Raw genomic sequence first — 57,671 nt, 5'->3', positions numbered from 1 at the left:
AAAAACCAAAAACTTCTTTTCGAAATTCTTTTACATGGTCAATCTCAGAAAATCTGGGTAGAATATATAACGCCATTAGGGAACTCGCTAACATTAAATAATACTTCGAAATTCTCGTCATTGCTTCCCAAAAACCAGCATCTTTATACCCAACATTATCTATAATATAAGAACGAATTGCTATGGCTACTAAAGGCATTATCACAGCTGTAAAAAGCGCCATAAGCGAGTAAGAACTCATTTTCTTTAAAAAGCTTAGACTTATACTATCAACTTTTATATAGGTTACGAGCGACCGTCTGTTAATGATACCAACTAATGTGATTAAAAATATCAAAGATTCGGCAATAACAACCGAAATTAAAGCACCATTAATTTTATTTTGATAGATTAAAAGCAAGGCAATTGAAACGCTTAAAATCTGACCTATAATATTAATTACAATAAGAATTTTATACTTTGCAAAGCCGTTCATTATTGAAAATGAAAACATATTTAAAGCATAAAAAGGCAATACAATGGCAAAAATCTTGATTACAAAAGCATAATTATTATAAACAGGAAATATTATCGTATTAATCTGTTCTGCATTAAAATAGCACAGAAACGACACCAAAATAGTTGAGACAAAACCAACATAAAAAATGGTAGAAAGGGTTTTGCTAAGTTCTACAACATCATCCTTAAAATCTGAAATATACTTTACAGCACCATTGTAAAAACCAAGTATCGAAACGGTTTGAAATGCACTAACAAAATTTTGTAAATTTCCTATTAAAGCCAATCCGGTAGGACCAATAAAGACAGCGATAGCTTTTGATGTTAATAAGCCTGCTATGATGCGCGTAATTACAGAAACAGTTTGTAACGACGTCACCTTAATTAACACATTTGTATTTATGTAGTCTATTAATTTTTTCAATTAATATGTGTTTTCTTATTATTGATATAAACCCATATAAAATTTGTAAATACGTATTTACAAATTATAACGACTTATTATATACTCAAATCCCTTCGAAGGAATCAAATATACAAAATCATTTTACGTATGAATATTTAATTCGATATAATACGCAGGGTTTAATACATGAATAAAAAATTATCCTATTCTTTTAAGAAGGTAATACACATTAATGCATAAAATAGCTGAATTAGTAATGACAATAGGCATCGAAATGGGCGCTAACATAAAACCATAAACAACAAAAAACAGGCAGCCAAAAGAGTTTATTATTCGTAATTTTATTACCGATTTCATTAAAAACGATACTAGCACTGTTGCCATAGCAGCATATCCAACCCATTCTACTAAGGCTATTCCCAATAATTCCATAATTAGTTTAATTTTTTATTTTAACATCTCCGTTAATTTTCCAATCAAAAAATGCCAAAATAGCGTTTAAAAGATAAAATATATACTTCACTACATTAGCAATGTTTCCTTGTATAGTATTCTTTATAAGCTGAGCCACGTTATAAAAAGACCAGGTTAAAAAAGTTTGTTCGTATTTGAATGCCGTACTAATATTTCCCACTAACGAAATACCAAAGATGATGGCAACAGAATGCTTAAAAATTACGTTGTCAATCGTAGTTCCAAATAAATAAAACCCCAGATACACGAGCGTATACGAGGTTAAAAATCCAACGAACACTAGCAGCCAATATTTGCCATCAATTTTCTTTATACGTTCGCCGTCATGCCATTTTTTAGTAGCTAATATGGCTATTGCAAAGGTTAATGGATACGTAATAATAGCTGAATGATTTCCAAACAAATAATCAATTACCCCCGAATTTACAGTAGTAAAAATCCCTATTAAATTTCCCAAATTACGCTGCTTTACAATAAGCCTTGCAGCTAATAATGAAATGACCGCACCTATGGTAGAAAGTAATCCTATTGGAAAACCACCTTTTGAAATATAATTGCTAAAATCACGAAGAGGAACTCCAAATTGAATTCCTCCCTGATAATATATGGTTTCGTGAAAATTATTATAAATACAAATACTCAAGACTAAAATTACACCTACAAAATCTATATATTTTGAATGGGTAATTTTTCTTAAAAGTACATTGTTTTGCTCTCGCAATACTTGGTTAGATACCTTTATTACGTTTTCTTTCAACTTCCGTTAAATAGATTTTACGTATACGCAAGTGGTTTGGCGTCACCTCAACATACTCATCTTTTTGAATATACTCCAACGCCTCTTCTAACGAGAATTTTATTGCTGGAATTATTCTAGCTTTATCATCGGCACCAGAAGAACGTACGTTACTTAACTTTTTAGTTTTTGTTACGTTTACCGTCATATCATCACCACGAGAGTTTTCGCCAATTACTTGTCCTTCGTAAATATCTTCACCCGGGTCAACAAAAAACTTACCTCTATCCTGTAATTTATCGATAGAATATGGAATCGCTTGTCCTTTTTCCATAGATACTAAAGAGCCATTCTGACGCTCTGGAATACCTCCTTTTAAGGGTTGGTATTCTTTAAAACGGTGTGCCATAATGGCTTCACCAGCGGTCGCTGTAAGCAATTGGTTTCTTAAACCTATAATACCTCTAGACGGAATCATGAACTGGCAAACCATACGGTCGCCTTTAGCTTCCATACTTAACATTTCACCTTTACGCATGGTAACCATTTCAATGGCTTTACCAGAAACATTTTCAGGTAAATCAATCGTCATTTCTTCAACTGGTTCACATTTAACACCATCAATTTCTCTAATGATAACTTGTGGCTGTCCAATTTGCATTTCGTAACCTTCACGACGCATGGTTTCTATTAAAACCGATAAGTGTAATACACCACGACCAAAAACCAAGAATTTATCAGCACTATCCGTTTCATTAACGCGTAATGCTAAGTTTTTCTCTAATTCTTTAGTTAAACGATCTTTAATATGTCGCGATGTTACAAACTTTCCATCTTTTCCGAAGAAAGGCGAATCGTTAATAGTAAACAACATACTCATAGTTGGTTCATCAATTGCAATGGTTTTCAAACCTTGTGGATTTTCAAAATCGGCAACAGTATCACCAATTTCAAATCCTTCTAAACCAACTAATGCACAAATATCTCCTGTTTGAACTTCATCTACTTTTTTACGACCTAAACCTTCAAAAATATGAACTTCTTTAATTTTGGATTTTACAATACTTCCGTTTCTTTTTACCAAAGAAATGTTCTGTCCGGTTTTTAATCCGCCACGTGTTAAACGTCCAATAGCAATTCGTCCTGTAAACGACGAGAAATCTAAAGATGTAATTAACATTTGCGTAGTTCCTTCCTCAATTTTTGGGGCAGGAATATGGGCAATCACCATATCTAATAAAGGCTCAATAGAATCTGTTTGGTTTTTCCAATCGTCGCTCATCCAGTTATTTTTCGCCGACCCATAAACGGTAGGGAAATCTAACTGCCACTCCTCTGCACCCAATTCAAACATTAAATCGAACACTTTTTCGTGCACTTCTTCTGGGGTACAGTTTTCTTTGTCTACTTTATTAATAACAACACATGGTTTCAACCCTAAATCAATCGCTTTTTGCAATACAAAACGGGTTTGTGGCATCGGACCTTCAAAAGCATCAACTAATAATAATACACCATCGGCCATATTTAGTACACGCTCTACTTCACCTCCAAAATCCGCGTGACCGGGCGTATCAATAATATTAATTTTAGTGTCTTTATATATAACAGAAACGTTTTTAGAAGTAATGGTGATACCTCTTTCACGCTCTAAATCATTGTTGTCAAGAATTAAATCACCAGTATTTTCGTTTTCACGGAATAACTGACAGTGGTACATGATTTTATCAACCAAGGTAGTTTTACCGTGGTCAACGTGTGCAATAATTGCAATGTTTTTAATATTAGCCATAATAGTGCCTTATTTTAAGCGTGCAAAGGTAATTATAATTAATGGATAAATAATGTAATATTTTTTTTTTGAGCATTCCCCTTTGTGGCTATCAAAAATACGAATAAAATTTAAGCTAACTCATTAAGCCACAAAGGGTCGCGCTATCCATTATAGCTTTTTCGCGCATAAGCGCGCGCAAAAAAGGCTGCCATTTCTCCCGATAACTATCGGGACGCTAATGCACCCACTTGCTAAGTACATTCAATTCAATTTAAAAAGTGATTATTTATATTGTACATTAATCTTATCTTTGCTGCATTAAAAATTAAGACATGAATCTTCAAGAAATTCCAAAAATAAAACATACGAACGCAAACAACTTTTTCCTACTATGTGGCCCCTGCGCCATCGAAGGTGAAGATATGGCCTTAAGAATTGCCGAAAAAGTAGTTTCTATAACCAATAAATTAGAAATTCCGTATGTATTTAAAGGAAGCTTTAAAAAAGCAAACCGTAGTCGTGTGGATAGTTTTACAGGCATCGGCGACGAAAAAGCTTTAAAAATTCTTAAAAAAGTGTCCGATACGTTTGATGTGCCTACGGTTACCGATATTCACGAAATATCAGATGCGCATTTGGCAGCACAATATGTAGACGTCTTACAAATTCCAGCATTTTTAGTGCGCCAAACCGATTTATTGATAGCAGCAGCACAAACTGGAAAAGTGGTGAACTTAAAAAAAGGACAATTCATGAGTCCGGAAAGCATGAAACATGCGGTGCAAAAAATATACGATTCTGGAAACAATAAAGCATGGATAACCGACCGAGGCACCATGTTTGGCTACCAAGATATGATTGTAGATTTTAGAGGTATCCCAACCATGCGTCAATATGCACCAACAGTTTTAGATGTTACACATTCGTTACAACAACCCAACCAAGTTGCTGGTGTTACAGGTGGAAGACCCGACATGATTGAAACCATTGCCCGAGCAGGTATTGTTAATAATGTTGATGGTTTATTTATTGAAACGCATTTCGACCCAGCAAACGCCAAAAGCGATGGCGCCAATATGCTACACCTCGATAATTTAGAAAAACTACTTACTAATTTAGTAGCCATAAGAAAACTTGTAAACACCTTTTAGATAATTTTAAAAGGTGTTTTTGAGTTCTCATTTATAGACATCTTTTATTTTTTAGCTTTTTTACCTTTTATCGCTTTTATAGCTTTTTCAGCTATATCAGGTTTTAAACCACGTGGCAACACTTCTTCAGGAAACGGAAACAGAATCGTTGAATTCTTTTCGGCCGCAATATTAGATAAGGTTTGATACAATCTTAATTTTATGGCAGATGGCGACTGGTCTATAAGTTTACCAGCTTCCAATAATTTTCCTGCTGCCTGCTCCTCAGCTAAAGCTAAAATAATACGCGCTCTTCTAGAACGTTCGGCTTCTGCTTGGTTTGCCATCATACGCTTCATATTTTCAGGCAATTGAATATCTTTAATTTTTACATCAATAATTTCAATACCCCAACCCTTGGTTTCTTCTTCTACTATATTTTTAATATTTTTACCCATCTCTTCGCGCTTCGATAAAATAGTATCTAATTCCACTTTACCACAAACATCACGCAACGCTGCCTGAGACAACTGGGTAATGGCAAAATTGTATTCTTCAACTTCCAGCACCGCCATTTCCGGATCTACAACTTTAAAAAACACCACACCATCAATACTACAAGGCACATTATCTTCGGTCATCACTTCTTGAGACACAATATTAATAGTAATAACACGAATATCTACTACCTGAATCGTATCCACCAATGGAATTATCCATCTAAAGCCTGGATTAAGGGTTTTAACATACTTACCAAACCGGAATTTTAAAGCACGTTTATATTCAAAAATAATACGGATACCCGATAATAGAAATACAATAATGAAAATCGAAAACAACAATTGAGGATTCATGACAACTTTATTTAATGTTAACAATCAGTGAATTAGTATATAAGATAATCAATTATTAGCAAAAAATAAAAATATACGTGATAATTCAAATAATTTTCATTTACTTTGTATTTCAAAGTACTTTTATATGGAATCAAACGATTATTTAAAAGATATCAGTGAAATTAAAAACATGATGAACAAATCGTCGCGTTTTATTTCGCTTAGTGGCCTATCCGGAATATTAGCCGGTATGTATGCCATAATTGGGGCGACTATCGCCTATTGGTTAGTTACCACATCGCAAAGAGGCTATCTTATATTAGACGGCCAAATTTTTAGAATTTGTCTATTTATTCTATCGATGGTGGCGCTTTTTAGTATTGTAACCGCCATTATTTTAACAACCAGAAAAGCCAAAAAGAACGGTGTTAAAATCTGGGACGCCACTTCCAAACGTTTGGTGGTTAATTTTTTAATTCCTCTAGTGGTTGGTGGCCTGTATATCTTAATAATTCTGGGACAGGAAAAATATGGACAAACCGGTGGATTAATGCTTATTTTTTACGGATTAGCCTTAGTAAATGCCTCAAAATACAGCATTGGCGATATTAGATATTTAGGATATATTGAAATCGTGTTAGGCTTACTGGGCGCTTTATATCCTGGTTATGGCTTTTGGTTTTGGGTTTTAGGTTTTGGTGTTATGCACATTATCTATGGTACTTGGATGCATTTTAAATACGACAGAAATTAAATTACGAGCAAATGAAGCCATCCAATAAAAGATTAATAGGCATTTTACTTTTTGTTACAATTTTGCTGGCAATCCCTTTAATAGCTATGCAATTCTCCAATGAAGTTAATTGGACCCTATCCGATTTTGTAGTGGCTGCCACACTCCTATTTGGTGCAGGTTTGTTACTCGAGCTTGTATTACGACACCTAAAAAAACCAAAGAATCGCATCTTACTAGTTGCAATTATTATAGTTTTACTGCTTATAATTTGGATAGAATTAGCAGTCGGAATATTTGGAACGCCATTGGCAGGAAGTTAAATTTTGAATGTATAAATAAGATTTCTGCCTTCGCGGGAATGACAAAAATGAGCATTATAAACAACATCAATAAAGTATTCGATCACAGAATTAGATTAGGCATCATGTCTATTTTAATGGTGAATGAGTACGCCGATTTTAACACCCTAAAAGAACTTTTAGAGGTAACAGACGGTAATTTAGCGAGCCATACTAAAGCATTAGAAACGGCAGAATACATAAAAATTGAGAAGCAATTTATAGAACGTAAACCAAATACGCGCTATAGCACAACCCATTTAGGAGAACTTGAATTTAAAAAACACATCGATGCCCTCGAAAAAATAATTAATAAACACTAAGCTTTTTTTTAATCTTTTACTTTGTATTTCAAAGTACTTTACATTTATCAACATGGAAAACACAAACACATCATCGCAAAACAAATTTGGCAACTGGCTAAAAACATCTATTACCGCAAGAATGCTTATGGTAGGTTTCTTGGTAATAATTCTACTAATTCCTTTAGCTTTCATCAACAACTTAATTAACGAACGTGCGCTAAGGCAAAACCATGTTATTAATGAAATAAATGAGAAATGGGGTAACCATGTATTGGTTTATGGCCCAATCTTAAAGATTCCCTACAAATCGTATTCTGAAACTACAACTTACGTTGAAAAAACAAAATCTTATTTAAAGGAAACCCAAACACATATTAATTACGCTTATATTTTTCCTGAAACGCTAAATTCAACTGTAAAAGTAAATTCCAAATCCCTAAATCGAGGTAATTTTGAATCGGCCGTATTTACTACTAATATGCACTTTTCGGGTGATTACATCCCAACAGATTTAAGCTTAAAAGGCATAAAACAAGAAGATCTCATCTGGGAAAAAGCCACTGTAATAATCCAAACTTCCAATTTAAAAGGCATAAAAAGCGAAATGCTTTTAAAACTTAACAACAACACCTACGCCTTTCAAACTAATTTTAATGAAGACTCAAACACGGAGCAACTAAATACACTGGAATCGGATTTTATAAAAGTAGACGATTTATCTAAACAAGACAATGCCAGTTTTAATATCGAGATGAATTTTAATGGCAGTAAACAAATAGAAATAATCCCGATAGGCAAAACAACCACCATGAGCATGACCTCCAATTGGGCAGACCCAAGTTTTATGGGTAACTATTTACCAAACGACGAAACCAAAAAAATATCGAAAGCGGGCTTTAAAGCAGATTGGAAAGTCTTGCATATTAACCGTGCCTTTTCGCAACAACATCTAAACAAAATACCAAATCTTAAAGAGTTTGCTTTTGGCACAAAATTTATGGTTATGGTAGACGAATATCAAAAAAGTGAACGCTCTGCTAAATATGGGTTTCTTGTAATCGGCCTAACCTTTTTGATATTCTTTTTAATTCAAACCTTAAGCAAAATTAATATTCACCCGTTTCAATATTTAATGATTGGGTTAGCACTAATCATGTTTTACACACTTTTAGTTTCCATATCAGAACACAGTAACTTTTTAAAAGCCTATTTAATAGCAGGAACATCGGTCATCGTACTCATCACCCTCTATTCAAAATCCATTTTAACAACATTTAAATTCCCTCTATTTATCGGGCTATCGCTCACAGCGCTATACACGTTTATCTACGTCATCATTCAGTTAGAAAACTATGCCCTTTTAGTTGGCAGCATCGGTTTATTCATTATACTATCGGCTGTTATGTATGTATCCAGAAAAATAGATTGGAACAACGGATAAATTTATTAATTAATTATATGGGCGTTACCCCCAGATCCCGATAACTATCGGGAGGGGGTCGCGCTTTTCGCTATATCTTTTTTTCGTGCCTCAAAAAAGGATGCCGCTTCAATCGCTAACGCAAAAACCAACCCATGAACATTTTTATAACAACAAGCAAAACCATAGCAGCAAGTAGTTTCATTATTGGAACCATCTTATTTGCCCTCCAATTATTTTTTCATCATTCTTACATACTAGTATATCCTGGAATCATCTTTATAATTGTAGCCGTCATTTTAAATACCATAGCTCTTTTAGGGTTGATAATTTACTTATTCGTAAATCCAAAAGAAAAACACGAAATAATAAAAACATGTGGCATGGTGCTTTTAAACATTCCCATAGCAATTGCTTATTCTATTATCCTTATTAATATAGAATTCCCATCAGAATTTTAATTTATGAAACTTCAATTCAACAAAACATATAGCGTCCTAACCTTATTACTTTTGGTCACTGAAGCATGTATAGCTATATTTTTAAAAACCGGATTTATACGCCATACGGTTGGCGATTATTTGGTAGTCATTTTAATGTATTGCTTTTTTAAAAGTTTTATAAAAGGCAATCATTTTAAAATAGCAATAATTGTATTAGCTATTTCTTTTATTGTAGAGTTTTTACAACTGGCTAATATTCTAAAAGCGTTAAACCTTCAAAACAGTCATATAGCAAAACTCATCTTAGGAAGCACCTTTCATGTATCAGATCTAATTGCCTATACCTTAGGAATACCAAGCGTTTTAATTTTAGAATACCAAATTAACACATTCAAAAATAACGACTAATGCAAATCACTCATTCCTGTTCTTATCTTGAATTTTTCGAACTATAGCAGTTGCTCTGTTTCTTGTTAAAAATCGAGGTAACACAGATAAAAATTTATTAAACTTCCCAGGAATGGCAACTGTTTTACCCTTTTTCATGGCATTATAACCATATAACGCCACTTTAGATGGGCAGGCCATATTAAAACGTATTTTATTGTCTACGGTGTTTTCTGAAACTACACTCTGAAATTCGGTGCTTGTAGGTCCCGGACACAACGCTGTTACCGTGATTCCAGTACCAATTAATTCGTTCGCAATGGCTTCAGAAAAAGACAACATATATGCTTTTGAAGCGTAGTAAATAGACATTAATGGTCCGGGTTGAAAAGCCGCCAACGACGACATGTTTAATATTTTACCAGAGCCCTTTTGCAACATGCCATCTAGAACTAATTTGGTTAAATGCGTTGTTGTTAAAATATGCAGATGCAACATATCCGATTCGCGTTGCCAGTCGGTACCAGAAAAGGTACCAAACAAACCGAAGCCAGCGTTATTAATTAACACATCTATGGAGACGGATTTAATCTCATTTAAAATGTCGTTAGCAACATTTGGCTTGCTTAAATCTTTAACTAAAATAGTAATCTGGCACTTATAAGTATCATGTAACGCAGATTTAACTTTTACAAGATTTGTTTCATCTATATCTACCAGTATTAAGTCGTAGTTATCTTTGGCTAATAAAACCGATAATTCATATCCCAACCCCGAAGCAGCACCAGTAACTAAAGCAGTTTTTGTCATCTAAATAATTTCAGCTTTAAAGTTATTACTTTCCGTCTACATAATCTTGTAAATACGCAAAACGTTCTGTTAATTTTCCGTTAGCCGTAATTTGGGCGCGTTTTAAAATACCATCTGCGTCGTTATTAAAAAATGCAGGAATAACATGTTGTAAAAACATATCTCCAAACCCTTCACTAGCATCTTTAGGAAGTTCACAGGGTAAATTATCGACTGCCATAACGGCAATAGCCTTTTCATTTTTATAGTCAACTTCACGTTCTGTTTGCGGATGGTATCCATAAATAGGATCTGCAATGGTTGATGCTCTTAAAGTTGTTGCCACTGGCCCATCGACATCGCAACTAATATCGGCCACTACTTTTATATTAAAATCGGGTGATTTTACATTGTCTCGGGTATATAAATAGGGTGCGCCATCACCATAAAAATGTCCGGCAATGTAGTAGTCGGTTACTTTTGCAAAACGCATAAAATCAGATTCATAGTCTTTAGGATTGTTGAAGAAATCGTACATATCGATTACTTTTCCATCTTTGCGCTTGTTATAGTCTAAAACATCTATTTTACAATATACTGGCTCGTTAAAAGTTTTGTTTAAATAATCGTTTACCGAAACACTTTTTATATGCATGGCATCCAACATTTCTTGAGCCCCATTCGCCACTTTACCGCTACCGGTTAGTAGAATTTTAATATTAGGAACAGAGATTTTATTTAATTGCTCGATTAACTTGTCTTGGTCATGTATGGTTTCTGCACGTGGTAAAACCCAGGAGTTAAATTTTAATCCCCAAGTTCTAAACCCATTGTAAACACCAACAATACCAGCATAACGACCAAACCCAATTAAGCGAATGCCTTTCTGGTTCACAATTGTTTCGTGGTCGTATAAATCGATATTTTTTTCTAAAACAGCTTTTAATAATTTTCTGTTGTAAGGCTGTTTTTTAATGGTATGCGAAAAGAAAAAATATTTTTTATTAGGAATAAGATGTTCTATTGGCACTTCTTTAACTCCTATGAGTACATCGCAATCGGATACATTATCCGTCACTTCAAAACCAGCAGCGCCATATTGCTTATCTGAAAACACACGAATATCGCTGGATTCTACTTTTATAATAGCCTCTGGAAATTGCTTTTTAAATGCTTTTAGTTTGGATGGTGAAAATACCACACGGCGGTCTGGTGGATTTTTTCGTTCTTTAATGATGGCGAATTTCATAGGTTTTATGTATTATGCTCCCAATAATGGTAAATATTTTCTTTTTTTATAGGTTAATGCCAGTAAAATGCACTGTTTTAATTCGGTTTCAGGAATGTCTTCGTTTAAATTAAACACAATGGCGCGTGTGCCTTCATAATTAAATTGATTTTTAAATATCGTTTTAAATGTTGGCACCAATTTAGAAGTGCATTTAAAATACATGGCGTATTGGTTCGGATTTTTCGGTTTCCAATCCATTCTTAAGGTGCTTCCGTATTTAGTAAGATAACTAGGTTCTCCCCATTTAAGGGTTTCCTCTAGTGTTTCAAGACCTTCTATTTGGTTTGCTGTATTTATAACCAAGTCTCTAAGATGCAGTAATTTGGTTTTTACCGCATCGGGATACGCATTAAACACCTCTTTAACCTTAGGATTGCTTAGCAACCTTATTTTACTATTGACTGACACAAATTTTTTGGTATAAATTTTGATTAAAAGTAATAGATTTTAAGCGGTAAACAAAGTTTTTTGATACCTTTGCTGCCCGCGTTAAGGGTTGAAGCGGCATCCTTTTGCTTTTGCAAAAGATACAGCGGAAAACCTGACCCATTAGGGTAACGCCAAAATAATAATACAATTTGGGGTCGACTGGTTTTGACAGCGAGATTAATTAAATTGTAAGCACGTCGTGTAATGACTTTGAAACACGTAAAAGGCTAGGTCAAAATTTAAACGGCGAGAATAACTACGCTTTAGCTGCTTAATCTGAATTATAGTAAGATGTGCCTAGTCCAACAAGGTTGGAAAGCTAAATGTCTCTTGAAAGCCTTGGTTAACGGCGTTCTTTTTGAGGCATCGTAAATGTTAACATAGAATGGGTAGTGCTTTGATGCCCATTTGAAACTAAAAAGCTAAGCTGTAAATAGGTTGTCTTTAACCAGTTTACAGTCGAAAAAACAAGAAAAGAATAAACGTGTAGAAAGCCTTTTGGTTACTTGTTTGGACCCGAGTTCGAATCTCGGCGACTCCACTTTTAAAACTCATTAAGTTAAGCGATTTAATTTAATGAGTTTTTTTTGCTTTTTAAGCTAAAAAATTAACTGTTTTGTTTAAATTTAAAAAAACAAAACTTCATGTTAAAACTAATCAATCCATTTATCTTTTTCTTTATTATTTGTTCACTTACTGCCCAAGAAAAAGAAAAAGATACCTCACAACTTGAATCTGCAATTTCTGGCTTAAAATTTAGAAGTATTGGTCCCGCTTTTATGTCTGGTAGAGTTGCCGATATTGCCATAGACCCAAACAATCAAAATATTTGGTATGTCGCCGAGGGCTCAAGTGGTGTTTGGAAAACCATTAACTCTGGAACCACATGGACTCCTTTAACTGATAAGGAATCCTTTTTTTCTACAGGCTGCATAACGATAGACCCTAATAATTCCAGTACCATATGGCTTGGTAGTGGCGAAAACGTAGGAGGACGACATGTTAGTGTTGGGCATGGTATTTATGTGAGCTATGATGGTGGAGAACATTGGCTAAATAAAGGCTTGAAAAAATCTGAACACATTTCAAAAATTATAGTAAATCCTAAAAATTCTCAAGAAATTTGGGTAGCATCACAAGGCCCTTTATGGAGTTCTGGCGGCGAAAGGGGTTTATACAAATCTATAGATGGTGGCACGACATGGAAACTAGTTTTAAGTAGTAATGAATGGACTGGTGTTACCGATATTGTTATAGACCCGAGAGATGAAAGAGTGCTTTACGCAGCAACCTGGCAACGTCACAGAAATATAGCCGCTTACATTGGTGGTGGTGAAGGTACTGCCCTTTATAAAAGCATCGATGGCGGAGAAACTTGGAATAAACTAAAACATGGCTTACCTAAAAGTGATATGGGTAAAATAGGATTAACCATTTCTCCTATAAACCCCGATGTTTTATATGCAGCTATTGAATTAGAAAGAAAAAAAGGCGCCATATACCGCTCTGATAATAACGGCGGAAGTTGGTCTAAAATGTCAAATACGGTTTCCGGTGGAACTGGTCCTCATTATTATCAAGAACTGGTAGCGTCTCCACATGTTTTTGATAAAATATATTTGATGGATGTTCGTGTTCAAGTATCTGAAGACGGTGGAAAAACATTTAACAACATGAAAGAAGCTGATAAGCATTCGGACAACCATAGCTTAACCTTTAAACCAGATGACCCAAATTACTTATTAATTGGGACTGACGGAGGCATTTATGAATCTTTTGATAATGCCGAGTCTTGGAAATATGTTAGCAATCTCCCTACTACACAATTTTACAAATTGGCAATAGATGATGCACAACCTTTTTATAATATTTATGGAGGCACTCAAGATAACAATTCACAAGGAGGGCCATCAAGAACATTAAGAACGGATGGCATTGCAAATTCAGATTGGTTTGTTTTACTGGGTGGCGACGGGCATCAACCTGCTACAGAACCCGGAAACCCTAACATTGTATATGCACAATCACAGCAAGGTTATCTGAACAGAATCGATAGAACCACAGGTGAAGCTACTTTTATTAAACCTCAAGAAGGAATAGATGAACCATATGAAAGAAATAATTGGGATTCTCCTATTCTTGTTAGTAACCACGACCCTAAACGACTTTATTTTGGCACACAGCGTGTATGGAGATCGGATAACAGAGGTGATAGCTGGAAACCTATTTCAGGTGATTTAACTAAAAATGAAGAACGCTTTACACACCCTATTATGGGAAAACAACAAAGTTGGGATGCCGCTTGGGACGTATATGCTATGTCCACTTATAATACAATCACATCACTTTCTGAATCTGCTTTGGATGAAAAAATCATTTTTGCAGGGACAGATGATGGCATTATACAGTATACCAGAAATGGTGGTAATACCTGGACAAAAATGCTAGTATCCAATTTACCCGGAGTACCGGCAACGGCTTTTGTAAATGATATTAAAACTGATTTACACAATACCGAAACGGTTTATGTGGCATTGGACAATCATAAATTTGGAGATTTCAAACCGTATTTATTTAAAAGTACAGATGGTGGTAAAACGTGGTTATCTATAACGATTGGTATTCCAGATAATGCTTTAGTATGGAGACTAGTGCAAGACCATGTTAACCCTAATTTATTGTTTTTGGGAACTGAATACGGCATTTATATTTCAATAAATCAAGGAAAAAGTTGGATGAAATTTTCTCAAGGATTACCTACTATTTCTGTTAAAGATTTAGCCATTCATAAAAGAGAAAACGATTTGGTTGCGGCCACTTTTGGTCGTGGCTTTTATGTTTTAGATGATTATAGTGCGTTGCGAGACATCAATGAGTCCTCAGTTTTAAAAGCACATTTATTTAAACCTAGAAAAGCGCTACAATACGAACCAATAAGTGGCGGCACATCTAGTCAGGGTGCAGGATATTTTACTGCTAGCAATCCAGAATTTGGCGCATTAATTACCTATTACCTACCAGAAGGTTACACCAGTAAAAAAGCTAAAAGACAAAAATCTGAAAAGACTTTAAAAAAGGAAAACAAAAATATTCCATTTCCTGGTTGGGATGCTTTAGATAAAGAAAATAATGAAATTGAAGCAAGTATTAGTTTTATTATCAAAAATGCCAATGGTGATTTTGTAGATAAAATTGAAGGCGTTAATAAAAAAGGTATAAATCGCACTGCGTGGAATTTAAAAAAACAAATAATTGCTTCTGTTGAAATTGAAAAAATAGACAAACCTTCTTCAATAAATACTTTTGTAGAACCTGGTACTTACAATGTAACCATGTATGAAGATGTAAATGGCAACGTGAAGCAATTAGGAATTACCCAATATTTTGAGGTAGAACGCATCAGACAGAATGTGCTTGAAAATCCTAATAAAAATGAGATAGCTGGTTACATAAAAGATTTAACGGCTCTTAAGTTGAATGTTAATACTATGACAAATCGATTTAATGATGCTTCAAAAAAAGCAACAGCTTTTAAAAAGGCTCTCAATTATATTACCAAAGATCCTGGTGCTTTGGAATTAGAGGTCAACGCACTTCTAGAAACCATGCAAAGTTTAAAACAATTGTTAAATGGATATGCGTCAAAAGATGAAGTAGGTGAAAAAGACACACCAACTTTAAGTTCTAGGATTTCTGTTGCACAAACAGGTTTAAACAGAGGCACCTATGGTCCAACCAAAATGCACATGGAAAGCTATGAAATAGCTAAAGAATTATACAATAGGTTAAAACCTAAAATGGACCAATTTATTTCAATAGATATTCCTAAAGTAGAAAAACTATTAATGGAAGCTGGTGTACCGATTATAAGATTAGATTAACCTATTCTACTCTGACAGTTAAGCTAAATATTTTTTAAAAGCCTTTTGCTTACTTGTTTGGACGAAAATTCGATTCTTTCCGCCTCCAGAAAAAATCCTGTTAATTAAAATTTACAGGATTTTTTTATTGTGATTATTGGTAATTTTAATGGCATTATTATTCGAACGTATAAAGCACTTCCTCTAAGCCATTATTATTTAATGTTTTTATTCGCTTGAAACCATTTTTAACGTAAAAAGCCTCTAATTTTAAGTCTTCAATTGTTAACCAAAATTTCTGGTTTGTATATGCCTTCTTCAGATTGTCTAACCAAATAGAACCTAAATTCTGTTGTCTTCTTTCTTCAATAACAAAAATAAATCCAACATATAAATAGCCCTGATTAATCCATGTTTCTGCTTCATCTTTATCATATAACATATCTGGAGGGCAAGTAGAAAATACCAAACCACCAGCGATTATTTTATTATTGTCTATAAGCAAATAACCTTTAGTTGTTTCTTTATAATTATCCCAAAATGGTACAATCCCGTCTTGCCAGTCTTTTGGAAGTATATTAAAAAATGAAGTGAAATTGGTACAAGCTTCGAAAGTCATATTAACCTTTAATAAGTGTTTTACAGTAATCCCCAAGACCAAAGTTTATCTGAATCTTCGGACCAGCGATCGCCAATATCGGTACGGTAATAGCCATTATTGATTATTACATTACTAATTCTGTTATACATCATTTTTTGGGCATCTTTCATGGTAATTCCCGTTCCGGTTACTAACACGGCAATTCCCGTATTTCCGGTAATAAGCCACTGATCGTTTACCTTTTTTAAATGCATGGGATGTACACCTTCTTTTTCTTTTCCATTTTTTTTAAATACCACTACGGCATCTTTAGAAAACAGATTAAAGGTTTTTTTATCTTCATAAGGAAACGGTGGCACCACAATAAAAGCGCCGACCTGAAACCCTTTTTTGACATTAATTTTGAATTTTTGTTTGCTTGCTAATTTATAAAACAACTCTCCTATAGGTTCGTTAATGCCTGCGCGCTGAATAAATATTTGTGGGTATCCGAAACGCGATGTAAACTCCAACGGAAAAATGCCATTCCCATTTACAATGCAGTTAATATCTATATGCCCAATAAAATTATGTTTAGCGAGGGTGTTTTGAAATTTTAACAAGGTAGCTTCGAAGATGGGAGAATCTTTAGTCCAAAACATACTGGTTCCCATTTCACCGGTAGAAACACCCAATTCTTTCGGGAAAAGTTTTTTGTGCTCGAAGGTGATATTAACGGGGTAAATAAATTCGTTGCCATTAAAAAATGCGGCAATGGATACTTCGACTCCTTTTACGCGTCTTTGCAACTGAAAGTTACCAAATTCGTCGCCCCAAGACTTTTCATAAGCTCTTAATACGCGAATAACATCTAACCCCTCATCGTCACTTCCAACAAACAACAATTGTTTGAGTTCTTGTGTTTCGCCACAGGGTTTAATAACGTAGGTATTTGGATGTTTTTCAATATATTGAATGGCATCGTTAAATGAGGTAAATTCTTCAGAAGGAATGACTTTAATTTTATGTTTCTTTAATTCAGATTGTCCAAAATTCCGATCTAATTCTAACTTATCTGTGTACTCTGTTCCCCCAATAACCAGCTTACCATTTTTTCGAAGTTCACCAGCAATTTTACCAAAACCTGTATAATCGAAAACAATAACATCGGCCCAATCTACATGTTTTTCCCATTGGGTTACTTTTTGTACGAAACCATAGCCTATTTCTTTAGAAGGTTTGTCGTCGATATACATTTTAACTTCGTGACCTTCTAATTTTATGGTATTAATAATATCTAAAGATTCGCCCCAACGCGAAACAAAAAGGAATTTTTTAGATAATGATGGATTTGTTCTCACAAGGGTATAAATGTTTTAATTGAAGTCTTATAATTCTAATCAAAAGTATAGAAATTAGCCGCTTGTTGTATATACGACTTTAAGTATATTTTTAGTTTTGTTTGATGTAAAAAAAAAAGCCCATCAACATTATGTTGATGGGCTTGTTAAAACTATAATTTTTACTTAGCTTTTCTTTTCTTTACGCTTGTTTGCTTTATCCAGCGTATCGTACATTACTGGTGTCGCAATAAATAAAGAGGAATACGTACCTACCACAATACCAACGATTAATGCGAACATAAATCCTCGTATAGATTCACCTCCAAAAATAAAGATCGCTAATAACACCACCAGTGTTGTAGACGAAGTATTTAAGGTTCTACCTAACGTACTGCTTAAAGACACATCTACCACTTTATCTAAACTCCAGCTGGTATGCTCGTTAAAATATTCTCTAATTCTATCGAATACAATTACCGTATCGTTTAACGAATATCCAATTACCGTAAGAATAGCGGCTATAAATGCCTGATCTATTTCCATACTAAATGGCATAAACTTATAAGTTAACGAGAATACCCCTAACACTATCAATACGTCGTGGAATACGGCCAATACCGCTCCAAGCGAAAACTGCCATCTTTTAAATCGGAATAAGATGTATAAGAACACAACGATTAACGATCCTAAAATAGCCCAGAATGATGCTTGTTTAATATCATCGGCAATTGTTGGACTTACTTTGTAGTACTTCATAATTCCAACCGTTTTTGTATCGGAATCACTAATGAAATCTTCGTAAGACACACCACTTAAATGAGGCTGTAATGTTGTGTAAAGCATTTTTCTAATCGCTTCATCGACATCTGAACCTGTTTCGTTCACTTTATATTTAGTAGTGATTTTTAACTGATTATCTGCTCCAAACGTTTTGGCATCGGCACTTCCAAAAGCACCAATTAAAGTCGAGGTCATTTCTGAAGCACTCACGTCCTGAGGAAAACGCACTTGATAGGTTCTACCTCCAACAAAATCGACACCTTGATCTAAACTATTGGTAAATAAAGATCCTAAACTAACAATAATAAAGGCCCCAGAAACTATATAGGCTACCTTACGTTTTTGTAAGAATTTAATATTGATGTTTCTGAATAAATTCTTAGTTAATGCCGTTGTAAAATCTAGTTTACCTCCTCTGTTTAAATACCAATCTACTAATAATCTTGTGATAAATATAGCGGTGAATAAGGATGTGAAAATACCGATTAATAAAGTGGTAGCAAATCCTTTAATAGGACCTGTTCCAAAAATAAATAGTATTAATGCGGTTAATCCTGTAGTAATGTTCGCATCTAAAATAGATGATAAGGCATTGCTAAATCCGTCTTGAACAGCTTCTTTTTGCCCTTTACCTTTGGCGATTTCTTCTTTAGTACGCTCGAATATAATTACGTTCGCATCCACCGACATACCAATGGTAAGTACGATACCCGCAATGCCGGGTAGCGTTAAGACCGCGCCCAGACCAGATAATATACCAAAAATTAAGAGGATATTTAAAATCATGGCAACATCGGCATAGCCACCTGCTTTACCATAATATATAATCATCCAAACTAATACCAATACCAAAGCAATCATAAACGACAACGTACCGCTTTGGATGGCTTCTTTTCCTAATGATGGTCCAACAACTTCACTTGAAATGATATCGGCGCGCGCTGGTAATTTACCTGCACGTAACACATTTGCTAAATCGACCGCTTCATTTAATGTAAAAGTTCCTGAAATTTCAGAACTTCCTCCAGAAATAGGTCCTGTAGTTACCCCTGGTGCAGAATACACAACGTTATCTAAAACAATGGCAATCTGACTTCCTTGCGTATACGCTTTACCCGTCATTTCTTCCCAAATTTTAGCGCCTTTGGCATTCATTTGCATAGAAACGGTTGGTTTTCCTGTTTGTCCGAATGCATTACGAGCATCGGTTACTACATCACCACTTAATTGCGGAATATTATCTCTATTACCTACAAGTCCGTATAAATCAACAACTTCACTGTCTTTTTCTGGCTTACCGAAAGCGAATTTTACATAACGCATTTCTACAGGAAGTAATGCTCTAACCTGTGGTAAGTTTAAATAGTTTAAAACGGTTTCTTTATCTTTAATTTCGAACTGCGCAATCACAGGACCGCCTTGATACCCTTGTCCGCGAATTAAATCGAATAACGGATTTACTGTAGTTACTGCTGTAGAATCTGTTGCAGCTTCTCCTAATAAATCATCAATAGTATCGCTTTTTGCACTTTCATCATCTTGACTTTCAGCTTTTCCTTTTGCTGCTTTTGCATCTACTACGCCTTTTAAAACCTCATTGGCTTCCGCTAAAAAGCTAAAGAATTGCTCACCTTTATAAGCATCCCAAAATTCCAATTGAGCCGTACTTTGTAATAATTGTGTTGCACGCTCCACATCTTTAACACCAGGTAATTCTACTAAAATTCTTCCTGAAGTTCCTAAACGCTGAATAGTTGGCGATGTTACACCAAACTCGTCAATACGCTTACGTAATACCTCGAATGCAGAAACAATCGATTCATCAATTTTAGTTTCGATGACTTTCTTCACCTGATCATCTGTCATGGTACCAACAATGTCACCATCTAAAGATTTGGTGTAAAAAATATCTGGCGATGCTAATTTGGTATTCCCCTTGATTTTATCAAAAGCGATGAAAAAATCTTCCAAATAGGTGTTTTGACTATTTTTCTGAATTTCTGTGGCATCGTCTAAAGCTCTATTAAAAACAGGGTTTTTAGTATTATTAGCCAATCCTTTTAAGATGTCTTTTACAGATACCTGTAAAATAACGTTAATACCACCTTTTAAGTCAAGACCTAAATTCATGGCTTTCTCTTTTACATCGTTATAAGTGTATTTTGCAATACCGATGTTAAAAACAGTATCGACCGCAATCGATTCTAAATATTTTGCTTCTTCCTGACTTCTTAAAGCACGGTAATCTGGTACCGACTCGTCGTATTTACTAATAGCTAGCTCTGACGCTTTTCTTTCTAATTGGTTTGCTTTAAATGTAAACGACAATTGATAAATACTTACCAATCCGAATAAAAGTGCAAACAATTTTACTAATCCTTTATTTTGCATTGTTCTGTTATTTATGCTAAACAGCGAACGTATCCTCTATTTAACAGTTTGTTTTTTTTGGTTATTATTGAGTTATGTTAGTCTAAAAAATACTCCAAGTTAAACGCGTAACTAAGATTATTTTTATGCTTTTAAAAATGATTTGAATTCGTTGTGAGGTTATAATGACAGCTGATTCCTTATAGAATTAGATCCCATTATTATTGACTTAGGCAGTAGGTCCTGCGCGACCTTCGGGAATGTTGCCCGATGAATTATCTAGGGCTATTGCAATGGTATAATATAATTTAAAAGCTACTGTTACCGAGGCATCATCTTCCTGATTATCTAATTCATTGTTTAAAATGATGACATTTGGATTATAAAACCGATCGTAGTCTTGTTTAAAGCTTAATACACATTTTCCTCCCAAGCCAGACTCAGCATCCGTGCTTTTGTGAAGTTCATAAATATCAAACTTATAGGTTTTGGTCTTTTTATTTGACGGATTATTAGAAGAATCATCATCCTTATCATGCGATTCTAGACCTATTTTGAAGTTTTTATCCTTAGAAAGAATTTCTTTGATACTTGCTACATCTGAAGCACTATAATAAGCTATTTTATAGTAGCCGTCTTTTAATTCTTTTACTCGAACATTAGTAATACCAATGGCTTGTAATTGTACTTTTAGCTGCGAAATAGTAGTTTCAATATCATCAGACGTTATATTAACATCTGTGAAATTTAATGCAATTTCCTGATTAGGTTCAGAAAATTCATTCTGATACACCCCTAACAGTGTAAATACAATTAATAAAGCACCAAAGTACCATTTCGTTTTCATGCGCCAAATATATGTTTTTTAGTTATAAGTGCCTAAAGTATTTAAAGTAAAAAGTGTCTAAAATTGTAGTTTCATACAAGCTTAGACACTTTAGAATATTTATACCTTTAGTGCACCTTAATTACAGCTCACTTTAGGCACTTATTTTACAACAAATCGTTAACAGCTTTAACACCAGCTGCACTTTCTACCATGTTCGCTTTTTCGGCATCATTTAGTTTAATGTTGACAATCTCTTCAATACCATTTTTACCTAAAATAACTGGCACACCAAGACAGATATCGTTAAATCCGTACTCCCCTTCTAACAATACAGAACATGGGAATACTTTTTTCTGGTCGCAAGCTATCGCTTGTACTAACGAGCTTACTGCTGCGCCTGGAGCATACCATGCCGAAGTACCTAATAATTTTGTTAATGTTGCACCACCAACTTTAGTATCTTCTTTAACTTGGTTTAATCTATCAGCGCTTAAAAATTCTGAAACAGGCACCCCATTTCTTGTTGCCAAACGTGTTAATGGAATCATACCAGTATCACTATGACCACCAATTACCATACCGTCTACATCGCTAATAGGTCCGCCTAAAGCTTCTGCTAATCTGTATTTAAAACGCGCAGAATCTAAAGCACCACCCATACCTATAATTCTGTTTTTAGGTAAGTTGGTTGATTTATGCACTAAATACGCCATAGTATCCATAGGGTTACTAACCACAATAATTATAGTGTTTGGTGAATATTGAATTAAACTAGATGAAACTGTTTTTACAATACCTGCATTAATACCAATTAATTCTTCGCGTGTCATACCTGGTTTACGTGGAATACCAGACGTTATAACGCAAATATCACTATCGGCTGTTTTGCTATAATCGTTTGTAATACCTGTAATTTTAGTATCGAAACCATTTAAAGATGCTGTTTGCATTAAATCCATGGCTTTACCTTCGGCATAGCCTTCTTTAATGTCTAATAAAACAACTTCTGAAGCGAAATTTTTAATGGCAATGTACTCTGCACAACTGGCACCTACGGCTCCTGCACCTACTACTGTTACTTTCATGTCTTAAATTTTAGTTTTTTATTTATATAAATATTGTGTATTGTGATAACCTTTTTGCACATATAATTTACTGGCTTACAAAATTGAATTTATAAATGTTTAAATTATATGATTTTAGTCAGGCAAAACTACAAATTTATCTGCTCTAAATAAAAAAAGTGCAGGATTAAATCATGCACTTTTTAAATAACTAAACACTAAACTAACTAAAACTAAACAATTAATATATATGAAAATAATTACATGTTCTTAAAATATGGTTTTTATCTAAATCCAAAGTTTATACCTACTGAAAAGGCATCAAATTCAGACAAATGGTATTCGGCATTTAATCTAAAAAAACCTAATTTCAGCTTCGTTCCAATGGTTCCTCTTACTGAAGCAACTTCACTAGAAACCGAGAACGGATCTACAATATCTTCTGATGTTAAAATGCCGTTAGAAACACGGTAGGTTCCCAGCATATCGGAATCTGAGGTTCCTTTAATATAACCTATACCACCATAAAAATTAATAATAGGTAATTTTGTAGAGGCAATCAACTGAAACAACCAGGTATCTGTGGCATTTTCTAAACGCTGATTTTCTCCTTGAATTCCAGAAGAATTCGTAAGATTATAAGTGGCATCTAAATGCGTATAAGCAACTAATCCAGAAATAGCAACAGGCAATAATTTATCTGCAGGCAACCATTTTGTAAATTCGTGTTGTAAACCAACGCCGTACATATTTAAAGTGACATCATCGGTATCTATTTTTGGAACATAACGCGCCTTAATTTCTGTACCTTTAAATAAACCAATCCCAGCTTGTATAAAGGCACTTGGCACTAAGTTAACATTGGCTTCTGCCAATCCTGTTGGCAAGGTAATTTCTTCTGTTTGACTCCCGAAAATAGGGTCATCATACGTAATCTCAACAATAATTTCCGGATCATTGTGTCCTAAAACAGTGGCAACGTTCTGAGAACTCGCTCCTTGTTTAAATCTCACATTATTGTACAAATCAGTATTCATTAAAAATGATTTACCATCGTCTTTCACAGAAGCGGCATTGGCTATAATTGAAATTTCGAAACCACCTAAGGGTTTTGATTCTCCAGAATTAAACCAGTTGGCATTCATGCTATGCATCAGTCCGTTGGTTCCCGGAGCTAAATAATCATTCGCAAATCGCTCTGCATCTTCCACCCCAGCGGCCAGAAGTGCGTCTAAATCATTTTGAGCTTGTGTAGAAATTGTTGCGATACACAACATCAGTAATAGGGCAATCTTTTTCATTAATTTATGGATTTGGTTATACAAATATATATAAAAAACTACAACGTGCAACTTTTTATCGAATTATTTTGCGTTTAAACGATATTTTTATCAAAAATAAACTCGAAAACTGACGTTAGGCGTTAAGTTTAGCGAGGTATTGTTTACTTGAATTGCAGTAGTAGAATCGTTCGGATTTACTTTATAATACCGATTTATTATGTTTTTAGCATTGGTTAGATTGATAACTCCAAGCTTTAAAGAGGCGTTTATAGATTGGTAAATGTTGAACTTATAACTTAACGACGCATCTAAACGTTTTATCTCATCGAGATTTCTACTATTGGGTGTATCGTAATTTACAAATGTTGAATTTCCAGATTGTACAGTTTCATTGCCTTCAACAGGCGCCGTATAGGGTTGGCCGGTACGCCAAACACCGCCCAAAGATATTTTTAGATTTTCTAAAATGTCGTAATTAAATCCTATAGACACCGAATGCCGAATGTCTGCATTATTAGGAAACACCGATGGTGTAAAGGTTTCGAAGGTATAATCATTAATAGAATAGGTATAACTTACCCAAGCACTGTAACTATTACTTGTTTTGTTCACTAAAAACTCAAGACCTTTAACGGTATAATCGCCAATAGCATTCAGGTACTGAAAGTTGTTGTAAAATCCTTGATTACTTGCCGTAATACCTTCTACCACCTTATAAAAACCCGTAGCTTCAATATTAAGATTATTTTGATGGTATTCTAATCCAAAAGATCCTTGTTTACTCACAGAAATGGGTATATTCCTATCTGTCGGATCGGTAGAATTTTTCTCGTTTGCTAAAATCCAACGTCGGTTTTCAACCCCTAAAAAATCATCTTGAAAATCAATTATCTGAGTTGCGGATTGATTTTTAAATTCCCCTTCTACTTTTAGCGCAAACCGACTGGTTACTTTCTGCCTTAAGTTTAATCGAGGCTCGATTAGGAGTTTATTAAATTTTTGAAAATAATTAGCGCGAGCACCGATTCTAAAAAAAGTACCTTCTTGCTTGTAAGTAGCCTCCGTAAACAACGCATGATTTAACAATACGTCTTTTTTAGTTCTGTCGTACACCGGTTTAGTTACCGTGGTTTCATTTAATATGCCCGTTTCATTGAATTGATAGCCGTTGAGAAGGGATAAATAATCTGAAAGCTTATAATGTGAATTCAGCTTAAAACCTGTTTCTAATACTTCATTTTTTTGAGTTAACAGCTGGTCTGTTTCAATACTATAATCTTCAGCATCTACATTATATCTAGAATAATAGGCTGTAAAATGGGTTTTAAATTTTGAATTCCATTGCGCCATCCATTGCCCGCCGAATCCTATATTTTCCTGTGATAAGTTGCTTGATTTAGAATCGCTTTCTCCATTATCAACAACACGTTCGTAATAATCTAAATTATTATTAATTCCAATGACATTAGCGCGAAATTTATGATTCTCATTTAAATCGAATAACACTTTTGCTGTATAATCGTAAAATATAAAATTTGATGTGGTGGTTTGGTTTTCAACCGATTCGTTTGTAGTTTTTATATCACTATCCTGAAAACTTCTATCAAAATAATTAGTATACGTGGGTGTTTTAAACACATCGGTTATCGACCTTCGGCCAGAAACATGAAGCTCCAATTTCTTAGACACCGGGATTTCTAAAAAAACATCGGCACTTATTAAATTGGCTCCTGCTCCACCAGAAAACTTACCTGTTAATTCGTTTTTAGTATACATATTAATGGTGCTTGACACGCCATCGCTAAACTCGCTACTGGTACCGTTTTTAGTAACCACTACTTTACTGGTAAGATTTGGGTTATACGCCGAAATCAAGCCGAAAAAATGCCCAGAATGATACATTTTAATACCATCCCACAACATAAGATTTTGATCGTTAGTACCACCTCTTACATTAATATTCGCAATGCTTTCGTTAATACTTTCTACACCCGGTAAAGTTTGAATGGATTGTAAAATATCTGGATCTGTTAACCCTGGTAAAATGCCAAAAGACTGGGTATTTAAAACCGTACTTCCATCTAAAAGTTTCTGAAAACCAGTCGTTAAAAATTTGGTGATAAGCACCTGATTTAATTCTTCTTTATTTTCGGTTAAAACAAGTTGCTTACAAGTATGTGTTTCCGAAAAGAAATATTTAGCTGGTATTTGGAGGTTTTTAAAACCAAGATATGAAATCGTGATAGTGGCATTCAAAGGCACATCGTTTAACTGAAATTTTCCGTTGTCGTTGGTAATGATTCCTTTGTTCGAATTATTTACAACCACCGAAGCACCAAGTAAAGGTTCATTGTTTTCTGAAGCCACGACCCACCCACAAATTGAAATATTTTTTTCGATAACCGATACCGTTATATACCGACTATCTAAAATTTTAAAATTCAATAGGGTTTTAGAATTAAGATAGGCGATGGTTTGTTCTAAATTATAATCTGGCGACGGTTGCTCTATCACAACATCAGACACATCATCAAAAGCATACGAAAATTTAACGTTGAACTTCAACTCCGTTGCCGTAATGATATCCTTTAATGGCTTCTTTATTGAATTGTTTTGACCTAAACAGAAATTAACAGCGCACAATCCAATTAATAAAATCCATTTATTAATTTTCATAATTATAAAGTGTAACATTATTACCTTCTATTTTATAACTCAATTTTAAAGGAATAGTAATTGATTGTAGCGCTATATTTTTGTTTTTATGCGTAAATGTTCCTGTAAACAATTCTGAATCATCCACACCATCAAGCGATACTTTTAAATAGTATTGTCTTTCTAATTCGCTAATAACCTGCTTTAATGGTATTTTTTCAAAACTTGATTCTGCATTCATCCATGATGGTGCTGTTGCATTAAAATCTTCAAGCGTTTCAACAAGGCCATTTAAAATCCGTATTGATTTTCCTTTTGAAAGTTTAACCGTTTGATTGTTAAAAGTAACTGCTACCAAGCCTTCATAACAATGTACCTCAAAATAATTATTGCGTTCTTTTACATTAAACTTGGTTCCTAAAACCTGAACAATTCCAGCATCGGTTGTTACGGTAAATCTTTTTCCTTTACTCACTTTAAAAAAGGCTTCGCCATCCAACTCTAAATCGCGCTTATTTTCCCATGTTTTTTTATTGTATTTTAATTTTGAAGCTGCATTTAAAATAACTTCAGAATTATCGGGTAAAATCAACGTTTCATTCTGCGCTATTTGTGTTTCAAAAGCTACAGTATTATTAAAAAACAAGAAATAGGAAGCTGTAAGCATCACCACCAGAACAGCAGCAATTCTTAAAAACGATTTATAATTAAGCGGAATTACTTTTGTTTCCTTTTTAGTTAACTTTCTCGCTTTAAAATCTGCCAATGCTTTTTGCGCATCTACCTTAGGTGCGTGCATTTGTTTGGAATAAAAAGCTATTTTTTCAAGCGTTTCAACATTTTCAGAATTTTTTAAATCTTGAATTTGTGCCTCACTAAGCTCGTTATCAAACCACTTTAATATATTTTTATCGTTTTCCATTTTTTTAACTCTTCAATTTTAAGACAACTAAATAATATTTTACCCTACCCTACTTCTTAAATATTTTCTATATGTTCTCGTAAAATTTTTAACGCTCCCGACATTCTTTTCTCAATTGCTTTTTGAGACACACCCAAAAGATCTGCAATTTCTCTATATTTCTTTCCTTCAATTCTATTTAATAAAAACACTTCACGTTGCGAATCCGACAATAAGGAAATAGCATTTTGAAGTTTCTTTTTAAACTCTTCTTCTTCCAAAATATACTCTGGACTCTCGTTGGTCTTATCTAAATAAGGTGCTGCTTTAGCATATTCCATTACTACCTTATTATGTTTAATAGTATTTAAAAACAAATTATTAATGGTAGTAAACAAATAGGTTTTTGCTTTAGTAAAATCTATTTTCGAACAATTTTCCCAAATTTTAGAAAAGGCATCTTGCACAAAATCTAATGCGCCATCTTTATCACCACATTTATAATAGGCAAAATTACTGGCAGACTGTACATGTTCTAGATAAAAATTATTAAAGTAATTTTCTTCACAAAGTTTATTACCATTATCATTCATTTAAAATTCTGTTTTTTTAGGGCGGGTTAATTAAATACTTTTGCTAAAGTAGGGTAAATAAATTTTAAGTTGTCTTAGTTATGTAGGCAAACAAAACCTAAAGATTAAAACCTTAATTATTTTATTAGTCATTTTCAGCAGGCATAAAATTAGTTGAAATTATTTTTAAAAAAAAGGTAGGGTAAAAATTGAGGTAGTTGTCTAACTTATATAAGGCGAAAAAATCGCTATGAAAAAGAAAACATTATAACCCTAAAAATTATTATCATGAAAAATTTAAAATTTATTACAAGTTTAGTTTTAACAGCATTATTAACCTTTACATCTTGTCAGGATGAAATTGATAATGAAAATGGTCAAAACCCAAACACGAATAACTCCGAATCGGAAACAGCGAGTAACCTAGAACGTTCATCTATGTATGATGGCAGTTTTGACGACTTTTTAGATGGCACATCTTGTTCCTCTATTTTATTACCTGTTATTGCAACAGTAAACGGCACTCAAGTTAGTATAATAACCCAGTCTGACTACCAAACGGTTTTAAACATTTTAGGACAATTTTCTAACGACAATGATACCGTTACACTAAAATTCCCTCTAAGTGTGAAATTAAGTAATTATACAGAAGTTGTTGTAACAAATCAAAGCGAATACGATGCTATTGTAAACGCTTGTGAAACTTTAGAAGCCGAAGGAAAAGGAGCTATTTCTTGTATCGATATCGATTTCCCGATCACTATTTTTACATATAGTGTAAATTTAGAGCAAACAGGAAGTGTTGTTATTCAATCTGAGCAACAATTATATACCTACATCAATAATATGGACAATACCGAATTGTTTGCCGTTAATTATCCTATTACAGCAAAACTATCAGACAATACCTCGGTTACAATTACAAGCGATTTAGATTTACAAACTAAAATTAACACCTGTTTAGGTATTGAAGACAAAGAAGCCGAAGCTGAAAATAACGCCAAAAATCTGGAAACTATTTTAGTGAATGGCGCATTTAAAGTGCAATCCTTTATAAATGCAGGGGCAAATAAAGCTTCAGATTATGCTAATTACACGATAGATTTCGCAAACAACTATACCTGTACTGCGGTTAACGGCGCTATTAGTACGGTTCAAGGTACCTATAGTGTAACTTCAGAAACCGAAGTATATCTTAACCTTACGTTTTCTGGAAACGCCACGTTCAGTTTATTAAACAGCACCTGGGAGGTTACAAGTTTTAGCAACAGTTCAATCTCACTAAAAAGCACGACAAATGCTGCGGTTACATTAGTATTGTCTCAAATTTAGTATTTACTTAGTTTATTTTGGTTGGTTGGTTACCAATTTGTTATGGTGAAGCAGCTGTTGGGAAACTAACAGCTGCTTATTTTAAAATAAAAAGACATGAAAAATATATTAAAAATAGTATTTGTTGTATTGATTTTAGCGGCCTGCTCTAAAGAAGACGATTCGCAAACCAATACCCCCACAGATACCGAAAACATAAACAAATCTGAAAATCAAAAAGCAACCGGAAGTTCCTCAAACGACTTATTATCAGACAATACATTTAAAAGCATCATTATTGAATTGGTGTATGTTGAAGGTTTTAAACCATCGCAAAACACAATCTCTAATTTTATTTCTTTTTTAAATTCCAGAACTTACAAACCAAACGGTATCACTGTAGAATCAAGAGCCATAACTTCTCCAGGAAAATCATCTTATACCACGCAGGACATCATAGCTATTGAAGATGAAAATCGAACCAAATACAATACAAATAACCAAATAGCAGTATGGGCCTTTTTCGCTGATGCAGCGTCTGCCAACAATACAGATACAGGAGTGGTTTTAGGTACTGCCTACAGAAACACCTCGTTTGTAATATTTGAAGAAACCATACAAGATTTAAGCAACAGCGCCTTCGAACCCAGCAGAACGGTTTTAGAAACAACGGTCATAACACATGAATTCGGGCATATACTTGGGCTCACCAATTTGGGAACTACTATGGTAACTAATCATAAAGACAGCGACTATGCCAAACATTGTAACGTAGAAAGTTGCCTCATGTACTGGTCTGCCGAAACCGGATCGGGTTTATCGAATTTAATTGGAGCAAATTCCGCTCCGCAATTAGATGCCCAATGCATTGCCGATTTAAAAGCTAATGGCGGAAAATAACATCACTAATTATTTAATATTTAACATAATGAAAACTATTTTAAAATGCATTTTTATTCTAAGTATCTTGCTTACTACACAAGCACAGGCGCAAAAATCTAACGCGGGAATTAAAGGTGGTTACAACCTAGCAGCTGTTAGTTTTGATGGTGAAACGGAAACCGGACAGCGACATGCCTTTCATATTGGATTTTATGGTGAATCGTTTATGTCTGAAAGCGCCGCATTACAAATAGAACTTTTATATTCTCAACAGGGTTATGAATTAAAAGACAGTGGCGGTACCTTCACTCAAAAACTTGATTATATAAATTTACCCTTATTATTAAAATTATATCCAGACGAAAGTTTCTTTTTAGAAGTTGGTCCTCAAGTTGGACTGGCAATTTCTCATAAAGAAGAATTTGATAGTAATTTTGGATTGTTTGACACCTCTCAAGAATTTGAACCTCAAAACTTCGACTGGGGAATGAATTTTGGAGCTGGTTTTAAAACAAACTCCGGAGTTAGTTTAGGCGTTCGCTACCACTTAGGCTTAGGCAATGTGTACGACGATGGCAACCCAAAAAATCGAGTATGGCAATTTTCAATAGGCTTTGATTTTTAAAAAATCGCTGTCAAATGATATCAACAGCATCACTAAAAAAGATTCAAAAGAAATTCTGAATCTTTTTTTTTTAATCAAGTAGGGTAAATATGTTTTAAGGTGTCTTATTAGTGAAATCACATTAATATTAACTTTAAAAATTAAAATTATGAAATCAATAAAAGCCATAGCATTCATGATAATATTAAGCATTACCTCATTAATGAATGCACAAGACACCGAAGTAGCGAGCGAAACAAGCATCGATAGTAAATCGTATTATCAAAAAAGAGCGGAAGAAGATGCTAAATACGAGCAACAATTTAAGGCACAAACCAAAGCTGAAGAAGAAACATTTTGGAAAGAACAAAAAGCCTATGAAAACGATTTAAAGAAAAAAGACCGAAAAGCTTACAAAGCATATATGCAAGGTAAAAAGGATGCGTATGCAGAACATTACAGTCATTGCGACCATCATTGTCATCATAGCGACTACTATTACAATCACGCTTCTTTTTATTACTACAGATACGATGCTTATTATTATGAAAGATACCCGAGAAGCAGAAGTACTATGAGTACCAATGTTCGAGTTAGCACACCAAGCGTAAGACTCGGGTTATTATAATTCTTAAAATAAACGCATAAAAAAAGCGGTTGTTTAGCACTAAACAACCGCTTTTTTTTATCACAACAAATGTTACGCATCAATTTTAGCGTAAATCGCGTTCTTTTCAATAAATTCTCTACGTGGCGGCACTTCATCACCCATTAACATAGAGAAAATTCTATCGGCTTCGGTACCGTTATCTATTTGAACTAAACGCATGGTTCTAAATTCAGGATTCATGGTTGTATCCCAAAGTTGTTCTGCATTCATCTCTCCAAGACCTTTATAACGTTGAATGTTAACATTACCTCCAAACTCTTCTGCAATACGGTCGCGTTCTTTATCACTCCAAGCATATTCTTTTTTGTTACCTTTCTTCACTAAATATAAAGGTGGGGTCGCAATATAAACATGCCCTTGCTCAATAAGTTCTTTCATATACCTAAAGAAGAAGGTTAAAATTAAGGTTGCAATGTGGCTACCATCAATATCGGCATCACACATAATCACAATTTTATGGTAACGTAATTTTGAAAGATTTAAAGCTTTACTATCTTCTTCGGTACCTATAGTTACCCCTAAAGCGGTAAAAATGTTTTTTATCTCTTCGTTTTCAAACACTTTATGTGTCATCGCTTTTTCAACATTCAAAATCTTACCTCTTAATGGCAAAATAGCTTGAAATGCGCGGTCACGTCCTTGTTTTGCAGTTCCACCTGCAGAATCTCCCTCTACAAGAAATACTTCGCATTTTGAAGGATCTTGCTCAGAACAGTCACTTAATTTTCCAGGTAAACCACCAATACTCATTACGGTTTTACGCTGTACCATTTCGCGTGCCTTTTGAGCCGCATGACGCGCTTGTGCCGCCAACATAACCTTTTGAACTATGATTTTAGCATCATCTGGATGTTCCTCTAAATAATCGGTTAACATTTCGGATACTGCCTGACTTACCGATGCAGAAACCTCTCTGTTACCAAGTTTAGTTTTAGTCTGACCCTCAAATTGTGGCTCTTGTACTTTTACCGAAATAATGGCTGTTAATCCTTCACGGAAATCATCACCAGCTATTTCGAACTTTAAATTTTTAAGCATCCCTGAATCATCAGCATACTTTTTAAGTGTCATCGTTAAACCACGACGAAACCCTGATAAATGCGTTCCTCCTTCATGTGTGTTGATATTGTTTACATACGAATGTAAATTTTCAGCATACGAGGTATTATAAACCATCGCAACCTCAACAGGAACACCGTTTTTTTCACCTTCAAAAGCAATCACATCTTTCATTAAAGGCTCTCTGTTACCATCTAAATATTTGATAAATTCTTTTAAACCTTCGGTAGAATGGAATGTTTCACCTTCAAAAGTACCATCATCTTTAGGGCTTCTTTTATCAACTAAATGAATGGTAATCCCTTTATTTAAATAGGCTAATTCGCGCAATCTACTTGCTAAGGTATCGTAACTATACTCTAAAGTTTGGGTAAAAATGGTTGCATCTGGTTTAAAAGTTACCGTAGTTCCTCTCTTATCAGTTTCACCAATTTGTTTTACAGGATAAAGCGCCTTTCCGCGCTCGTATTCTTGCTCGTAAACTTTACCATCTCTATAAACAGTAGCACGCAAATGCTCAGATAATGCGTTCACACAACTTACACCTACCCCGTGTAAACCACCCGATACTTTATAAGAATCTTTATCAAATTTACCACCTGCTCCAATTTTGGTCATAACAACCTCCAATGCAGAAACACCTTCTTTTTTATGTAAATCTACGGGAATACCACGACCATCATCTTCAGTGGTTATCGAATTATCTTCGTTAATTATTACCGTAATATTATTACAATGTCCAGCTAAGGCCTCATCAATGGAGTTATCTACCACCTCATACACCAAGTGGTGCAAGCCGCGAGTACCAACGTCTCCAATATACATGGATGGACGCATACGTACATGCTCCATGCCTTCCAGCGCCTGAATACTGTCTGCCGAATAATTGTGCTTGTTAAATTCTTCTTTAGGTTCGCTCATATTATTATTTAATATTGTTTATTTCTATTTTTTATTTCACAAAAAAAGATGCCATTAGCATCCTTCTGAATACAAACAAATATACGAAATATTGATGGCTTTAAAAAGCTTTTTATTGACTGAAACACATAATTATCAACATTTGTTAATTATTTAAAAGTGTCTTAAATCGCTTAAAAAGTGCCTTAAATAGCGTTTTAATGATTTTTACTCTTTTTGAAAATGAAAAAATATACAAAATAGCTTAAAACCGAAATTTCGAGCTTTTATCAACCTTTTTTTTAACAAACAAAATCCGACTTTTTGCCCAAAAGCTTCTAATTATAGCGCAACTGTTTTTACTTAAATGAATTAATTTTATCGATATATTGTATAACCACTAACTTAAGTTTAATTTTTTTAACAATCTGATAATTAAAAAAGGATCTCTAAAAAAATAGCTTGTAATATATTTATTCTACATATATTTGAACTCACATAGCAAACTATGACAAATAATAATAACAATAATAATTTCAATAATTCTAATTTTTAGAATAGGAAGGTTATTGTTTAAAAATATATAAAGCCTTCCGAGTTCGGAAGGCTTTTTTTTGCCCCACCCGGAATTATAAAAATAATTCCGACCTCCCCGAAGGGTTGGTAGAATAAGAAATCCTAAAAAAACCGTTAGGAAATCTTGAAGTTTAAGGAATAAATTAAAATTAATTTTTAAAAAATTAAGATATGAGTAAAATTATGACAGTCGACGTATTGTCGAGTATTAAAGGAGCACAACCCAGTGAGGCTGTGAACAAATTATTTGACGTCATTAAAAATGCACAAGCCACAAATAAAAACTCTTTTAATAATTATAATAATAGCGTGTCTTTAAACGATTTAAGAGACGATGTGGTTATTGAAAGTTCTGCATTAGAAAAACAAATCATTATCGAAAATTTTCCGAAAGAGAAAAAAGGGTATTTAGTGGTTTCTAAAGTGATAGAAGAATAATTATGGCATCTCAAATACACACATTACACCAGCAATTGGTGGATAAGAAAATAACTTGTGAGGGTTTAATTCAGGAAAAATTAAGTTTATTAAAACCAAACACTTATAATTCTGTAAACTCATTATTAGAAACATCAGCCTTAGAATTAGCAAAAAAGGTGGACGCTAAAATAGCAAACGGCGAAACCATCGGGTTATTAGAAGGCATTCCCTTCGGAATAAAAGATGTGTACATGGTTCAAGGCACCTATACAACTGCGAGTTCTAACCTTCTAAAAAATTATAAATCGGCTTACACGGCGACCGCCATTCAAAAATTAATAGACGCCGGTGCTATTCCAATTGTAAAAGAAAATTGCGATAGTTTTGGTCATGGTTCTTCTTCTGAAAACACCATTTTTGGCGCTGTAAAAAATGCCATTAACCCCGAATTAGTTGCTGGTGGATCCAGCGGTGGTTCAGCAGTCAATGTAGCTAAAGATTATACCGTATTTTCAATTGGTGGCGATACAGGTGGTTCTGTGCGCCAACCAGCTGGCTACAACAACGTTTATGGTTTAAAACCGACTTACGGACGTATTTCTCGCTACGGATTGATGGCCTATGCATCGTCTACCGATTGTGTTGGACCTATTGCCAAATCGGTTGAAGATATTCGTATTGTGTTGAATGTTATGAGTGGTAAAGACGTAAAAGATCAAACAACTTACGCTTCCGCGGAAATTAGCGAAGCAGCCATTTCAAATTCGAACGACATAAAAACAGTTGGATACTTTAAAAACTTTATTGAAAGCGATGCGATTGATTCTAAAATTAAATCAGATTTTTTAGCATCTATCGAAAAAATAAAAGCCAAAGGCATTGAAGTTAAAGAACTAGATTTCTTTAAATCGGACATATTGGTATCTACCTATTACACCTTAGCCATGGCAGAAACGGCTTCTAACCTATCGCGTTTAGATGGCAGCAACTACGGAAACCGTATTGAAGATAAAAACCTAAAAGAATCCTACGCTGTTACCCGTTCTGAAAACTTTTCAGAAGAAACCAAACGACGTATTGTTGGTGGAAACCAAGTATTATCTCAAGGGTTTTCAGATGAAATCTATTTAAAAGGATTGGCTTTGAGAGATGCCATCGCTGAAAATTTCGAAAACGATTTTAAAGAGGTAGACATCATCTTATCTCCTGTAACTCCTGGAACACCACCTAAAATTGGCGATAGTTTAAAAGACCCGCACGCCATGTATTTAAGCGATGCGTATACGGTTGGGTTTAGCTTAGGGCAATTACCCACGTTAACCATCCCACAAGGTACAGAAACCGGTTTACAAATTACAGCCGCTAAAAATAATGACGAACTTGTTTTGAAGTTTGCTAACTTCTTAAAAGACACGATATAATGGAATTGGATCAATTAGACGCCGCTTTAAAAGCGCACGATTTAGAGTTAGTAATCGGACTAGAAACACACGTTCGATTGAATACAAAAACCAAATTATTCTGTTCTTGCCCAAATCAAGAAATAGACACACCAAACCAAAACATCTGTTCGGTTTGTACTGGCCAAATGGGTGTGCTTCCGGCTATTAATAAGGAAGCCATTACCAAGGCTATTTATTTTGGAAAAGCGGTGAATTCGTCTTTCGATAATGAGGTTATTTCATGGGACAGAAAACATTATGAATATCCAGACAACCCGAAAAATATTCAAATTACGCAGTTTCACAATCCTATTATTCCAGACGGACAAGTGTCTTGTTTTAGAAATGATGGTACGCAATTTACCGTCAACTTAACACAGGTACATATCGAGGAAGATGCTGCGAAATTAATGCATGAAAAAACAGTCTCGTTAGTCGATTTTAATAAGGCAGGTGTGCCGCTTATAGAAATTGTTACAGAGCCTTGTATTCGTCATATTGAAGACGCTTCCATTTATGCACAGTACATTCAACGTATTGTTCAGAACTTAAAAATAAGTGAAGCCAATCTTGAAAAAGGTGAGTTTAAATCGGATGTGTCGGTATCCCTTCGTAAAAAGAGAAGTTACGATTTAAATCCGCGTACCGAAATTAAAAACTTGAACTCCTTCAAGTTTATGGTAGATGCCTTAAAAGAGGAAGTTGAAAAACAATTCAACTATTACCTAGAACATAAAGAATTTAGACCCGACCAAACGACGGTTTTATGGGATGCCGATTTAAAGCAGACCAAAACCATGCGTAAAAAGGAATACGAAGCCGATTACCGCTTTATTTCGGAACCCGATTTACCTTTTGTAAACATAAAAGACGTTGTAGACTCTATTAAGGTAGATGTTAGTTCGCTCCCTTTCGCTGTAGAATCCATTTTAATTAAGGGAGGCGTTTTACCTCAGGATGCTAAATTTTTCACGGCAGATTCGTTGCGTTCTAAAACATTTGTTACCATCAATAACGAACTTAAAGACCCATCATTCGTTGCTAAAACTTTGGTGAATAATATTGGGGCAGACGAGTATGGCGACATTCATCGCATTGAACATCTTATTGAAATTTTCCAACTTTTTAAAGACGAAAAAATCACATCGGTATTAGTTCAAAATGCCATTACTAGGTATTTAAAAGACAGGAAATTTGATTATAATGCCTATTTTAAAGAGAATACGATTTCTGAAGAAAAAATATTCGAAGCGATAGCTAAAGTCATTTCAGAAAATGAAGCCATTGCAAACGATATTAAAGCTGGAAACCAAGGAAAAGCAGGTATTCTGGTTGGAAAAGTCATAGCTATTATAGGCAAAGGCGCATCGGGGAAAGTGATTCGCGAGGGGATTTTAAGTCAGTTAGCAGGTGGAAATGACGGAAGCACGAAGACAGAAGACGGAAGCAAAACCCTAAACCCAAAACCAAGCCCCCAACAACCAACAACCAAAGAAGAAGTATTACCTCAAATTCCAATCGTAATAAAAGAGGAGTACAGAACACATGTATTTACCGATATTTCAGATTCAAATATCTCTGAAAAAGTAACATTTGCCGGTTGGGTATCTAGTGTGCGCGATCATGGTGAATTAATATTTATCGATTTACGCGATTCGAGCACCGAGGTATTTCAAATACGTTTAAGCAGAGAGTCGTTCCCTAATTTAGATGAATTAGTAAAACTTAAACCAGAATCGGTAATCACCGTAACAGGAACTATTGTTCAGCGTAAAGAAGACGATTATAATGCGGCTTTAAGAACAGGTAAAATAGAATTAGAGGCTTACGAATTGGATATTTTAAACCTATCTAAAACACTACCTTTTGAAATAAAGCGTGCTACAAAAACAAATGAAAATGTTCGCTTTCAGTATAAGTATTTAGACCATAGGAATGACGATGTGCGACGCGTAATTGTAAACCGCCATAAGGTGATTAAATTATTGCGCGATATTTTAGATGAAGAAAATTTCTTGGAAATTGAAACGCCTATTTTAAGTGCTGGAACCGATGAAGGTGCACGCGAATTTATCGTACCAACCCGTAAACAACCTGGTGCGTTTTACACCTTACCACAAGCACCACAACAATTTAAGCAAATGTTGATGGTGAGTGGTTATGAAAAATATTTCCAGATTGCACGTTGTTTTAGAGATGAAGATTCTCGTGGCGACCGTCAACCAGAATTCACGCAGCTGGATATAGAAATGGCTTATGCGAGTATGCAACAAATCATCGATTTAAACACCAAAATGTTTAATGAAGTGGTTAAAAAAATATACGGTAGCAAGTGGATTTTACGTCCGTTTGAAGTCATTACCTACCAAGACGCCATGGATTTTTACGGTTGTGATAGACCCGATTTACGTTTTGGCTTAAAACTTCAAGACATTACAGAGATTGTAAAAGAAACAACCTTTCAGGTGTTTAGTAAACCTATTGAAGAAGGTGGAATTGTAAAATGTATTAAAGTTTCTGCCGAAGAACAAGGCAATAAACGTTTATCTAAAGGACAAATTGAAAAACTAACGGGCATTGCACAACAACATGGTTTAGGTGGTTTAGCGTATATCATCGTGAATGAAAACGATTTGCAATCGCCTATCATTAAATTTTTAGGTGAAGATATTGCCGCTGGCATCATTAAAACAACCAATGCACAAGTTGGCGATATTGTATTTTTCTCGGCCGCCGATTATGCTACTGCCAATAAAGCACTGGATGCGGTGCGTCAAGAACTTGGCAGTATGTTACATTTAATTAACCCGAAGGAATTACGTCCTGCCTGGGTTGTTGATTTCCCGATGTTTGAAAAAACCGATGAAGGCCGCTGGACCTTTACCCACAACCCATTCTCGATGCCTGCAGTTTACGACATTGAAAAGCATATGAATGGCAAAGAGGAAGAAATAGGAAGCATCATCGCGCAACAATACGATTTAATATTAAACGGTTACGAAATTGGAGGTGGTTCAGTACGTGCTCACAAACCCGAAATTTTAGAAGCTACGTATAAAAACATGGGCTACAATAAAGAAGAAATGCTAAAAAGCGTGGGCACCATGTACAAAGCCTTTCATTATGGTGCACCACCACACGGCGGGATTGCATGGGGTGTAGATAGATTGATGATGATTTTAGAGAAAAAAGCATCTATACGTGAAGTGATGGCATTCCCAAAAACAGGTACCAGTGAAGATTTATTATTTGGAGCGCCTTCTATCCTATCAGACAAAAAGATAGAAGAAATGAATGTGAAAGTGATGAAAAAATAAGCTGTTTAATTTTCTTGATGGCAAGGACTTATGTCCTTGTTAATTATGAAACAATACAGCCATCAAGTAAATGCATTTTATGAAAACAAAAACATTTAGTGTTGTTACCACCATAGCACTGGTATTAACTGTTCTGGTAACAACACTAAGCGTTTTTGGCATCACCATAACTGGCGTATATCCCGGAATTTTTGTCTTCATTATGCTCACTTTAATCGCAACAAGTTCTAAGTTTTTTGCCAAACGATTAAGTAAAACATCCATTGATTTTAAAAGACGCTATTTCACAAGCCTTATCCTTATTAATCTGTTAGTAATCTTAGTGGTGCTATGGATGACATTCGTTATTGTGCACGACCGTGTGCTTAAAGACTGTTGCTAATGAGTATCAAGCATTAAGTTTCTACTAAGTAAAATCTACATGAATTTACTATCCCTTTTTCATCTGCCGAGTTCATTTTAATTTGTTAAATTAGTTGTCTAGAATACAACACTAACCATTTACAAAATCGAGGTACATACAGCCACAGAAATGAAGACTTTCCCCATAAAAAACACTATTTATTTAATATTAATTACAAGCATCTTAATCGCTTGTCAGTCTCCTTCAGAGCTATCAGGAAAACTAGAAGGTTTAGAAAAGGAGGCCATAAAGGTGTATTTAATTCAACCCGAAACCTTAGGCGAAGTAGCTACGTCCTATTTAGGTACTGTTATAGATTCTGCCGAAGTGAATTCAGATGGCAGCTTTAAGTTCGGCAACTTACCAATTGCTGAAGAACCTGTTTTGTTTGAAATCGCGATACAACAATCTGGCAAGGCTCCTAATTATTTACAAACTGAAAACCCGATGCATTCTAACTATATGCCCATTATTTGGCAATCGGGAATGTCTCTACAAATAACTGCCCATGTAAATGATTTTCAAAAAAGTTTCTCACTTAAAAATCCTTCAGAATTAAACAAGGCCTTATTAAATTTAAGAGATATCAACCTAAAAGCTTATCAAACCTACCTAGAAGGCAAGCAATGGCAATTGGAAGACGGCATCCAATTGATGGAAAAAGAACATGCTATTTTACAATACCAAACAGAGCTTATAAAATTTGCAGATGCGACGCCACACTTTTTACCCGCCATGGTAGCTTTGAGATGGGTAAGTCCTGTAAATTATTATGAGCGTGTCCCCGAATTTTTGGTAAGACAATGTGATAAATGGCAGCAAAACCAACCCGAACATGCATGGACCAAACAACTTTGCGAACAGAGCGCGCCTTCTAACCTACCGGTTTTAGTAGGTGATGTATTTCCTAACCTGCAATTATCATTAATCACAAAGGACACCATTAACCTGAACGAGCAATTAGGTAAAAAACTTACCATTATAGACTTGTGGGCGTCTTGGTGCGGACCTTGTCGCATAGAAAATCGTAATGTTTTAGTACCACTTTGGAAGGACTATAACAACCAAGGCTTACAAATAATTGCATATGGCTTAGAGAGTGATGAATCTGCGTGGAAAACAGCCGTAGAGAAAGATGGTGCAGGTAGTTGGTTTCAGGCATCTGATTTGCTGGGAGATGACACACCAATCTTGAAAAAAATCCGTGTACAAACCATTCCTGCTAACTTTATTCTTGATGAGAATGGCGTGGTTTTAGCTAAAAACATTCATGGCGATGCTTTATTAGCTTGGGTGAAAAATTATATGAAGGAACAGTAAACAATTCATACTTGCAGATGCCATAAAAGGGGTAATTTAAGCTCTAATTGCTCACTATTTTATATAACAAATTGATAATCGCAGGAACACTAAGATTGATACCTACTGGAAATTATTGAGCAACTGTAGTTACAAATTTTAACATTAACTTTCTAGTTTTTAAAAAACTTTATGATTTTTTAGACTTATCTTTAGACATTACGAACCTTAAAACTTGATTATGAAAAAAACGACATTTTTAACTACCTGCACTCTAGCTTTTGTAATGCTTTTTTCGGTGCAAACGTATGCACAAAAATTTGCCAGCTTAGATAAAAGCCCTTTAGACATCGCCTATTTTAGAACCGATAGAAATGCCACACCAATGGTTAAAGTAATTTATAGCAGACCGCAACTAAAAGATCGTTCGTTAAGCGAACTGGCGCCAAACGGAAAAATCTGGAGAACTGGTGCTAATGAAGCCACGGAAATCAAATTTTTTCAGGATATGACCTTTGCAGGAAAAAAAGTAAAAGCAGGAACCTACTCATTATTCACCATTCCGGGTGACACCGAATGGACAATCATACTTAGTAGTGATTTAGATGTTTGGGGAGCTTATAGCTATAAAGAAGCTAACGACGTATTACGTGCTAAAGTCCCTGTAAGTAAAGGCGAAACGGTAGAAGCTTTTTCTATTGCTTTTGAAGACAATACCATGTTTTTAGCTTGGGATACCGTTAGAATTGCCATTCCTGTGAGTAAATAAAACGGTATTAATTAGACTAAAATAAAAAGTTCCAATAGAATCTTAGTACTATTGGAACTTTCTATTTTATACAGGAGCTTTATCCTAAGGAATATTTAAATATTTGTGCGTTTGTAGCGACACCTTCCACTTTGGGTTTGCCATCACATAATCTACAATTTCTGGAATCACTTTATCACGCTTACTCCACTCAGGTTGTAAGTACAAAATACAGTCTTTATTAACTTTTGCCGCCTGTTCTTCCGCGAAGCGAAAATCATCTTTGTTATAAACAATCACTTTTAACTCATGCGCTTTCTCATACACTTCTTTAGTAGGAAGTTTCATTTTTTTAGGTGACAAACAAATCCAATCCCAAACCCCAGTTAATTTATAAGCACCAGAAGTTTCAATATGTATTTGCATCCCTTCGGCTTTAAGCCTTGTAGTTAGAGGATTCATATTCCACGTTAATGGTTCACCACCAGTAACTACTATTGTCTTACTGTATTTTTTAGCATTTTCAACAATTTTAGAAATCTCTGTTGGCGGGTGTAAATTGGCATTCCAACTTTCTTTTACATCACACCAATGGCATCCAACATCGCAACCACCTATTCTCACAAAATATGCCGCCGTACCTTTATGATAGCCTTCACCTTGTATGGTGTAAAACTCTTCCATTAAGGGTAACATATCGCCTGTATTAACTAAGGCTAATAATTCTTTATTCATCTCTAAATAATTAAGGGTGCAAAGGTACATTTATTTAAAGAAATCGAACTACATAAACAAAATATTGACAAGGCAAAAAATCTAATCTAGGTTTTTACAGCACGTTTCTTATTTTCATAATCATGCAAATGAATAAACGTTCACATTAAATTGATATTTTAACCAACTCTAATTATAAAAAATTCCGACTTGTCACATTCAATACATTCCACAGCATAAAACCGCCTGTTTATTATTAAATTTATAATTGTACAGCATGATATCACATTAACTAAACCTTATTTTTTTTCTTCTTTATATTTCATGTATTTTTATGAAAAATTATAAAACTATATGAGCAGAAAGGAAACTTTTTTTAAGTATATAAATGAAGGCAATGCAACAAAAGGCGACTATATCGCGGTAGGTGCCGCTATGTTAGACGGAGAAACCATTACAGATGCCTTAGTTAAAATCCCATTAAAAACCATGAACCGTCATGGGCTAATTGCCGGAGCAACTGGTACGGGAAAAACAAAATCATTACAAGTATTAGCCGAAAATTTAAGCGATAAAGGCGTCCCTGTTTTACTAATGGATATTAAGGGAGATTTAAGCGGATTGGCACAACCCAGTCCTGGGCATCCAAAAATTGATGAACGCCATGCAAAAATTGGCCTTCCATTTGAATCTAAAAGCTTTCCGGTTGAAATATTAACCTTATCGGAACAAAATGGAGTTCGATTACGCGCCACTGTAAGTGAATTTGGTCCTGTATTATTATCAAGAATTTTAGATTTATCTGATGCCCAATCGGGTGTGGTGGCTGTTATTTTTAAATACTGCGACGACCATAAAATGCCTTTGCTAGATTTAAAAGATTTCAAAAAGATACTGCAATACACAACCCAAGAAGGAAAGGAAGAATTCTCTGAAGCTTACGGACATATTTCTACGGCATCCACGGGTGCTATTTTACGAAAGGTGGTAGAATTAGAACAACAAGGCGCCGATTTATTTTTTGGTGAAACATCGTTCGACACGCAAGACCTCTTAAGAATTAATAATGAAGGTAAAGGGTACATAAACATTTTAAGGTTAACCGATATTCAAGATAGACCAAAATTGTTTTCTACATTTATGCTTAGCTTGCTCGCAGAAATTTATTCGACGTTTCCGGAGCAAGGCGATAGTGATAGACCAGAGCTTATTATTTTTATAGATGAAGCCCATTTAATTTTTAACGAAGCTTCTAAAGCACTTTTAAATCAAATTGAAAGCATTGTAAAATTAATTCGTAGTAAAGGTGTGGGACTTTATTTTGTAACTCAAAACCCAACCGATGTGCCAGAAGCTGTTTTAGGACAATTAGGGTTAAAAATTCAACATGCGCTTCGTGCTTTTACGGCAAACGATAGAAAAGCCATTAAACTAACAGCGCAAAATTATCCAGATTCTGAATACTACGACACCACAGAAGTATTAACCTCTCTGGGTATTGGAGAAGCCCTAGTTTCGGCATTAGATGAAAAAGGGCGTCCTACCCCATTGGCAGCCACCATGATGCGTGCACCAATGAGTCGTATGGATATATTAACAGATAACGAATTAAGCGAATTACTTTCTAAATCGAAACTGGTTAAGAAATACAATGAAACCATCGACAGAGATAGCGCTTACGAGATACTCCATAAAAAGATCGATTTAGCAGAGGCAGAAGAAGCTAAAGAAAAAGCAAGATTAGAAAAGGAAGCTATAGAAAAAGCCGCGTCTAAACAACGTAGCACTACCTCTTCCAGAAGAAAAAGTACGGCTATGAATCCAGTTGTAAAAGTGTTAACAAGTGCTACTTTTATTCGTAGTGTATTTGGCATTTTAACTAAAGTCTTGAAAAAATAATTGTTTTACGCAAACACTATATTATAAAACCTAATTGATTTAATGAACCCATTCTTTTCTAAAATATTAGTAGATATTGCTCGAAAAAGACTTGAAGCAAAACATAGTGATAAGCCTGTTTCAAAAAAGCAAATAGTACCGTTAGTTAGAAAGTTTCAGGTAGAAATATCGCATGCCATTAAAGAATACATTTATGTTACTATTGGGGTTTTTTCGGCTGGATTTGGATTAAAAGGGTTTTTATTACCTAACCGCTTTATAGACGGTGGGGCTACGGGTATTTCCTTATTATTACAAAATATTACTTCGATCGATTTGAGTTATTTTTTAATACTCGTCAACTTACCATTTTTAATTTTAGCATCAAGAACTATTGGTTTAAAATTTGCATTAAGGAGTATCGCAGCCATTACGCTCTTAGCGATTGTTGTGCATTTTGTTGAATACCCAACGGTTACTGATGATAAATTATTAATATCGGTATTTGGTGGCTTCTTTTTAGGCTTAGGAATAGGAATGTCTATGCGAGGTGGCAGCGTTATTGATGGCACCGAAGTATTGGCCATTTTCTTAAGTAGAAAATTATCCTTAACCATTGGCGATGTGCTTTTATTAATAAACATTATAATATTTTCTGCTGGTGCCTATATTCTTTCTATAGAAGTTGCGCTATATGCCATGTTAACCTATTTATCTGCTGCCAAAACAGTCGATTTTGTTGTAGATGGCGTTGAAGAATATGTAGGTGTCACTATTATTTCTGAAAAACATGAAGAACTACGCATCATGCTCGTCGAAAAATTGAGACGTGCCTGTACTATTTATGCAGGCAAAGGCGGATTTGGATCTAACGGAAAAAGTTACGATAAGGATATTATTTACACCATTGTAACGCGTTTAGAGCTAGCCAAATTACAAACCGAAATAGACAAAATAGATAAGAATGCGTTTATTGTAATGGGTATTGTAAAAGATTTAAAAGGAGGCATGATTAAGAAAAAACCTTTGAAGGATCATTAAAGACAGTAGATGCTAGACGTTAGACGGTAGACAGTAGACGTTAGACGGTAGACGGTAGACGGTAGAAAAAAAATAACCTTGTGACAAATAAAAAATATACCATACAGAACAGTCCGTTTGTAGTGCCAACTACCGACGGAAAAGTAATTAAAGAACATTTTGGTTTAGCAACCGAAGGTGGTTCTAAAATAAGTATTGCCCATATGAAAGCCCCTGCTGGCTGGAGCGAACCTTTTCAAACTCCAGAGTTCGATGAGTACACATTCATTATTAGCGGTAAAAAACAATTTATTATTGAGAATGAAGTCGTTATTCTTGAAGCTGGACAATCTATAAAAATTAACAAAAATACACGAGTGCAATACTCAAATCCGTTTAACGAAATGTGCGAATACCTTGCGATTTGCTTACCTGCTTTTTCTATGGATTTAGTGAACCGAGAAGATTAAATGTATCCAAAACTTATAAAAACAATTGGGAATCTTATAAATATTATAAGTTATCCTTTTCCTTATTACGCAGCAAAACAGGCCGTTAAAATATTTTCGACGCCACGAAAAGGCAAATTAAGCGATATTGAATCAGACTACCTTAACATGGCTGCGCAAGAAACCACGGTTTATAAAGATATCGCTATAAAAACGTATCGCTGGAGCGGAACAAAAGAAACTATTTTACTAGCCCATGGTTGGGAAAGCAATGCATTTAGATGGAAAGATTTAATTGAAATTTTAAAACTTGAAGATTATAACATTATAGCCTTAGATGCTCCTGCACATGGCGATTCTGGGAGTAAAATTTTCAATGCTGTTTTGTATTCAGAATGTATTAATTTAATCATTAAACAATTCAAGCCCTCTGTTGTTATTGGGCATTCTATTGGCGGAACTGCTTCGGCTTTAGCCATTAATAATTACAAGTTGCCTGTTAAAAAATTGGTTTTACTAGGTGCCCCTTCAAATTTTGATGAAGTGATTGGTAATTATGTGAAAATAATGGGGTACAACAAAAAAGTTGTGAAGGCTATGAATGATTATTTCGTAAAACATTTTGGGTATCTTCCTGCCTTTTATACGATTGAAAATTTTTCGAAAGACATTCAATCAGAAGGGCTTATCATTCACGATAAAAAAGATCGGATTATTTCGTACAAAGATGCTTTGCATATTTCCAAACATTACAAAAATTCAAGAATAATAAAAACAGTTGGCTTTGGTCATGGATTAAAAAACGAAGTCGTTTACAATCATATTTTAGAATTTTTAAACACCTAGATTTATTGTACTTTTGAAGCATGGAAGAACAGTTAAAACGTATTAATAAATTTTTAAGTGAAGTTGGGCATTGCTCTCGTAGAGAAGCAGACAAACTCATTGAAGCTGGGCGCGTTACTATTAACGGTGTGATTCCAGAAATGGGCACTAAAATTGCGCCAAACGATGTGGTTCATGTTGATGGTAAAGAAATAAAACCTTCAAATGAATCCTTTGTATATCTGGCTTTTAATAAGCCTGTTGGCATTGTGTGTACTACCGACACCAGTGTTGAAAAAGATAATATTATAGATTTCATTAATTATCCGAAACGAATTTTCCCAATCGGACGATTAGACAAACCAAGTGAAGGTTTAATACTATTAACCGATGATGGCGATATTGTAAATAAGATTCTCCGTGCTAGTAACAATCACGAAAAAGAATATATTGTAAAGGTAGATAAGCCTATTTCTCAAACATTTATTGAACGCATGGCGGGTGGAGTGCCACTTGAAGACTTAAACAAGGTTACCAATAAATGTAAAGTTGAAAAGCTAAGTACTTACGAGTTCAAAATTATTTTAACTCAAGGATTAAACCGACAAATTCGTCGTATGTGCGAATATTTAAACTACGAGGTTGAAACCCTTAAACGTGTTAGAATCATGAATATTACATTAGATAACATTCCTCTAGGCAAATATAGAGAGCTTACTAAAGAAGAATTTAAAGAATTAAACGAATTAATAAGCGATTCTACAAAAGTTTTTAAACCGAGTTTAAAACCAAAAAGAAGAAAGAACTAGTTCTTTTTAGCGTTCCTATTCGCCAAATAAAATGGCAGATAAATAATCAAAAAATACGGTATTAAAAGTAGTTGAGCAACCATAATATAGTATGGCCATTCTCCAAAAAGATCTAAAACAGAAGCCGATTTTGGTTTTTCATTCAAATAAAAATAATTCGCTTTTAACACATAATTTATTAGCATCATAACAATCAGGTAAATCTGTAATGCGAAAAAAGATTTAAAAACGCTTTTAAGTTTGGGCCGCATATCAAAAACAAAGGTGGCATAAAAAATAATGGTTAATAATCCTAAATGCACCGTCCAATACCTGAAATAATCAAAACTAGGAAACCCTTCTAAAATATCGGGAGTTATAACACCTTGAGAGGTTCCGGCAATAATCCAAAACACTAAAATCTCATACATCCAATTTTTTCTATAAACCGTGAAAACTGGGATTAGTATTGCTGTTAAACTGCATAAATACAAAGGCAAATCGGTTTCAATTTTGTAGTTCCCTAAGCTTATTGAATACAAATGAAAAGCCACAACAAAAAGGCTAACTCCAAAACCAATGGCATTAAAAATGAGGATTTGTTGGCTTTTTGATAAGTTAAATTTTGCAAGTCTAATTATATAAATGCAAAAAACGAGTGCTATTAAAATAGGAATTATGTGTTGCAGACTCCCAATAGCCACTCTCTGGAATAAAAAAATTGCATTATAAATTAAGAAATTCATAATGCAATTTAGCAAATTTTTAATTCGTTATGCAGTTCGTCTTTCTCTAGCCAACAAGGTGTTTTTTAACAACATTGCAATTGTCATGGGGCCAACGCCACCAGGAACCGGCGTTATATAACTTGCCTTTTTACTTACACTTTCAAAATCCACATCGCCTGCTAGTCTGTAGCCACTGGCTTTTGTTGCATCGGGTACTCTTGTTATTCCCACGTCGATTATAACCACATCTTCTTTTACCATATCGCCAGTTAAAAATTCAGAAATTCCAATCGCAGCAACGATAATATCGGCTGCTTTAGTTATTTCTGCTAAGTTTTTAGAACGACTATGTACCACGGTTACTGTTGCATCACCCGCTTTTCGTTTCTGACTCATTAAGATACTCATGGGGCGACCAACAATATGGCTTCTTCCCATAACTACCACATTTTTACCAGAAGTTTCAACCTGATAACGTTCTAATAATTCGAGAATTCCGTAAGGTGTTGCAGGTAAAAACGTTGGTAAATCTAAAGCCATTTTCCCAACATTTGTTGGATGAAATCCGTCCACATCCTTATCTGGATGCACTGCCATTAAGACTTTTTGTTCGTCGATATGCTTTGGTAATGGCAACTGAACTATAAACCCATCAATATCATCATTGGTATTCAATTCATGTATTTTTGATAACAACTCTTCTTCCGAAGTATATTCGGGTAAATCTATTAAGGTAGAATGAAACCCTATTTTTTCGCAAGCTTTCACTTTAGCGTTCACGTAGGTCATACTAGCACCATCTGTTCCCACTAAAATAGCTGCCAAATGTGGCACTTTTTCACCTTTAGAAACCATTGCTTTTACATGTTCTGCAATTTCTTCTTTAATATCGTTACTTACTTTCTTTCCGTCTAAAATTATCATCTTTATAAGTTTTCAGTCGCAGTCGCAGTCGCAGTTTATCACTCTGCCGACTTACTCTTGCTTTTTATTAGTTTTCAGTCGCAGTCACAGTTTACTTACTCATTCCCTGTATTTACTCCGAATTTGCTTGGATTATTAATCATATAAAATATAAGCTTACCAACTTCGATTCCGAGTTCGGTTAACTCTAAATGTTTTTCTTTATCTAAATAGTTACACGCCAACGCAAAATCTAACCAAGTATTTGTTTCAGAATTCTCACCATCAGCATCAGTAAGTTTGCTTGTAAAATGTTTTGGATAGATTCTTTTTCTATACGCCTCTGCTATATTTGCTGAAACTGACCTAGAACTTCTTCTTATTTGATCCGTCAAAGCATAAGTTTCTTCCTTTGGAAACGATTTAGAAATTTCAAAAATTAACATAGCCAATTCAAAAGATTTTTGATAAGCTAGTAGTTTTTTGAAGTCCATAAAATTTAATTTTTTTGACTGAGAACTGATACTGAGACTGAAAACTGAGACTAAATTACTTCATTCCTTTCATCATCTGCATCATCTTTTTGCCGCCGCCTCCTTGCATCATTTTCATCATTTTACTCATTTGATCGAATTGCTTTAAAAGCTGATTTACTTGTTGCACCGACGTTCCAGATCCTTTACCTATACGTTGTTTTCTACTTGCATTGATAATTCCAGGATTACTACGCTCTTTTGGCGTCATGGAATGTATAATGGCTTCGATACCTTTAAAGGCATCGTCATCAATATCAACATCTTTTAACATTTTTCCAGCACCAGGAATCATCCCCATAAGGTCTTTCATATTCCCCATTTTCTTAATCTGCTGAATTTGCTTTAAGAAATCGTCGAATCCAAATTGGTTTTTGGCAATTTTCTTTTGAAGTTTACGTGCTTCTTCTTCATCAAATTGTTCTTGAGCACGTTCTACTAACGACACAACGTCTCCCATCCCTAAGATACGGTCTGCCATACGTGCTGGATAGAACACATCAATCGCTTCCATTTTCTCGCCAGTACCAATAAACTTGATTGGTTTATTTACAACCGACTTAATAGAAATAGCTGCACCACCACGCGTATCACCATCTAATTTGGTAAGGATAACACCATCAAAATTCAACACATCATTAAATGCTTTTGCGGTGTTTACGGCATCTTGTCCTGTCATAGAATCTACAACAAACAAGGTTTCCTGTGGTTGGATAGCTTTATGAATATTCGATATCTCGGTCATCATCACCTCATCAACGGCTAAACGACCTGCGGTATCTATAATTACTACGTTATAACCATTGGCTTTTGCGTGTGCAATACCTGCTTTAGAAATAGCAACAGGATCGTTATTACCTCTATCGCTAAAAACCTCAACCCCTATTTGATCTCCAACAACATGTAATTGGTCTATTGCCGCTGGTCTGTAAACATCACAAGCAACTAATAATGGTTTTTTAGATTTTTTTGTTTTTAGATAATTAGCCAGTTTTCCAGAAAAGGTTGTTTTACCAGAACCCTGTAAACCAGACATTAAAATAACGCTTGGATTACCCGATAGATTAATACCTTCGGCATCGCCACCCATCAGTTCGGTTAACTCGTCTTTTACAATTTTAACCATTAATTGCCCTGGTTGCAGAGTGGTTAAAACGTTTTGACCAAGTGCTTTTTCTTTAACCCGAACGGTAAAATCTTTGGCTATTTTAAAGTTAACATCGGCATCTAACAATGCACGACGTACTTCTTTTAAAGTTTCGGCAACATTGACTTCGCTTATACTTCCGTGGCCTTTTAATACGTGTAAGGCTTTATCTAATTTATCGCTTAAATTATTGAACATAGTTCAGTTTTATTTTTAAAAATGCAAAGTTAATGATTTGAGACGTATTATTGACTTCGATTTTTATAAAATTGACACTTGATTTTAAGCTTGTTACTACTTTTTATGGGGTTGACAAATGCGCTAGGGATAGTAACGGAAAGCCCACAGCGATCCCGATAGTTATCGGGAGTGCGCGGACTTGTAGTGAATAGCCCGACCCTTGGGGAGCGCCCTAATAAATATTTATAATTAAAAAAAGGTTGCCAAAACTGATGTTTGACAACCTTTATAAAGGGACTTCTACTTAATAATTAACCTAACCAACCGAAAAAATGGACTTCCCTTTAATTTCTAAAATCAATAACTAATTTTTCTTTTCAATAATTAATAATCTTTCTACAGTTCCAGTAGAACTATAATCTTTTAATTCGATTTTAGTAGTACTTACACTTTTAACTTTCCATCTATTGTTTAGCTCATTAAACGGTGCTTGATCTTTAAAATACAAGCCAAGGTATAAGCCATCATTTCTATAGGTTAACCAAGAACCTACTAAAAGTTTATTAACTGGTGTTGTATTTGGATCGATTGTATTTGTAGCTTCTACTCTACCGGAGATCATGAAATCCATAGTGTAATTTTTAAACTGTTCTGTTGGATCTATCACATGTACTAAGCCATCATCGTATTTTGTAACTTCCCATTTTCCGCTTATTAGTATGGCATCAATAAATTTTAAATCGTCGTCAACATCAGGACAATGTCTTTCTAATATCATTTTATTGTTCTCATTTTCAAGTTTTATTAAACCTGGCTCTAAGAAGGTAATTAACCATTCTAATTTTAAATCTGGTCTGCCATCGAGTGTAATTTTTAATATGTAGCCAATATTTCGAACGCCAACTTCATAAGTACCAGAAACAAACTCGCCATTTACACGAATCTTCACCACGTTATTAGCGAAGAATTTTAATGGAGTTCCTATATAATCTTTTTCATTATCGTTACCATTAACGCTTAGTCGCGCCACTCTCCAATAACATTCTTGCAAGTAACTTTCAATACGCTCTTTTGTATAATCGATAACAATATCACAATTTTTCTTCAAGATGATTTTGTTTCCTCCGGCTTGATACAGTTTGATTTTTCCTGGTTCAAGATCGTAAACAAACCATTCTAATGTGAAATCTACTAAGGTATCGAAGTCTAATTTAATTAAAGCACCGTTGTTTGTTACGCGGGTTGTCCAGGTTCCTGTTAGCATATCGCCATTTCTAGCACGCACTTTAACAACGTTATCATCTTTAAAAATTATAACATATTCGCGGTAACTATTACTTAAGCTAGCGGAATTTCTTTGGAATTCGTAAACTACCCAAGGACAGGTTTTTAATAGGGCATCTAAACGTTCTTTAGTGAAATCGTCGTCGCCATAATCGTTATTATCATCTTCATTACAGGCATCTTTGGCTTCTTTAATGGTAGCTTCTAACTCAGCATTATTATTTACAACAATAGTCGTACCATCTGCCAACTCCATGGTTACCGGAAAGTTTAAACTAGCAAAAACCTCGGCATTTCTAACGCGTTTTATAAACTGGTATAAAGCTCTATCGCTTTCTATAGTAACCACGTTAACAACCTGAAATTGTGTGTTGTAAACTGAAAATGAAATTGGATATTGGAAATCGATACATTCAATATCATCATCTTCTTCATTTTCACCTTTACATGTTTTTATTAATTCGATTAATTCCGCACGACTATTAATCGTAATTTCGGTATAATCAGCAGAAATAATTTTTATTGGATATTTAATTTCAAGATAATCATCATCATCTTCAAACTTATTATAAATAGCTTCAATTTGCTTATAATCTTCCTTAGAATCTATAATAATTTCAATACCATTAACAACCACTGTTACTGGTAATTCTACAGACAAACAACTTGCTTGGTCTATAATATTATCGGCAGAACCATCCATTTTAGCTGTGGCGCTAATCATAGTTGTTAATTCTGAAGTAGCAACCAGTGCTTCGGCTTCTGTTGGCTCTGTAATATCAATTACTTCATCTTGACATGAGGTAAACAACATTAGGGCAAAAAAGGGCAATAGTAATAATGTTCTCATTTTAGTTTTCATGATTGTTGATTTTTTGGATTTAACATAGCTTTTTAAATATAAAACAAGATAAACTCAAAAATTCCTACCCTATGTTTCGTTTTTTTTTATTTTAGTGAAACCAACTACCCAAAATCATGGAGAAACCACTACAAGAAAATATTTGCGAAGAGCGTTTGTTTTCTTCCATATTTAATAAATACGCTAAAGATTTACATAACTTCTTATATTATAAGTATGGCGAATTACTAAACCCAAAAGATAAAGTACAGGAAGCTTTTGTAAAATTATGGGAAAATTGCGCTAAAGTAACAGCAGATAAAGCGAAGAGTTTTGTTTTTACCACAGCCAATAATTTAATGCTGAATGAAGTAGCGCACCAAAAGGTAGTTTTAAAGCATCAAAAAATAAAAACAAAAATGTATACCAATGAGAATCCTGAGTTTTTAATGCAGGAAACCGAGTATATGAATAAACTACAAAATGCCCTGGCTAATTTAACCGATGCACAACGCGAAGCTTTTATGATGAATCGGGTTGAAGGCAAACGCTTTAAAGAAATAGCAGAGATTTTAGATATTTCGACCAAAGCGGTTGAAAAACGCATTTATGGGGCGTTGGAGAAATTGCGGAAGGAAATTAAGGAGTTGTAGGGTTAGATGGTTGATGGTTGATGGTTGATGGTTGATGGTTGATGGTTGATGGTTGATGGTTGATGGTTAGAAAACTAAACTTTATTACTTTAAAACTTTGAAACTTTGAAACTTTGAAGCTTTGAAACTTTGAAACTTTGAAACTTTAAAACTTTTTTTAAAAACAGGGTAGGGAAAATTAAAAGTTAACTGTTATATAATTGAATATCGACATGATGAACAGAGAAGAATTAATATCGAAATGGTTAAATAACGACTTAAATGATCGGGAGTTTGAAGCGTTTAAAAAGCTGGAAGACTACGATGATTTAGTTAAGTTATCTGATAGTTTACAGGCTTTTAAAGTTGAAGACTTTAACACTTCTATGGAATTAGATAAGGTATTAAAAACCATTAAGTCTTCTAAAAAGCAGTCATTTAATTGGGTAAAACCATTTATGCGAGTAGCGGCAATACTAGCTATTTGCTTTAGCTTATACTATTATACAACGACATTAGACACTAAAATTGCAACAGAGTTTGCTCAAAAAACCACTATCGAGCTTCCTGATGCATCCAGTGTATCGTTAAATGCAAAATCCCTCTTAGCATTTAATAAAAACGCATGGAAAAACGAACGCGAAGTAACGCTCGAAGGCGAAGCTTTCTTTAAAGTTGCTAAGGGTTCGTCGTTTCATGTTAACACAAAATCTGGAACCGTAAAGGTTTATGGCACTCAATTTAATGTTAAACAACGGGACGATTATTTTGAGGTTATTTGCTACGAAGGTTTAGTAGGCGTTATTTACAATTCTCAAGAAACTAAATTAAAACCTGGCGACAGTTTTTTAATTATTGATGGGAAACAAATTGCTAAAGAAAAAGAAAATCGCACTACACCTTCGTGGTTAAATAACGAAAGCACCTTTAAAAGTTTACCTTACAAAGAAGTTATCGCAGAATTTGAAAGACAATACCATGTAGATATTAAATTAGTAAACATAGATGCTAACCAACTATTTACAGGTAGTTTTGCGCACAATAACTTAGAGATTGCTTTAAAGGCAATTACCCTACCTTTACACGTTACATATAGTAAAACAAACCATACTATAACTTTAAAAGGTGAGTAGAAAAGGGTTCCTTTCTCTTATATATTTTCTCTTTTTTTTGAATGCTAACATTTTACAAGGACAAGCCATTCAAAAAGAAAAGCAACCTCTTATTAGCATTTTAAAAATTCTTGAAACGCGTTACAGCATCAGTTTTTCGTTCGCAGACGAAACCATTAAAAATAAAGAAGCTAAACTTCCGGAAGCTGAACTTTTGCTAGATGCCGCTTTAGAATTACTTCGAGCTGAAACAAAATTAGACTTTGAATTATTAGACAATCGATTTGTGGTGATAAAAAAACGTATCAAATCTGAAACGCCAGAATTTTTAACCCAACGTCTTGAAGAAGTTATCATTCACAATTATCTTACCACCGGTATCACAAAATTTAATGATGGCTCGATAACCATAAAACCCGAATCTTTTGGTATTCTTCCAGGATTAATAGAACCCGATGTTTTGCAAACTATTCAAGCGCTACCAGGGGTTTTAAGTACCGACGAAACAGTTTCAAATATTAACGTTCGCGGTGGTACGCACGACCAAAATCTGTTGCTTTGGGATGGTATTAAAATGTATCAATCGGGGCATTTTTTCGGATTAATTTCCGCCTTTAATCCATACACTACAAAGCGCGTAAACATATATAAAAATGGGACAAGTGCGCAATATGGCGACGGAATCTCCAGTGTTATCGATATACAATTACCTAACGATATTGATAATGAATTTAAAGCTGGGTTAGGCTTTAATTTAATTAATGTGGATGGCTTTGCGAAAGTGCCACTCTCAACAAAATCAGAATTACAAATCTCTTCTCGACGTTCTGTTACCGATTTAATTTTAACCCCGACATACGATCAATATTTTAAACGTATTTTTCAGGATTCCGATTTAACAAACACCAACCGAAATTCCATTTCGCAAAACGAACAGTTTTATTTTTATGATATTAATGTGAAATTTTTATACGACCTCACAGAAAAAGACAGAATCAGATTTCACTTTCTAAATGTAAATAACCGTTTAAATTACGATGAGCAATCCACCATAAACGACAGAAACGAAGCTTTTAACAGCAAACTTTCCCAACAAAATATTGCTACCGGAATTACCTATACTAAAGATTGGAATGCATCGCTTACAACCAGCTCACAAATTTATGTATCTAACTACGATTTAGACGCTACCAACTACGACATTACCAATAATTTAAGACTTATTCAGGAAAATGAAGTTTACGATGGCGCCGCTAAGATCGCTATTAATTACGCACCCAATTATCAGTTCAAATTAAATGGCGGCTATCAATTTACCGAAGTTGGCATCAGTAATTTAGAAGACGTTAATAACCCTGCCTTTAGAAGTTTTATAAAAGAAGTAATTCGTTCGCACGCAGTTTATGCCGAATCTGCTTTACTTTCAAACAATGCTAAAACAAATTTAAAAATAGGCGCTCGGTTAAATTATTTTAACAAATTTGATATGCTTTTGGCAGAACCTCGATTGAGTTTTAGCCAACGCTTCTTAAATGATTTCAGAATTGAAATTTTGGGTGAATTTAAAAGTCAGACTACCACACAAATCATCGATTTACAAAATGATTTTTTAGGAGTTGAAAAACGTCGCTGGGTATTATCAAACAATAGAGACATTCCTGTTTTAAAAAGCAAACAGGCTTCAGTAGGCATTCATTATAACAAAAACAACTTATTAATAAGTGCCGAAACTTACATAAAAAAAGTTAAAGGAATTACAACCAGAAGTCAAGGATTCCAAAACCAATTTCAATTTGTAAATAGTATTGGAAGCTATGAAATAAAAGGTATCGATTTTTTACTAAACAAACAGTTTAACTCCACGGTAAGCGCCTGGGTATCTTATTCTTACAACACTAATAATTACACGTTTGATGCTCTAAATGATGGCAAACCCTTCCCCAATAATGCCGATATTAAACACGCGGTAGATTTTGCAGGTACTTTTACGCATAATAACTTGAAATTAGCCTTAGGTTTAAATTGGCACTCTGGCAAACCAACCACACTTCCAGAACCTAATAACACCCCAAGCAATAACGAAATTGTTTATTCAAATCCAAATAGCTCGAATTTAAAAGACTACCTGAGAGCCGATTGTTCTGCGACTTATAACTTTAATGTTTCAGAAACTGCCAATGCAACAGTAGGTGCATCTATTTGGAATATTTTCAACAAAAAAAATATTATCAACCAATACCATTCGGTAAATGATAATAACGAGATTGTTAAGATTGAGAATCAATCTTTAGGCATCACTCCTAATGTGAGTTTTAGAGTTAATTTTTAACACTCATTTCCCTCTTAAAATATAAATGGGCTGCGCCATTAAATTTTAACAAACCAAACAAACCATTTACTATATTTGGCTGCAAAACACGAGGGTTATGTTATTATTAAATATTTTAGATACTTCACTCCCATTTACCAATCCGGTATTAAAGTTCTTTATCATTTTAATAATTATTTTACTAGCTCCTATACTTTTAAATAAACTAAGAATTCCTCATATTTTAGGGCTTATTGTTGCTGGAGCTATTATTGGACCTAACGGATTTAATCTATTACTTCGCGATAGCAGCATTATACTATCTGGTACGGCAGGACTACTCTATATTATGTTTCTAGCTGGATTAGAAATTGATATGAACGAGTTTAAAAAGAACAAATTTAAAAGTTTGTTGTTTGGTCTGTTTACATTTAGCATTCCCATGACGTTTGGTGTTTTAGTGGGCGTT

Annotated in this window: 51 protein-coding genes and 1 other RNA gene (2 of these 52 cut by a window edge); 28 read left to right on the top strand and 24 right to left on the bottom strand. The window is 34.5% G+C overall.

All coding sequences use genetic code 11. The annotated features are described in order from the left end of the window. The 4 genes from ACFQ0I_RS13880 to typA form a co-directional block, all read right to left on the bottom strand. On the bottom strand, window positions 1–922 hold the 5' portion of the coding sequence (locus ACFQ0I_RS13880) for an O-antigen translocase (RefSeq protein WP_379943248.1). Its footprint begins 386 nt before the window's first position; the window shows 922 of its 1,308 coding nt (coding positions 1–922); it begins with the start codon at window positions 920–922; its stop codon lies beyond the left edge, outside the window. A gap of 180 nt (window positions 923–1,102) precedes the next feature. After that, on the bottom strand, window positions 1,103–1,336 hold the full coding sequence (locus ACFQ0I_RS13875; RefSeq protein ID WP_379943246.1) for a uroporphyrinogen decarboxylase: 234 nt from the start codon (window positions 1,334–1,336) through the stop codon (window positions 1,103–1,105). A gap of 7 nt (window positions 1,337–1,343) precedes the next feature. Then, the gene (locus ACFQ0I_RS13870) at window positions 1,344–2,135 is read right to left on the bottom strand and encodes a nicotinamide mononucleotide transporter family protein (protein WP_379943244.1); all 792 of its coding nucleotides are present in this window, start codon (window positions 2,133–2,135) and stop codon (window positions 1,344–1,346) included. Continuing rightward, a complete protein-coding gene (gene typA / locus ACFQ0I_RS13865; RefSeq protein ID WP_379943242.1) occupies window positions 2,107–3,906 on the bottom strand; it encodes a translational GTPase TypA in 1,800 nt (599 codons plus the stop codon). Before typA ends, ACFQ0I_RS13870 begins: the two co-directional genes overlap by 29 nt. Window positions 3,907–4,220: 314 nt before the next feature. Between typA and kdsA the strand changes: the two genes are divergently transcribed. After that, window positions 4,221–5,039 carry a 3-deoxy-8-phosphooctulonate synthase gene (gene kdsA / locus ACFQ0I_RS13860; protein WP_379943240.1) on the top strand — a complete coding sequence of 273 codons (819 nt, stop codon included), beginning with the start codon at window positions 4,221–4,223 and terminating at the stop codon, window positions 5,037–5,039. A gap of 44 nt (window positions 5,040–5,083) precedes the next feature. Here kdsA and ACFQ0I_RS13855 read toward each other — a convergent pair whose 3' ends face one another. Then, on the bottom strand, window positions 5,084–5,872 hold the full coding sequence (locus ACFQ0I_RS13855; RefSeq protein WP_379943238.1) for a slipin family protein: 789 nt from the start codon (window positions 5,870–5,872) through the stop codon (window positions 5,084–5,086). Between the two features lie 127 nt (window positions 5,873–5,999). Here ACFQ0I_RS13855 and ACFQ0I_RS13850 point away from each other — a divergent pair, with 127 nt between their 5' ends. From ACFQ0I_RS13850 to ACFQ0I_RS13825, 6 genes are all read left to right on the top strand, one after another. Then, window positions 6,000–6,608 (top strand): hypothetical protein, encoded by a 609-nt coding sequence (locus ACFQ0I_RS13850; RefSeq protein WP_379943236.1) that lies wholly within the window; start codon window positions 6,000–6,002, stop codon window positions 6,606–6,608. 11 nt (window positions 6,609–6,619) lie between these two features. Further along, window positions 6,620–6,910 carry a hypothetical protein gene (locus ACFQ0I_RS13845; protein WP_379943234.1) on the top strand — a complete coding sequence of 97 codons (291 nt, stop codon included), beginning with the start codon at window positions 6,620–6,622 and terminating at the stop codon, window positions 6,908–6,910. A 47-nt stretch (window positions 6,911–6,957) separates the two neighbouring features. Further along, a complete protein-coding gene (locus ACFQ0I_RS13840; protein ID WP_379943232.1) occupies window positions 6,958–7,251 on the top strand; it encodes a winged helix-turn-helix domain-containing protein in 294 nt (97 codons plus the stop codon). Between the two features lie 52 nt (window positions 7,252–7,303). Next, window positions 7,304–8,674: a cell envelope integrity protein CreD gene (creD, locus tag ACFQ0I_RS13835; RefSeq protein WP_379943230.1), complete on the top strand. Its 1,371-nt coding sequence runs from the start codon at window positions 7,304–7,306 to the stop codon at window positions 8,672–8,674. A 134-nt stretch (window positions 8,675–8,808) separates the two neighbouring features. Then, window positions 8,809–9,114, top strand: coding sequence for a hypothetical protein (locus ACFQ0I_RS13830; protein WP_379943228.1), 306 nt, complete (start codon window positions 8,809–8,811; stop codon window positions 9,112–9,114). A gap of 3 nt (window positions 9,115–9,117) precedes the next feature. Continuing rightward, window positions 9,118–9,504, top strand: a complete 387-nt coding sequence (locus ACFQ0I_RS13825; protein ID WP_379943226.1) for a ribosomal maturation YjgA family protein — start codon at window positions 9,118–9,120, stop codon at window positions 9,502–9,504. A 6-nt stretch (window positions 9,505–9,510) separates the two neighbouring features. On the opposite strand, the gene ACFQ0I_RS13820 is transcribed toward ACFQ0I_RS13825, so the two are convergent. From ACFQ0I_RS13820 to ACFQ0I_RS13810, 3 genes are read right to left on the bottom strand one after another with little or no spacing between them, the layout of a single operon-like run. Then, window positions 9,511–10,293 (bottom strand): SDR family NAD(P)-dependent oxidoreductase, encoded by a 783-nt coding sequence (locus tag ACFQ0I_RS13820; RefSeq protein WP_379943224.1) that lies wholly within the window; start codon window positions 10,291–10,293, stop codon window positions 9,511–9,513. Between the two features lie 25 nt (window positions 10,294–10,318). Continuing rightward, window positions 10,319–11,521: an NAD(P)-dependent oxidoreductase gene (locus ACFQ0I_RS13815; RefSeq protein ID WP_379943222.1), complete on the bottom strand. Its 1,203-nt coding sequence runs from the start codon at window positions 11,519–11,521 to the stop codon at window positions 10,319–10,321. Window positions 11,522–11,533: 12 nt separating this feature from the next. Continuing rightward, entirely contained in the window at window positions 11,534–11,971 is a 438-nt protein-coding gene (locus tag ACFQ0I_RS13810; protein ID WP_379943220.1) for a DUF1801 domain-containing protein, read from the bottom strand. Window positions 11,972–12,143: 172 nt separating this feature from the next. On the opposite strand from ACFQ0I_RS13810, the gene ssrA reads away from it, so the two are divergent. Both ssrA and ACFQ0I_RS13800 read left to right on the top strand, forming a co-directional pair. Then, window positions 12,144–12,536: a transfer-messenger RNA gene (gene ssrA, locus ACFQ0I_RS13805) on the top strand. A 100-nt stretch (window positions 12,537–12,636) separates the two neighbouring features. Next, window positions 12,637–15,873, top strand: a complete 3,237-nt coding sequence (locus ACFQ0I_RS13800; protein ID WP_379943218.1) for a WD40/YVTN/BNR-like repeat-containing protein — start codon at window positions 12,637–12,639, stop codon at window positions 15,871–15,873. Window positions 15,874–16,030: 157 nt separating this feature from the next. Here the strand turns inward: ACFQ0I_RS13800 and ACFQ0I_RS13795 are convergent, their stop codons facing one another. From ACFQ0I_RS13795 to ACFQ0I_RS13755, 9 genes are all read right to left on the bottom strand, one after another. Continuing rightward, the gene (locus ACFQ0I_RS13795; RefSeq protein ID WP_379943216.1) at window positions 16,031–16,471 is read right to left on the bottom strand and encodes a GNAT family N-acetyltransferase; all 441 of its coding nucleotides are present in this window, start codon (window positions 16,469–16,471) and stop codon (window positions 16,031–16,033) included. Between the two features lie 20 nt (window positions 16,472–16,491). Continuing rightward, complete coding sequence (locus tag ACFQ0I_RS13790; RefSeq protein WP_379943214.1) at window positions 16,492–17,793, bottom strand: phosphoribosylamine--glycine ligase; 1,302 nt, start codon at window positions 17,791–17,793, stop codon at window positions 16,492–16,494. Window positions 17,794–17,958: 165 nt separating this feature from the next. Beyond that, the gene (gene secDF, locus ACFQ0I_RS13785) at window positions 17,959–20,946 is read right to left on the bottom strand and encodes a protein translocase subunit SecDF (protein ID WP_379943212.1); all 2,988 of its coding nucleotides are present in this window, start codon (window positions 20,944–20,946) and stop codon (window positions 17,959–17,961) included. 208 nt (window positions 20,947–21,154) lie between these two features. Further along, complete coding sequence (locus ACFQ0I_RS13780) at window positions 21,155–21,772, bottom strand: hypothetical protein (RefSeq protein ID WP_379943210.1); 618 nt, start codon at window positions 21,770–21,772, stop codon at window positions 21,155–21,157. A 146-nt stretch (window positions 21,773–21,918) separates the two neighbouring features. After that, complete coding sequence (gene mdh / locus ACFQ0I_RS13775; protein ID WP_379943208.1) at window positions 21,919–22,839, bottom strand: malate dehydrogenase; 921 nt, start codon at window positions 22,837–22,839, stop codon at window positions 21,919–21,921. Between the two features lie 263 nt (window positions 22,840–23,102). Continuing rightward, on the bottom strand, window positions 23,103–24,119 hold the full coding sequence (locus ACFQ0I_RS13770) for a DUF6588 family protein (RefSeq protein ID WP_379943207.1): 1,017 nt from the start codon (window positions 24,117–24,119) through the stop codon (window positions 23,103–23,105). A 90-nt stretch (window positions 24,120–24,209) separates the two neighbouring features. After that, entirely contained in the window at window positions 24,210–26,777 is a 2,568-nt protein-coding gene (locus ACFQ0I_RS13765; protein WP_379943205.1) for a TonB-dependent receptor plug domain-containing protein, read from the bottom strand. Next, window positions 26,767–27,678, bottom strand: a complete 912-nt coding sequence (locus ACFQ0I_RS13760) for a FecR family protein (RefSeq protein WP_379943203.1) — start codon at window positions 27,676–27,678, stop codon at window positions 26,767–26,769. Before ACFQ0I_RS13760 ends, ACFQ0I_RS13765 begins: the two co-directional genes overlap by 11 nt. 56 nt (window positions 27,679–27,734) lie before the next feature. Beyond that, window positions 27,735–28,250: an RNA polymerase sigma factor gene (locus tag ACFQ0I_RS13755; protein ID WP_379943202.1), complete on the bottom strand. Its 516-nt coding sequence runs from the start codon at window positions 28,248–28,250 to the stop codon at window positions 27,735–27,737. A 267-nt stretch (window positions 28,251–28,517) separates the two neighbouring features. On the opposite strand from ACFQ0I_RS13755, the gene ACFQ0I_RS13750 reads away from it, so the two are divergent. From ACFQ0I_RS13750 to ACFQ0I_RS13735, 4 genes are all read left to right on the top strand, one after another. Next, complete coding sequence (locus ACFQ0I_RS13750) at window positions 28,518–29,561, top strand: hypothetical protein (protein WP_379943200.1); 1,044 nt, start codon at window positions 28,518–28,520, stop codon at window positions 29,559–29,561. Between the two features lie 96 nt (window positions 29,562–29,657). Further along, on the top strand, window positions 29,658–30,440 hold the full coding sequence (locus tag ACFQ0I_RS13745; RefSeq protein WP_379943198.1) for a membrane metalloprotease: 783 nt from the start codon (window positions 29,658–29,660) through the stop codon (window positions 30,438–30,440). A gap of 28 nt (window positions 30,441–30,468) precedes the next feature. Next, complete coding sequence (locus ACFQ0I_RS13740; RefSeq protein ID WP_379943197.1) at window positions 30,469–31,047, top strand: porin family protein; 579 nt, start codon at window positions 30,469–30,471, stop codon at window positions 31,045–31,047. Window positions 31,048–31,195: 148 nt separating this feature from the next. Continuing rightward, on the top strand, window positions 31,196–31,654 hold the full coding sequence (locus tag ACFQ0I_RS13735) for a hypothetical protein (protein ID WP_379943195.1): 459 nt from the start codon (window positions 31,196–31,198) through the stop codon (window positions 31,652–31,654). Between the two features lie 72 nt (window positions 31,655–31,726). On the opposite strand, the gene gyrB is transcribed toward ACFQ0I_RS13735, so the two are convergent. Beyond that, complete coding sequence (gene gyrB, locus ACFQ0I_RS13730; RefSeq protein ID WP_379943193.1) at window positions 31,727–33,676, bottom strand: DNA topoisomerase (ATP-hydrolyzing) subunit B; 1,950 nt, start codon at window positions 33,674–33,676, stop codon at window positions 31,727–31,729. 726 nt (window positions 33,677–34,402) lie between these two features. On the opposite strand from gyrB, the gene ACFQ0I_RS13725 reads away from it, so the two are divergent. From ACFQ0I_RS13725 to ACFQ0I_RS13700, 6 genes are all read left to right on the top strand, one after another. Beyond that, a complete protein-coding gene (locus ACFQ0I_RS13725) occupies window positions 34,403–34,669 on the top strand; it encodes a hypothetical protein (RefSeq protein WP_379943191.1) in 267 nt (88 codons plus the stop codon). Between the two features lie 2 nt (window positions 34,670–34,671). Further along, on the top strand, window positions 34,672–36,072 hold the full coding sequence (locus tag ACFQ0I_RS13720) for an amidase family protein (RefSeq protein ID WP_379943189.1): 1,401 nt from the start codon (window positions 34,672–34,674) through the stop codon (window positions 36,070–36,072). After that, window positions 36,072–39,410: a bifunctional amidotransferase subunit GatB/aspartate--tRNA ligase AspS gene (gatB/aspS, locus tag ACFQ0I_RS13715; RefSeq protein ID WP_379943188.1), complete on the top strand. Its 3,339-nt coding sequence runs from the start codon at window positions 36,072–36,074 to the stop codon at window positions 39,408–39,410. Before ACFQ0I_RS13720 ends, gatB/aspS begins: the two co-directional genes overlap by 1 nt. Window positions 39,411–39,489: 79 nt before the next feature. Next, on the top strand, window positions 39,490–39,792 hold the full coding sequence (locus ACFQ0I_RS13710) for a hypothetical protein (protein ID WP_379943186.1): 303 nt from the start codon (window positions 39,490–39,492) through the stop codon (window positions 39,790–39,792). 150 nt (window positions 39,793–39,942) lie between these two features. Beyond that, window positions 39,943–41,133: a TlpA family protein disulfide reductase gene (locus ACFQ0I_RS13705; RefSeq protein ID WP_379943184.1), complete on the top strand. Its 1,191-nt coding sequence runs from the start codon at window positions 39,943–39,945 to the stop codon at window positions 41,131–41,133. 220 nt (window positions 41,134–41,353) lie between these two features. Beyond that, window positions 41,354–41,881: a DUF2911 domain-containing protein gene (locus tag ACFQ0I_RS13700; RefSeq protein WP_379943182.1), complete on the top strand. Its 528-nt coding sequence runs from the start codon at window positions 41,354–41,356 to the stop codon at window positions 41,879–41,881. Between the two features lie 84 nt (window positions 41,882–41,965). Here the strand turns inward: ACFQ0I_RS13700 and ACFQ0I_RS13695 are convergent, their stop codons facing one another. Beyond that, window positions 41,966–42,595: a 7-carboxy-7-deazaguanine synthase QueE gene (locus tag ACFQ0I_RS13695; RefSeq protein WP_379943180.1), complete on the bottom strand. Its 630-nt coding sequence runs from the start codon at window positions 42,593–42,595 to the stop codon at window positions 41,966–41,968. A 333-nt stretch (window positions 42,596–42,928) separates the two neighbouring features. Between ACFQ0I_RS13695 and ACFQ0I_RS13690 the strand changes: the two genes are divergently transcribed. The 5 genes from ACFQ0I_RS13690 to rluF all read left to right on the top strand — a co-directional run bounded on the left by ACFQ0I_RS13690 (window position 42,929) and on the right by rluF (window position 47,555). Then, complete coding sequence (locus ACFQ0I_RS13690) at window positions 42,929–44,473, top strand: helicase HerA-like domain-containing protein (RefSeq protein WP_379943178.1); 1,545 nt, start codon at window positions 42,929–42,931, stop codon at window positions 44,471–44,473. Between the two features lie 42 nt (window positions 44,474–44,515). After that, complete coding sequence (locus tag ACFQ0I_RS13685; protein ID WP_379943176.1) at window positions 44,516–45,493, top strand: YitT family protein; 978 nt, start codon at window positions 44,516–44,518, stop codon at window positions 45,491–45,493. Between the two features lie 80 nt (window positions 45,494–45,573). After that, entirely contained in the window at window positions 45,574–45,942 is a 369-nt protein-coding gene (locus ACFQ0I_RS13680) for a cupin domain-containing protein (protein ID WP_379943175.1), read from the top strand. Beyond that, the gene (locus ACFQ0I_RS13675) at window positions 45,943–46,767 is read left to right on the top strand and encodes an alpha/beta hydrolase (protein ID WP_379943173.1); all 825 of its coding nucleotides are present in this window, start codon (window positions 45,943–45,945) and stop codon (window positions 46,765–46,767) included. A 20-nt stretch (window positions 46,768–46,787) separates the two neighbouring features. Further along, entirely contained in the window at window positions 46,788–47,555 is a 768-nt protein-coding gene (rluF, locus tag ACFQ0I_RS13670) for a 23S rRNA pseudouridine(2604) synthase RluF (protein ID WP_379943171.1), read from the top strand. Here rluF and ACFQ0I_RS13665 read toward each other — a convergent pair. From ACFQ0I_RS13665 to ACFQ0I_RS13645, 5 genes are all read right to left on the bottom strand, one after another. Beyond that, entirely contained in the window at window positions 47,552–48,280 is a 729-nt protein-coding gene (locus ACFQ0I_RS13665) for a YwaF family protein (RefSeq protein WP_379943170.1), read from the bottom strand. The genes rluF and ACFQ0I_RS13665 overlap by 4 nt on opposite strands. A 27-nt stretch (window positions 48,281–48,307) precedes the next feature. Continuing rightward, window positions 48,308–49,186, bottom strand: a complete 879-nt coding sequence (locus ACFQ0I_RS13660; RefSeq protein ID WP_379943168.1) for a bifunctional 5,10-methylenetetrahydrofolate dehydrogenase/5,10-methenyltetrahydrofolate cyclohydrolase — start codon at window positions 49,184–49,186, stop codon at window positions 48,308–48,310. A 95-nt stretch (window positions 49,187–49,281) separates the two neighbouring features. Continuing rightward, window positions 49,282–49,659, bottom strand: a complete 378-nt coding sequence (locus tag ACFQ0I_RS13655) for a four helix bundle protein (RefSeq protein ID WP_379943167.1) — start codon at window positions 49,657–49,659, stop codon at window positions 49,282–49,284. A 55-nt stretch (window positions 49,660–49,714) separates the two neighbouring features. Further along, complete coding sequence (gene ffh, locus ACFQ0I_RS13650) at window positions 49,715–51,043, bottom strand: signal recognition particle protein (protein WP_379943166.1); 1,329 nt, start codon at window positions 51,041–51,043, stop codon at window positions 49,715–49,717. Window positions 51,044–51,389: 346 nt separating this feature from the next. Beyond that, window positions 51,390–53,171 carry a hypothetical protein gene (locus ACFQ0I_RS13645; protein ID WP_379943165.1) on the bottom strand — a complete coding sequence of 594 codons (1,782 nt, stop codon included), beginning with the start codon at window positions 53,169–53,171 and terminating at the stop codon, window positions 51,390–51,392. A 116-nt stretch (window positions 53,172–53,287) separates the two neighbouring features. Between ACFQ0I_RS13645 and ACFQ0I_RS13640 the strand changes: the two genes are divergently transcribed. The 4 genes from ACFQ0I_RS13640 to ACFQ0I_RS13625 all read left to right on the top strand — a co-directional run. Then, on the top strand, window positions 53,288–53,803 hold the full coding sequence (locus tag ACFQ0I_RS13640; protein WP_379943163.1) for an RNA polymerase sigma factor: 516 nt from the start codon (window positions 53,288–53,290) through the stop codon (window positions 53,801–53,803). A 212-nt stretch (window positions 53,804–54,015) separates the two neighbouring features. Next, window positions 54,016–54,915 (top strand): FecR family protein, encoded by a 900-nt coding sequence (locus ACFQ0I_RS13635; RefSeq protein ID WP_379943162.1) that lies wholly within the window; start codon window positions 54,016–54,018, stop codon window positions 54,913–54,915. Between the two features lie 37 nt (window positions 54,916–54,952). Further along, window positions 54,953–57,223, top strand: coding sequence for a TonB-dependent receptor plug domain-containing protein (locus ACFQ0I_RS13630; RefSeq protein WP_379943160.1), 2,271 nt, complete (start codon window positions 54,953–54,955; stop codon window positions 57,221–57,223). Between the two features lie 97 nt (window positions 57,224–57,320). Then, on the top strand, window positions 57,321–57,671 hold the start of the coding sequence (locus ACFQ0I_RS13625) for a cation:proton antiporter domain-containing protein (protein ID WP_379943158.1). The gene runs 1,797 nt beyond the window's last position; only the first 351 of its 2,148 coding nucleotides appear in the window; the start codon lies at window positions 57,321–57,323; its stop codon lies beyond the right edge, outside the window.

Origin of the sequence: Mariniflexile aquimaris, assembly GCF_042676825.1 — a bacterium.
GTDB lineage: Bacteria > Bacteroidota > Bacteroidia > Flavobacteriales > Flavobacteriaceae > Mariniflexile > Mariniflexile aquimaris.
The sequence above is the reverse complement of the archived record's forward strand: the minus strand, read 5'-3'. Positions and strand labels throughout refer to the sequence as shown.

Bases quoted from the DNA above. Each gene is read 5' to 3' on its own strand.
- ACFQ0I_RS13655 (WP_379943167.1), bottom strand. From the start codon at position 49,659: ATGGACTTCAAAAAACTACTAGCTTATCAAAAATCTTTTGAATTGGCT.
- ACFQ0I_RS13675 (WP_379943173.1), top strand. From the start codon at position 45,943: ATGTATCCAAAACTTATAAAAACAATTGGGAATCTTATAAATATTATA.
- ACFQ0I_RS13800 (WP_379943218.1), top strand. From the start codon at position 12,637: ATGTTAAAACTAATCAATCCATTTATCTTTTTCTTTATTATTTGTTCA.
- ACFQ0I_RS13760 (WP_379943203.1), bottom strand. From the start codon at position 27,678: ATGGAAAACGATAAAAATATATTAAAGTGGTTTGATAACGAGCTTAGT.
- ACFQ0I_RS13745 (WP_379943198.1), top strand. From the start codon at position 29,658: ATGAAAAATATATTAAAAATAGTATTTGTTGTATTGATTTTAGCGGCC.
- ACFQ0I_RS13705 (WP_379943184.1), top strand. From the start codon at position 39,943: ATGAAGACTTTCCCCATAAAAAACACTATTTATTTAATATTAATTACA.
- ACFQ0I_RS13725 (WP_379943191.1), top strand. From the start codon at position 34,403: ATGAGTAAAATTATGACAGTCGACGTATTGTCGAGTATTAAAGGAGCA.
- ACFQ0I_RS13770 (WP_379943207.1), bottom strand. From the start codon at position 24,119: ATGAAAAAGATTGCCCTATTACTGATGTTGTGTATCGCAACAATTTCT.
- ACFQ0I_RS13695 (WP_379943180.1), bottom strand. From the start codon at position 42,595: ATGAATAAAGAATTATTAGCCTTAGTTAATACAGGCGATATGTTACCC.
- ACFQ0I_RS13765 (WP_379943205.1), bottom strand. From the start codon at position 26,777: ATGAAAATTAATAAATGGATTTTATTAATTGGATTGTGCGCTGTTAAT.
- ACFQ0I_RS13665 (WP_379943170.1), bottom strand. From the start codon at position 48,280: ATGAATTTCTTAATTTATAATGCAATTTTTTTATTCCAGAGAGTGGCT.
- ACFQ0I_RS13850 (WP_379943236.1), top strand. From the start codon at position 6,000: ATGGAATCAAACGATTATTTAAAAGATATCAGTGAAATTAAAAACATG.
- ACFQ0I_RS13640 (WP_379943163.1), top strand. From the start codon at position 53,288: ATGGAGAAACCACTACAAGAAAATATTTGCGAAGAGCGTTTGTTTTCT.
- ACFQ0I_RS13845 (WP_379943234.1), top strand. From the start codon at position 6,620: ATGAAGCCATCCAATAAAAGATTAATAGGCATTTTACTTTTTGTTACA.
- ACFQ0I_RS13700 (WP_379943182.1), top strand. From the start codon at position 41,354: ATGAAAAAAACGACATTTTTAACTACCTGCACTCTAGCTTTTGTAATG.
- ACFQ0I_RS13645 (WP_379943165.1), bottom strand. From the start codon at position 53,171: ATGAAAACTAAAATGAGAACATTATTACTATTGCCCTTTTTTGCCCTA.
- mdh (WP_379943208.1), bottom strand. From the start codon at position 22,839: ATGAAAGTAACAGTAGTAGGTGCAGGAGCCGTAGGTGCCAGTTGTGCA.
- ACFQ0I_RS13820 (WP_379943224.1), bottom strand. From the start codon at position 10,293: ATGACAAAAACTGCTTTAGTTACTGGTGCTGCTTCGGGGTTGGGATAT.
- typA (WP_379943242.1), bottom strand. From the start codon at position 3,906: ATGGCTAATATTAAAAACATTGCAATTATTGCACACGTTGACCACGGT.
- ACFQ0I_RS13635 (WP_379943162.1), top strand. From the start codon at position 54,016: ATGATGAACAGAGAAGAATTAATATCGAAATGGTTAAATAACGACTTA.
- ffh (WP_379943166.1), bottom strand. From the start codon at position 51,043: ATGTTCAATAATTTAAGCGATAAATTAGATAAAGCCTTACACGTATTA.
- ACFQ0I_RS13795 (WP_379943216.1), bottom strand. From the start codon at position 16,471: ATGACTTTCGAAGCTTGTACCAATTTCACTTCATTTTTTAATATACTT.
- rluF (WP_379943171.1), top strand. From the start codon at position 46,788: ATGGAAGAACAGTTAAAACGTATTAATAAATTTTTAAGTGAAGTTGGG.
- ACFQ0I_RS13830 (WP_379943228.1), top strand. From the start codon at position 8,809: ATGAACATTTTTATAACAACAAGCAAAACCATAGCAGCAAGTAGTTTC.
- ACFQ0I_RS13660 (WP_379943168.1), bottom strand. From the start codon at position 49,186: ATGATAATTTTAGACGGAAAGAAAGTAAGTAACGATATTAAAGAAGAA.
- ACFQ0I_RS13815 (WP_379943222.1), bottom strand. From the start codon at position 11,521: ATGAAATTCGCCATCATTAAAGAACGAAAAAATCCACCAGACCGCCGT.
- ACFQ0I_RS13720 (WP_379943189.1), top strand. From the start codon at position 34,672: ATGGCATCTCAAATACACACATTACACCAGCAATTGGTGGATAAGAAA.
- ACFQ0I_RS13710 (WP_379943186.1), top strand. From the start codon at position 39,490: ATGAAAACAAAAACATTTAGTGTTGTTACCACCATAGCACTGGTATTA.
- ACFQ0I_RS13685 (WP_379943176.1), top strand. From the start codon at position 44,516: ATGAACCCATTCTTTTCTAAAATATTAGTAGATATTGCTCGAAAAAGA.
- ACFQ0I_RS13755 (WP_379943202.1), bottom strand. From the start codon at position 28,250: ATGAATGATAATGGTAATAAACTTTGTGAAGAAAATTACTTTAATAAT.
- ACFQ0I_RS13740 (WP_379943197.1), top strand. From the start codon at position 30,469: ATGAAAACTATTTTAAAATGCATTTTTATTCTAAGTATCTTGCTTACT.
- creD (WP_379943230.1), top strand. From the start codon at position 7,304: ATGGAAAACACAAACACATCATCGCAAAACAAATTTGGCAACTGGCTA.
- ACFQ0I_RS13750 (WP_379943200.1), top strand. From the start codon at position 28,518: ATGAAAAATTTAAAATTTATTACAAGTTTAGTTTTAACAGCATTATTA.
- ACFQ0I_RS13875 (WP_379943246.1), bottom strand. From the start codon at position 1,336: ATGGAATTATTGGGAATAGCCTTAGTAGAATGGGTTGGATATGCTGCT.
- ACFQ0I_RS13855 (WP_379943238.1), bottom strand. From the start codon at position 5,872: ATGAATCCTCAATTGTTGTTTTCGATTTTCATTATTGTATTTCTATTA.
- ACFQ0I_RS13735 (WP_379943195.1), top strand. From the start codon at position 31,196: ATGAAATCAATAAAAGCCATAGCATTCATGATAATATTAAGCATTACC.
- ACFQ0I_RS13690 (WP_379943178.1), top strand. From the start codon at position 42,929: ATGAGCAGAAAGGAAACTTTTTTTAAGTATATAAATGAAGGCAATGCA.
- ACFQ0I_RS13825 (WP_379943226.1), top strand. From the start codon at position 9,118: ATGAAACTTCAATTCAACAAAACATATAGCGTCCTAACCTTATTACTT.
- ACFQ0I_RS13780 (WP_379943210.1), bottom strand. From the start codon at position 21,772: ATGAAAACGAAATGGTACTTTGGTGCTTTATTAATTGTATTTACACTG.
- secDF (WP_379943212.1), bottom strand. From the start codon at position 20,946: ATGCAAAATAAAGGATTAGTAAAATTGTTTGCACTTTTATTCGGATTG.
- kdsA (WP_379943240.1), top strand. From the start codon at position 4,221: ATGAATCTTCAAGAAATTCCAAAAATAAAACATACGAACGCAAACAAC.
- gatB/aspS (WP_379943188.1), top strand. From the start codon at position 36,072: ATGGAATTGGATCAATTAGACGCCGCTTTAAAAGCGCACGATTTAGAG.
- gyrB (WP_379943193.1), bottom strand. From the start codon at position 33,676: ATGAGCGAACCTAAAGAAGAATTTAACAAGCACAATTATTCGGCAGAC.
- ACFQ0I_RS13840 (WP_379943232.1), top strand. From the start codon at position 6,958: ATGAGCATTATAAACAACATCAATAAAGTATTCGATCACAGAATTAGA.